The organism is Casimicrobium huifangae, assembly GCF_009746125.1.
GTDB classification, from domain to species: domain Bacteria; phylum Pseudomonadota; class Gammaproteobacteria; order Burkholderiales; family Casimicrobiaceae; genus Casimicrobium; species Casimicrobium huifangae.
The window spans coordinates 3,560,145-3,616,889 of sequence record NZ_CP041352.1 but is presented as its reverse complement, the minus strand read 5'-3'; the positions used below and the strand labels follow the sequence as shown (position 1 = coordinate 3,616,889).

Below are 56,745 nucleotides of genomic sequence, written 5' to 3'. Positions count from 1 at the left end.
GTTCGACCGCTCAACCATGTCAAAAGCGGCAGCGACGCTTGTCGCTACCTTCGCCGCCGCCCTGCCAGTAGTCGCCGGCGCGCAGCAAAAAGTCACCTTCCAGAGCAACTGGTTCGCCCAGGCCGAGCACGGCGGGCTGTATCAAGCGGTCGCCGAGGGTACTTACAAAAAGTACGGCCTCGATGTCACCGTCAAGATGGGCGGCCCGCAGGTCAACGGCCTGCAATTGCTCGCTGCGGGTCAGGTGGACATCTTCATGGGCTTTGACATCCAGAACTACAAGGCCTGGGAGCAGGGCATTCAGGCGGTGAGCGTCGGCACCTTCTTCCAGAAGGACCCGATCGTCGTCATCGCCCACAGCGATGTGAAGACCTTCTCCGACCTGAAGTCAAAGACAGTGCTCGTCTCCACCGACGGCCAGACCAACTGGTGGCCGTGGGCAAAGGCGAAGTACGGCTTCAAGGACGAGCAGACGCGGCCGTACACCTTCAACGTGCAGCCCTTCGTCGCCAACAAGAACTTCGCGCAGCAGGGCTATCTGACTTCCGAGACGCTGGCCGTGCAGAAGGCGGGCGTGAAGGACGCCAAGGTCTTCCTGCTCGCCGACCTCGGCTATCCGCCCTACACCGAGACGATCACCCTGCTCAAGAAGACGATTGACGCCAATCCAAAGATGGTCGAATCCTTTGTGAAAGCAACGATGGAAGGCTGGAAGAGTTACCTAAAAAATCCGGCACCGGGCAATGCGCTGATCAAGAAAGACAACCCGGCGATGACCGATGAGCTGCTCGCCTTCGGCCTGCAGAAGATGAAGGAAATGGGCATCGTCGACGGCGGCGACGCGGCGAAGATGGGCATCGGCATCATCACCGAAGCGCGCATGAAGCAGACCTGGGACATGATGGTGGCCAACAAGCTGGTTGACACGACGAAGGTGAAATTCACCGACGCATGGACCGACAAATTCGTCAAGGATGCGAAGGTGATGCCGTGATGAGTTCCCTCTCCCCTCGTGGGGAGAAGGCGGGGTTTCGGCTCGCATGCGAGCCGCCGCCGGAGCGGCGCGCGCATGCTTGCGCGAGCGCGGCCTGCAAGGCAGGGTCAGGGAGAGGGTGCAGGTTGGTGTTCCCGCCAACGTAGTCGCATGCAACCGCCACCCTCTCCCCCGCCCCTCTCCCCTCAAGGGAGAGGGGTGTCAGCAGCGCACTTATCTCCCAATCCCGTCATCGCGATCCGCGCCGCCGAAAAGACCTATCCCAGCGGCGTCCGTGCGCTGCTGCCGGTCGAGCTGACGGTCGCGGCGGGCGAATTCGTCACCCTCCTCGGGCCGTCGGGCTGCGGCAAGAGCACGCTGCTCAACATGGTGGCGGGTTTGCTCGCGCCGTCCGCCGGGCAGGTGCAAGTGGGCGAGGGCGAGCGGGTGTCATTCGTGTTTCAGGAGGCAACGTTGATGCCCTGGGCTCGCGTGGCGGCCAACGTGCGCTTGCCGCTGGACCTTGCGGGCACCGTACGTGACGCCGGGGATCGGCGAGTCTCCGAGGCGCTGCAACTGGTGGGCCTCGACAAGTTCGCCAACGCATGGCCGCGCGAACTTTCCGGCGGCATGCAGATGCGGGCGTCCATCGCGCGCAGCCTCGTCACCGAGCCGACGCTGCTGTTGATGGACGAACCGTTTGGCGCGCTCGACGAAATCACCCGCAACCGGCTGGATGACGAACTGCTGCGCTTGCGGCGAGAGCGCAATCTCACCGTGCTGTTCGTGACGCATTCCATTCACGAGGCGGTGTATCTCTCGGATCGCGTGGTCGTAATGGCCGCGCGGCCGGGCCGCGTCGTCGATGAAATTGCTATCAAACCCGCCGCCGGACGCAACGACGATTTTCGTGTGTCCATCGAATTTGCCACGTACGCCAAGCAGTTGCAGGATGCGCTATTGGCCGCATCCCGCAATGCAGACGAGGCACTGGCATGAAGCGTTTGCTGCCGCCCGTCATGGTCGCGATTCTGTTGCTCGGTCTGTGGCAGTGGTGGGTCATGGCGTATGACATTCCGCCGTTTCTGGTGCCGAGCCCGCTGCTGGTGATGAAGACGCTGGCGAAGGACTGGCCACTGCTCAGCGGCTCGCTGCTGGTCACGCTGAAGGTAACCTTCCTCGCGCTGGTCGCCTCGGTGGTGATTGGCGTTGCCGTCGCGTTTGCCTTCGTGCAAAGCCGCTGGATCGAGACCGCGTTTTTTCCCTACGCCGTATTGCTGCAGGTGACCCCGATCGTCGCCATCGCGCCGCTGATCATCATCTGGGTGCAAAGCCCGACGCTGTCGCTGGTGATTTGCGCCACTATCGTTGCCATCTTCCCGGTGATCGCCAACACCACCCTCGGCCTGCGCAGCGTCAACCCCGGGCTGGCGAGCCTGTTTCGCATGCACGGCGCGTCGCGCTGGCAGACACTGATGCGCCTGCGGGTACCAAGCGCGCTGCCCTACTTCTTCGGCGGGCTGCGCATCGCCTCCGGCCTGTCCCTGATCGGCGCGGTGGTAGCGGAGTTTGTCGCCGGCACCGGCGGCACCGGCACCGGGCTCGCCTACCAAATCCTGCAGGCGGGCTACCAGCTGAACATTCCACGCATGTTCGCGGCGCTGGTGCTGATCGCTGCCACCGGCGTCGCACTGTTCGTGCTGATGGGCGCGTTGTCGCGCCGCGCACTGGGCGGCTGGCACGAGAGCGCATTGCGCACCAGCGAGGAGGCCGCGTAACCACGCGGAACGATGCCTCTCTCCGCCTTCGCGCTGGTGCTCGTAGCAGCGCTGCTGCATGCCACCTGGAATCTTGCCGCCAAGCGGGCGGCGCACGCGACGCACTTCATGTGGCTGTCGGCGGTGTTTGCTGCGGCGCTGTACATACCGGTCGTTGGCTGGATACTGCTGACCACACCGGTCAACTTTGGCTGGCGGGAGGCGTTCGCCTGCAGCGCCAGTGCAGTGGTGCACTTTGGCTACAACGTGGCGCGGCAGACGGCGTACCGGGTGGCCGATTTTTCGGTGGTTTACCCGATCGCTCGCGGGTCCGGGCCCTTGCTGTCGTTCACGGCCGCCGTGCTGCTGCTCGGCGAACAGCCGAGCTTGCTGGCGTTGCTGGGGCTGCTGTTGATCGTTGTTGGCGTGCTGGCGATTTCGGGCGGGCGTGCGTGGTTTTCGGCGCATCGCGGCGGCGTCGAGTTGCGCGGCGTGATGTGGGGTTTGATCGCCGGCGCCTTCGTGGCGGGCTACACCGTAATCGATGGCTGGGCTGTGCGCTATCTGCTCATGTCACCGTTTGTGGTGGACATCTGCGGCAACCTGTTCGCTTCGGTAGTGCTGTCGCGACGGGCGTTGCGCGAACCCGGCGAGGTGCGCGCGCAATGGCGGCAGTTCTGGCCGCAGATCGTCACGGTGGCAACGCTCGGCCCGATCGGCTATATCGCCGTGCTGTTCGCGATGAAACTGGCACCGGTATCGCACGTGGCTCCCGCGCGCGAAGTGTCGATGCTGATTGCGGCGTTCTTTGGCGCGAAATTGCTGGACGAGGGCGATGTCGTGCGACGCGTTGCCTATGCTGGGCTCATCGCGACCGGGGTGGTTTGCCTGGTTTGGACGTAGTACCGCTGCCACGAGGCAAACGCGACGTGCCATGTCGTGCGTGCGCGGAATTGCCCGTCCGAAAACGGCCGGAATGCGATGAACCTGCGTGATGCAATGCCGTCATCGCCCGCACGTCGGGCAGCATGAACGGAATAATTGCGATGAAGATGATGGTTCGTGGCATACCGACCGACTATGTGTCGGCCATTCGCAACGGTGGGGTTGACGCCAATGGCCAGCCAGCGTTGCGGCGACCAGCGGAAGGCAGCGGCAATCCGTGCCGGCACTGCCTCGGCCTGATTCCGGCGGGCGAAGAAAAACTGGTGTTGTCGTACCGGCCGTTCCCACACGCCCAGCCGTATGCCGAGACGGGACCGATCTTTCTGCATCGGGACGCCTGCGAGCGCTACGAGGACTCGCGATTGCCGGCGTGGTTTGTGTATTTGCAGCCGGCCATTGTGCGCGGCTACAACCGCGGCGACTGGATTGTTTACGAGACGGGCAACGTGGTTCAGGGGCAGGATCTCGATGCCACCTGCCGAACCATACTCGCCCGCGACGACGTGGCCTATGTGCACATCCGCTCAAAGTTCAACTGCTTCCAGTGCCGCGTGGAACGGGCGTCGCAGGACGAGTGCGACGATCACGCGTTGAGGTAACCGCGACACTGCGGACTTCCGCACCTGCAGGCGAGGCGTTCTTCACTGCGCATTTTGTAGTCGAGCAGCAGCTCCTCGCCAGCGGCAATGGCTCGGCGGCTCACAAACCAGGCGTGGCCGTCGCTGATTTCGACAGCAACGTTGGGCTCGCAACTGTGATTGACGAACTCGGCGCCACTGCCACCCACCGAGCCGTCAATAACGCGGCCTGGCGCGACCCACAGCAGATAATTGATCGGTTGCTGGCTTCGCCGCGCTGCCTCCCGGTACGAGATGCGTTCGCCGGCGTACTCGATCACACGCTCGCCGGCTGGAATCGTTTCGCCTGCGAACATGCCAAAGCGATGAATAGCCGAGGGACGAATCTCGAGTGCGAAACGTGCAGAACCGCCGGCGATGCGTGGCGAAGGTGGTGGCGGTTCAAAGTCTGCTGACATCTCGGTGGTGCAGAAGCATTGCGTAGTGGGAGTAAAGGGATGACAGGACTGGCCGGTGCCGCGCCGCTGACGCCGCACCGGGCTTGCAGGTAAACTACAGCCCATGAACGCTTTGGTCAACCACCCTTTCCTCGCCGTACCGCCCGCCGCGTACCGCGTGGGTGCGTTCGTGCATCAGGGCGCATTCAGCCGCTCCTCCCGCTCCCGCTAGGCGGGACAGTCTCTTTTCCTCCCGTCTTCGCCTGCGCGTGTCTGCGCCATCGTGCTGTCACGTCCGCAACCCTATTCCTTTCTGACACGAGAAAACATCATGTTTGACATCAATCTTCTGCGCAATGATCTCGCCGCCACGGCCGAGCGGATGCAGGCACGCCACTACGTCATCGACACCGCAGCATTTGAAGCGCTGGAAGCCGAGCGCAAGGCGCTGCAAATTCAGACGCAGGACCTGCAGCAACAACGCAACACGCTGAGCAAGGCCGTCGGTCAGGCCAAGGCCGCCAAGGATGAGGCGAAAGCCCAGATGTTGCTCGCCGAGGTCGCGGCATTGCCGGAAAAGGTGAAGGCCAATGAGGCCGCGCTGGCTGCCATTCAGGAGAACGTCAACGCTCTCTTGATGACCATCCCGAACCTGCCGCAAGCGACCGTTCCAGTGGGCAAAGACAGCGACGAGAATGTCGAGCAGCGCCGTTGGGGCACACCTCGCGCATTCGACTTTGAGGTGAAAGACCATGTCGCGCTGGGCGAGGCGCTGGTCTCGAATGCTGGCTCGCAGCTCGACTTTGAGGCGGGCGTCAAACTCTCGGGCGCACGCTTCACCGTGATGAAGGGGCAGCTCGCGCGCCTGCATCGTGCGCTGGCGGCGTTCATGCTGGATACGCACGTCAACGAACATGGCTTCACCGAGTGTTACGTGCCCTACATCGTGAATGCCGAGACGATGACCGGCACCGGCCAATTGCCGAAGTTTGAGGAAGACCTGTTCAAGGTGCCGATGCAGGCGGAAGAAGGCGGTGAGGTCAAGAATCGTTACCTGATTCCGACCTCGGAGGTGTCGCTGACCAACTTCGTGCGCGATACGATGGTTGACGCCGCCAAGCTGCCGATGCGCCTGACGGCACACACGCCCTGCTTTCGCTCGGAAGCCGGCAGCTATGGTCGCGACACCCGCGGCATGATTCGCCAGCATCAGTTCGACAAGGTCGAAATGGTCTACATCTGCAAGCCGGAAGAATCGAACGCGATGCTGGAGGAGATGACCGGCAACGCCGAGAAGATCCTGCAGAAGCTGGGCCTGCCGTACCGCGTCATGCTGCTGTGCACAGGTGACATGGGCTTCGGCGCCACGAAGACCTACGATCTGGAAGTGTGGCTGCCCGCGCAGAACACTTACCGCGAAATCTCGAGCTGCTCGAACTGCGAAGCGTTCCAGGCGCGCCGCATGGGCGCTCGCTACAAGAATGCTTCCGGCAAGAACGAGCCGGTGCACACACTGAACGGCTCGGGTCTCGCCGTCGGCCGCACGCTGGTGGCGATTCTGGAGAACTACCAGAATGCCGATGGTTCGATTACCGTGCCCGAGGCGCTGCGCGGGTACATGGGGGGCGTCGAAGTCATTCGATAACTCGTCCGTTGAGACTGAGGGTGCGTACCAAAGTGCGCACCATTCGGTAGTTGCATCAACGGAATGACGGGCGCAGCGATGGCGCGTGCTCAGTGACGCAACTTACCTACTCAGTCTTTCGAGTAGAGCTCATGCCTTAGAGCATATCGGGCGCGTAGTTCAGTGAGCCCATCTTCATCCTTGCAGAACTGTTTGTCCAGTGAGTCGAGAAGCGTAGACGCTTGTGATGATGCGTCATCCTCCTCTGAGTTGGTGAGCATTTTGTTGAAACGATCTTGTCGATCCAGCGGCACCAAACCGTCCCCGAAAATCGCACGCTTGGCCTCGGCCAGCAGCGCAACTGACTTTGCCGCGCCAAGCTCGACCAATCCGTCCAGTGCGTATCCGTATAGCGAACCCGAACTGTTGGAGAAAAACTGTTCAAAGCCGCCGTTGTAGACCTCGCCGATCAAGCAGGACACCGCGAAATATGTCCTTTCTGCTGAATTCAATTGGTCAAAACCACCCGGCGTTCCGTGAACGCGATCAACAAGCGCCAACCAGTGTTTGCGCTCTGCGCTTTGCTCCTGCTTTCGTTGTTCTGCGTGAAAGAGCTTGCTCTCTTCGATACTTTTTCGGTATCCACGTTTGCAAGGCATGCAAAGGCCGCCATTCTTGGTGGCTGTATCTGGCAATATCAAAGCTCCGCAACTAGAACAAGGCTGGCGTTGGGTCATGACGGCGGTGTAGCAGTGGGAAGGCGGTTCGGCGGCCAACATCAAGTGGATCTTGACCGCGCATAAGCCGCTACGATACCAATATGGATCAAGTCGACACCCTCGTCATCGGCGCCGGCGCAGTCGGCCTCGCCATCTCACGAGCGCTTGCGCTCGACGGACGCGAAGTGATGGTGCTGGAGGCGGCGGACGCGATCGGCACCGGCACCAGCTCGCGCAACAGCGAGGTAATTCACGCTGGGATCTATTACCCGGCGGGATCGCTCAAGGCGAAGTTCTGTATCGAAGGCAAGGCGCTGCTCTATCGCTACTGTGACGAGCGTGGCATTGCACATCGTCGTTGCGGCAAATTGCTGGTTGCGACGGCGGACGATGAGGTCGCGCAGATCGACTGCATCATCGCGAAGGCGGCCGCGAACGGGGTGCATGATCTGGTGCGCCTGAGCGCGGCCGAGGCGCGGGCGATGGAACCGGCGCTGTCATGTGTCGCCGCCATTCACTCGCCGAGCACGGGCATTGTCGATAGCCACGCACTGATGCTCGCGTTGCAGGGCGATCTGGAAAACGCGGGTGGACTTGTGGCGTTCAACACACCCGTCGTCTCGCTTGCGTTCACCCGCGATGGCATTGTGGTGCGCACGGGTGACGGCACCGAGCTGCTCGCCCAGCGCGTGGTGAACTCGGCCGGGCACGGCGCACCGCTGCTGGCGGCGAGGACAGCTGGTCTGCGCGCGGTGCACGTGCCGAAGCAGCACTACGCCAAGGGCAATTACTTCACCCTGGCGGGCCGTTCGCCGTTCAGTCGCTTGATTTATCCCGTTCCGCAGCATGCCGGCCTTGGGGTTCACCTGACCATCGACCTTGGCGGTCAAGCCAAATTCGGACCGGACGTGGAATGGGTTAAGTCCGCCGACGATCTGGTGGTTGATCCGCGCCGGGGCGATGCGTTTTACGCCGAGGTGCGCAAGTATTGGCCTGCGCTGCCGGACGGTGCGCTGCAGGCCGGTTACGCCGGCATCCGCCCGAAGATTTCCGGTCCGGACGAAGCCGCGGCCGACTTCGTCATCATGGGGCCGAGCGTGCATGGCGTGCGCGGCCTGGTCAATCTGTTTGGCATCGAATCGCCCGGTCTGACCAGTTCGCTGGCCATCGGCGTTCATGTCGCGGGACTGTTGCACGAGTAGTCCAGCCACGTTACAGCCTGTTACATCGGCCGCTCCGCCGGTGGTCTTCCGCGCTACAGTTCGCCCCAGAAGAACGCGAGGTGGCAGAGGATGGTGCAGGACGGCAATTTGATCCGCAACGAGCTGGAACGGCTGCTGGCCAGCGATTTTCTGCGCCGCTCACCCAGCCATCTGCGCCTGCTGCGCTATCTGGTCGAGCGCCGGCTGGCCAACGACGATGGCGCGCTGCGCGAAATGTCGATCGGCATCGAGGTGTTCCACCGCAACCCGTCCACCTACGACCCGAAGAGCGATCCCATCGTCCGCGTCAACGTAAGCCGGCTGCGCGAGCGGCTGGTGAAGCACTACGCGATGTTCGAAGCGCCGCCGCAGGTGCGCATCGAATTGCCGAAAGGCCGCTATGTGCCGGAGTTTGTCGAGCTCGGTGCACGCCAGCTCGCAGCGCCGCGCTTTCTGGTGTTGCCATTCGTCAGCGAGAGCCGCGACGATGCGCTGGCGACGTTGCTGTTTGAATCCACCATCGGTGAGCTGCAGGCGATGCTGCAGGTGCTGGTACTCGGGTCGCGCTCAGCACGAGCGGTGGCCGACGATGAGCCGCTCGATTCGGCGCGGCGCGTCAACGCGCAGGCGGTGCTGTCTTCGCGCATCGTCCGTCTCGCCGAAGGCGCCGGCAAGGGCGAGTCGCAGCATGTGCATACGATGCTGCTGTCGGCGCCGTATGGCCAGATGCTGGCCAGCAAGCGCTACTCGCGCACGGCGGAGGAATCCGACGCCGGCTTTATCGACCGCGTGTCCAGGCAGATTCGTGAAGACAGCTTGCGTGCGCTGGCCGATCTGCTGCCGGGTGAGTACACCCTGCCAGCGCAGCGCAAAGGCTTCAGTGGTGTGTCGCGCGAGGCGGCGGATGCTTTTGTGCAGTCGCGTCGCGCCAGTGCGCTGGGCACGGCGGACGGCCATCGCGAAGCGCGTCGCCTGCTGGAGTCCGCGATCACCGCAGCGCCGGATTTCGCGATGGCACATGCCTATCTCGCTGCCACGATGGGCAACCTCTCGATGTATGAACAGGTGACGCCGGAGGAAGCCTGGCGCGTCGGCAGCGCGGCGTCTCGGCGCGCGCTGGAGATTGACCCGCTGGAGCCCGGTGCCTATCTCAATCTGGCGGCGGACAAGATCTATTACGAGTACGACTTCGCTGCCGCCAACGATCTGCTGCTGCAGGCCCGCAAGCTTGCCCCGCGGCACCCGGGCGTGCACATGCTGATGGGCACCGCTGCATCATATTGCGGCGAGCTGGATGATGCGCTGAATCATCTCGACGCCGCGCAGGAGGTGGACCCGCTGTTCCCGGCGATCCGCGCCAATCGCGGCGTGGCGTATTACTTCTGCAAGCATTTTGACGACGCCAATCGCGTGTTCCTCGAACTGCTCACCGAGTACCCGCAGCGCACCTCGACGCGCGTCTCGTTTGCCAATTCGCTGGCGCTATCCGGCGCTTATGCAGCGGCCCGCAACGAGCTGAACGCCGTGATCGAGCACGACCCGGACGATGCCGGCGCCCGCCTCTCACTCGCGATCGTCACCGCGCGCGAGGGCGACAAGCGGCAGGCAAAGAAGATCGTGAACTCGGTGCGCGGCGGCGGCGAGATTGAAAAAACCAATCCGTCGGCGCTGGCGGCCGTGTATGCGCAACTCGGCGAGCCGGACGAAGCGCTGGCCTGGCTCGCTCGCGCAGCAGCCGCGCACGAAGGCGGCTTTGCCGAGTGCCAGGTAGATCCGATGCTGGAACCGCTCGCGGCGGCGGATGGCTTCCGCGCCCTGCTGGCGCAACACGGGCTCTACTGGCGGCACGGTTAGGGAACCGCCAGGCTGCCGCATTTTCCAGAAGCCGACAACGCCGCGCCGCCCATCAGCTTTTCCTTGAAAAGCCCATTCCATGAGGGCTTAGGCGTTCATTCTGCCGAATACCGGAAAGTCGCCAAATGACCTTCTGAGCCCAGCTTGGGTGCGGGTTTCCACGCAAAGCTGTATTGCCGAGCGCCTGGTTTTGCTCGCCACGAAGCGCTGCTGGCAGTCGCAATGGGGTTGCTGACGGCGCCGCATGAGTTCGATATTCAATGAGCAAATCTAAAATATTCATTCCTGCCATTCATCGGGAGTTATCTGGCAATGGCGCTGAATGCTATGGATCAATATTCGCCACGACTATCGAGCAATTCTGAATAAACAATGAACAAAACTAATGAATTGCTGGCCAGCGAAGCGCCCCGACGCTCGCTGCCACCGCTGTCGATGTTGCGCGCTTTCGAGGCCGTGGCGCGGCATCAAAGTGTCACGCTTGCCGCAGCCGAGCTGCATGTCACGCAAGGGGCGGTGAGTCATCAGGTCAAGGCGCTCGAACACTGGCTCGACGCCAAGCTGGTGCAGCGCGAAGGTCGCCGCATTGTGCTGACGACGGCGGGCGCGGCGTACGCGCCGAGCCTGTCCACGGCGCTCGACCTGATGGCGGACGCCACGCGCAGCCTGCAGCGTCGCGCCCGTCGCGAGCGCATCACGGTGAGCGCCTTCTCGACGCTGGCGACTTACTGGCTGATTCCGCGGCTGGCGGACTTCTGCGCCGAAAACCCCGCGGTTGATGTCGATCTGTCGACCAACTACGCCCGCTACGACTTTGACCCGGCCGCGTCGGATGTATCGATCCGCTGCTACACCAGCGATGAGCTGCGCAGCCAGTTGCAGCGCCGCGACTGGCGTGGCGTCGAGGCGGGGCGCTTCCTTGGCGAGACGATGACGCTGGTGTGCAGCCCCGCGCTGGTGACGCCCACGCGGCCGCTCGCAGCGCTTGATGACATCGGGCAACACGCGATGCTGGAGAGCCGCTCAACGCCAACGGTCTGGGCGGAATGGTTGCAGGCAGCCGGCCTCGACGAAGCGCACTGGCCGCGCACCCGGCTCAGCTTCGACCATGTGCATCTCGCCCTCAATGCGGCGTTGCAGGGCGCCGGCATGGCGCTGGCACCTACCTCGCTGCTGGCCGAGCTGATCGCAGAAGGGGCGTTGCGACAACCGTTTCCGCACATTGTGGTCGGCCCCAAGGACAACTACTGGATACGCGCGCCGCGCACCCAGGGCAACGCTGCAGTGGCTGCATTCTGCGCGTGGCTGGAGCGCTGCGGGCTCGCTAACATGCAAGCCATTGCGGACTAACTTTCCGCCCGTCTGGAGCGTGCGATGCTGCGCATCACCGAACTCAAATTGCCGCTTGACCACGTCGAGGCGGCGCTGCCGGCGGCCATCCTGGCGCGGCTTGCCATCAAGGCCGAGGATTTGCTCGGTTTCACCGTGTTCCGGCGCGGCTACGATTCACGCAAGAAAGCGGACATCCAGCTCGTCTACACGCTGGACGTGGAATTGCCCAAGTCGCTGGAGGCGGCGCTGCTGAAGCGCTTCCGCAAGGATGTTCACATCACGCCGACGCCGGACACTTCGTACAAGTACGTCGCCGCGCCGGGTTCATTTGCCGCCGGTACGCCGCGTCCGATCGTCATCGGCTTCGGCCCCTGCGGCATTCTCGCGGCGCTGATCCTCGCGCAGATGGGACTGAAACCCATCATCCTCGAGCGTGGCAAGGTTGTTCGTGAGCGAACGAAAGACACCTGGGGCTTCTGGCGCAAGCGTGAGCTGAATACCGAGTCCAACGTGCAGTTCGGCGAGGGCGGCGCTGGCACCTTCAGCGACGGCAAACTGTGGACGCAGGTGAAAGACCCGAAACACTACGGCCGCAAGGTGCTTGAGGAGTTCGTCAAGGCCGGTGCGCCCGAGGAAATCCTCTACGTCAGCAAGCCGCACATCGGCACCTTTCGCCTGGTGAAGATGGTGGAGCACATCCGCGCGACAATCGAATCGCTGGGCGGTGAATTCCGCTTTCAACACAAGGTGGTTGATCTTGTGCTGGAGGAGCAAACCAACGCAGCCGACCCGGCGCGAACGCGGCGCATTCGCGGCGTGGTGCTCGACAACGGCGAAACGCTCACTGCCGATCAGGTCATCCTCGCCATCGGCCACAGCGCGCGCGACACTTTCAAGATGCTGCATGAACGCGGTGTCTACATCGAGCCGAAGCCGTTCTCGATTGGCTTTCGCATCGAGCATCCGCAGGGCCTGATCGACCGCGCCCGCTTCGGCCCGAACGCGGGCAACGCGATCCTCGGTGCTGCGGACTACAAGCTCGTTCATCACGCGTCGAACGGTCGCGCGGTCTACAGCTTCTGCATGTGCCCTGGCGGCACGGTGGTCGCGGCGACATCGGAAGAAGGCCGTGTGGTCACCAACGGCATGAGCCAGTATTCCCGCAACGAGCGCAACGCCAATGCCGGCGTTGTGGTCGGTATCGAACCGGCTGACTTTCCGGCCGACATGCAGAACCCGCTCGGTGGCATCGACTTCCAGCGCCACTGGGAAAGCCGTGCCTACGAGCTCGGCGGCGGCAACTACAACGCGCCGGGGCAGCTGGTCGGAGATTTCGTCGCCGGGCGCGCTTCCACCGCGTTCGGCAGCGTCGAGCCCAGCTTCAAGCCCGGCGTGCATCTGACCGATCTGGCGACCGCGCTGCCGGACTACGCGGTGGTCGCCATGCGTGAGGCCTTGCCCGCGTTCGACAAGACGATTCCCGGCTTCTTCATGCCCGACGCCGTGCTGACGGCGGTGGAGACGCGCACCAGTTCGCCGATCCGCATCAAGCGCCGCGACGACGACCTGCAGAGCCTCAACGTCGCCGGCCTGTATCCGGCGGGTGAAGGCGCAGGCTATGCCGGCGGCATCATGTCGGCGGGTATTGATGGCATCCGGGTCGCCGAAGCTGCGGCCCGTGCGATCGCCGCCAGCGCCGCTGCACGCCAGTAGCCAGCAGCCCGCACCTTCCGAGCGCAGTGCGCCACGCGTGACGCACGGACCACCTGTCTGTAACGAACGGCCGTTGGCAGGATTGCTCGCGTTTCTTAGCTGACTCAGATTATGCTGACGTCATTAAACGACAAGAAAAATGACACAATACGGTGACAGAGTTCGCCGTAGAGCGTTCCGCTGCGTCGAGTCGAAAAAACTGCTGCCTCCTCATGCCCGAACTGATCCTCGAGATCGCTGCGCTGGACTACGTGTTCCCGGCCCCGCATCGCCGCTGCGTGATTGCCGGTGAGGGCGGCACCATCGGGCGCGACGTACGCAACACCCTGGTGCTGGACGACCGCTTTTGCCGCGTTTCGCGCATTCATGCCGAGGTCACCTTCGTCCGCGGCGTGCCAATCCTCAGCAACCGCTCGGCCAGCCTCGCAGTGAATGTTGGCGAGCATGAGGTGCTGCCCGGTGAGAGCGCCATCGTGCAGGACGACGATGTGATCGAAATCGGCCCTTATCTGCTCGCTGCCCACGTGCTTGACGAGCGGGGCGTAGTGCCGTCGCCGGTCGCCGTTGCGCCGGCGCGCGAACGGCCCGCGACCACCACCGCCGCGCTGGGGGCGGCGTTCGCCGAGGGCGCCCGACTGCCAGCCGATGCGCTGGCGCCGGAAGGTCTCACCGGCGAGACAGCAGAACTGCTCGGTGCGATGCTGCGTCATGCCGTGCAGGGCACCATGGACCTGCTCGCCGCGCGCGCCATCACGCAGCGCGAAGTGCGGCTGGGCGCCGCCATGCTCACCGATCAGTCAAACAATCCGCTCGCCTTCTTGCCCAACGCGGATGCTGCCATGGTGCAACTGCTGAGCGGGCATCTGCCCGGATTCATGCACGCCACGCGTGCCATGCCCGATGCCTTTGCGGATCTGCTGGCACACGACGCCGGTGTGATGGCAGGGATGCGCGCGGCACTGACCGACATGCTGTCCCGGCTTGATCCCCGGCAGGTTGATGAGTCGCTGCGCGAAACGCAGATCGCCAGCGCACAGATCGCTGCCAGCACCGTCAAGGCGCGCTGGTGGGATGTGCAAAGCATGCGTATCGCCGAGCTGCAGACCGCTGCCGAGGACGACTTTCAGCAGGCCTGGGGCCGTGTGTTTGCCGAGGCGTACGCAGGGGCGGCCGATGGTGCGCGCGAAATTGCGCTGGCCAGTTTGCAGTCGGGCGGCAACGCGGCTGCGCGGCTGCAGGCCACGGGATACGAAGGTATCGCGGCCGGTCTGTTTGCCGCGCCGCGGCAAGGTGAGCCATGCCCCGCCTGGTAGAAGCCACCACGCCGCTCGGACCGGAAGCGCTGCAGTTTCTCGAAGCGCATGGCAGCGAAGCGCTGTCCACGCTATTTGACCTGCGCGTGTCACTGCTGTCGAAGCAGGTTGGCATCGCAGCGAAGGCACTGCTCGGCAAGGACATCACGCTCGCCATCGAGACCGAAAACGGTGGTCCGCCGCGCTATCTGAACGGTATCTGCACGCGTTTTGCCATGAACGGGCGCAGCGGTGACTACCATCTCTACGAAGCACGGCTGCGGCCGTGGCTGTGGCTCGCGTCGCGCCGCTCCGACAGCAAAATTTTTCAGCAGCAGAAAGTGCCCGACATCGTCGAGGCAGTGCTCGGCAAGTATGGCTTTCCGATCAAGCGCAAGCTTTCCGGCAGCTATCGGATCTGGGACTACTGCGTGCAATATCACGAGACCGATCTCAATTTCGTCTCGCGGATCATGGAGCACGAAGGGATCTACTACTTCTTCGAGCATGCTGCCGGCAAACACACGCTGGTACTGGCCGACGGCATTGCGTCGCACGCTGCGTTGCCGGGCCGCTCGACGGTGAACTACATCGGGCTTGATGCAGCGACGGTGGCTGACGAAGAGCATTTCTACGCCTGGCGACCGCGTGAGGAGCTTGATTCCGGCGAATACCTGACCACCGACTACGACTTCAAGCGACCGAAGGCTGACCTCTCGACCCGCAACAAGCACCCGGCTGGCCACACGTTTGATGCCTGGGAGCGCTACCAGTGGCCCGGCGGTTACGTCGACGTTGGTGACGGTGAAAACTATGCCCGCGCTCGCATGGAGGCATTGCAGGCGGAGCAGGCCCGCGCCAGCGGTGATGGCACGCTGCGCACGCTGGCGCCCGGCTACCTGATGACGCTGGCGCGCTGCCCGCGTGGTGACCAGAACCGCGAACATCTGATTGTCGGTGTCACCTATCACCTGAAGGACAACCCGTATGGCTCGACCGCCTCGACCACGGCCGGCGCGGAGTGGAATTTCGCGGTGCTTGCGCAGCCCACGTCGATCACGTATCGGCCGCAGCGATTGACCGAGAAGCCGCGCAGCAATGGCCCGCAAGTGGCAGTGGTCGTCGGCCCGCCCGGAGAAGAAATCTACACCGACGAGTACGGTCGCGTGAAGGTGCAGTTTCCGTGGGACCGCTACGGCAGTAACGACGAGAACTCGTCGTGCTGGATGCGCGTGTCGCACCCTTGGGCCGGGTCGAATTACGGCGCGATTCACATTCCGCGCATCGGCCAGGAGGTGATCGTCGATCACATCGACGGCGACCCGGACTATCCGATCATCACGGGCCGCGTTTACAACGCGGACCAGATGCCGCCGTGGGCACTGCCGGACAACAAGACGCAGTCGGGCATCCTCACCCGCAGCAGCAAGGGCGGCGCGCCCGGCGCCGGTATGAAGAATGGCGCCGGTGACGCCAACGCCATCCGCTTCGAGGACAAGAAAGGCGAAGAGCAGCTCTGGCTGCATGCGCAGAAGGACCAACTGACCGAGGTCGAGAACGACGAAACGAAATGGGTCGGCCGCGACCGCCGCAAAACCATCGACCGTGACGAGCTCAATCACATCCAGCGCGACCGCACCGAGACGGTTGACCGCAACGAGACGATCACCGTGCACGGCCAACGCGATGAAGAGGTCGACAAGAACGAGACCATCACCATCCACCAGAACCGCACGCGCACTGTCGATCTCAACGAGACAGTCAGCATCGGCAAGACGCGCAGCAAGTCGGTCGGCAACAACGAGATCGACAAGATCGGCAAGACCTGGTCGATCAACGTTGGCCGCTTCAAGACCGAGACCATCGGCATGGCCTACATGCAGAACGTTGGGCTGGGCCGCATGGAAAACGTGGGCGCTGGCTACAACCTCAACGTCGGCGCCGTCATGGCTACAGTCGTGGGGCTCAGCCAGTTCGAACAGATCGGCCAGAACAAGTCGGTCAAGGTGGGCAAGAGTTTCAAGCTAGAGGCCGGCGAGACGATCGAACTGGTCGTCGGCAACAGCGTGTTGGTCATGAAGAAAGACGGCAGCGTCACGGTCAATGGCAAGGACATCGACATCGTGGGCAGCAAGCACATCCAGCTCGACTCCAAACGCATCGACCTCAACTGAGATGAACGGTCCCGACAAGCTGCTGTCTGCCCCGATCGAAGCGGCACCCGTGCCGGAGGTGCGCAATCACACGCCATTCCCGAGTCAGTACTTCCAGATGATGGACGCGGCCGACGAGGTGTTTCATGTGATGGTCACGCGCATCACCTACGACCTGCGCGCGCTCGAAGGCGACGGCACGCCCGCGCTCGCTGCCGTGCAGGACGAGCTGCGCGAGGTCGACGAGTTCTACGACGCCGACAACATTTCGAGCGTTGTGCAGGAGAGCGACTTCGCGCCGTTCAAGCCGAAGTGCGACGTGCTGCTGGTTAACGCCAGCGCGCATGCCCCACCGAATGGCGGCGGCAAGCGCAAGCCGCTGCCGCGGTTTCCGGCAGGGCTGCGCATCGACAGCGCCGATGGCAGGCAGATCGTGCAGAAGCTCGTCACGGTCACCGGCCCGCGCACGCTGGGCCGCGGCCTCATGGGCGGCTACAGCCTCAGCGAGCCGGAGCCGGTGCTGGCGGTACCGATCCGCTACGAGCACGCTTACGGCGGCACCAATCAGTGGTGGAAGGGCTGGCCCGCGCGCATTGAGGACGATCAGCGCATGGAGATCGATCTGCACGAGGCTTACAACCCGATCGGCTGCGGGCTCATCGAGCCGAACTGGCAGAAGAAGACGGGCTTGAGCCAGTTTCCGGCGCCACAGATCGAGATATTTGAGAAGCCGTTCACGTCTGCGCACGCGGAGACGGCTGCGCGCAACGCAGGCAACCCCGACGCCGATGCACCGTATCCGGCCGTGGGCTTCGGTGCCATCGGCCGCTGGTGGCAGCCGCGCCGCGCGCTGGCGGGCAGCTACGACGAGGTATGGAAGGCGACGCGCTGGCCGCGCCTGCCCGACGACTTCGACTTTGCGTACTGGAATTGCGCGCCGGATGACCAGCAGATCGACTATCCCCAGGGCGGCGAGCTGGTGAAGCTGGTCAACCTGGTCGCGCCCGAGCAGGCGGCGGAGGGCAGCCTCGCGTTCCGGCTGCCGCGCAACGAGCTGAAGCTGCTGCTGCATCTCGATGCCGGCATCCCGCTGTTCAAGGCGATGAACGTTGACACGCTGATCATCGATGCCGAGGCGATGAAGCTCACGATCGTCGCGCGTTGCACGGTGGCGGCGGCGAGCGGTATAGAAGTGCTCGAACTGGGCACCTGGGACGTTGCGGCTGCGCGCGCACGCAACGCGACCACGCTGGCCGAACAGCAGAAGGCGCGCGATGCCGCAAGCGTTGCGGCGCCAGAGGAAGCGATCAATGGCTAACGAAGCGGCGACCGCCAGGGACAAGCAGTTCGTGCTGGTCTGTCTGCTGCCCGACATCTGCTTCACGCCGAAGAAGCCGGGCTACCCGATTCCCTACCCGATCACGCACACGATGGACCAGAGCGATCACTGCTCGCCGAATGTGTACTTTCGCGGCAAGGCGGCGTTCTTGCACAACGAGAGCTTCGTCGACAACGTGAAGGGCGACGAGCCGGGCAAGGGCAAGGGCGTCGTGAGCCAGACCCACATGAAGATCAGCCACTCGATCCGCCACAGCCGCGACGTCTACGTCAACGGCAAGGCGATCGTGCGCACCGCCGATCAGGTGTGGATGAACTGGAAGAAGCCCTGACGCGCAGGCGTCGGCGCATCTGCACGGCAACGCGAGTCAGCGAGTGAGCGAGATCCCGGCAAACGCCAAGACCTTCGTCAACGAGGCCGGCGAGATCATTGGCTTTCAGGCGCCGGGCGGTCCGCTCAATATCTGCATTCCGAACTGCGGCCGCGTTCAGCCCAACAGCCGCACGGCCCCGGGACCGATTGCCAATACGACCGGCATCATCCTGCCCAAGACTAGCCCGAACCTGTCGGGTAGCAGCGCGCCGACGCCGAAAGCCGAAGGAGCAGGCGAGGGTGGCTGGTGGTCGTCCTGGGGCAGCGCAGCGACCCACGGCGTGCTCGACGTGGTCGGACTGATCCCGGTCGTCGGCGAGGTGGCCAACCTTGCGGGCGCAGGCATTTATGCGCTTGAGGGCGACTACGCCAGCGCGGCGCTCGATCTCGCAGCGATGTGGCCCGCCGGTGGTCAGGCGGCGACGGCAGCGAAGTACGGCACCAAGGCCGCAGAGAAGGTCGCCAAAGAGGCGGCACAGGCCGCCGAGAAGCGCGCTGCGCAGGCGGCCGAGCGCAAGGCTGCAGAGGAAGCGGAGAAGAAGGCGGCGCAGCGCGGCGGCGGTGAAGGTGGCCACGTCAAGGGCGACCCGCGCTGCGTGTTGCGACCGTACAAGCCCGACACCTGCAAGCCAAACCGTACCGGCCATCACGTCGTGCCAGACCGGGTATTTCGCGTCGGTAGCCGTGGCAGCGCACGCATCAAGGGCGGGGTGACCGAGAACGATGGTCTGGTGATCTGTGTCGACGGACCCAACCTCGACAGCTCAAAGGAGCACGGCAAGATTCATCGCATCTATGACCCGCTGGAACTGGCCGCCGGGGTTGCGGGAAGCCCGCGCGGCACGGCACCGCTGGGCGTGCTTGAGGCCGCCGGTGCTTTCGCTGCCGGCAAGGTGACTGGCTGCAATCCGCTGCTGCTCGAAGCGCAGTTGCGTGCGTATCATCAGGCGAAGGGGCTCGGCCCCGGCACGGTGGTACGCGCGGATCCGACAGGAAAAATCCCGATCGATTTCACCAAAATTGGTGTCGGTGCATCGCCGCCGGCGCTACCGCCACGATAGGAACAACCATGGCAACGAAGACAGTGCGGACGGAACCGGTGCGCTTTCAGGCGGCATGCGCGATCGAGAGCGACTATGTGTTCGTCGCGGCGAAGCCGGAAAGCCTCGATGAAGATCAGGCCTTCACGCGAATTTTCTATTTCGATCAGCAAAACGCGACGCCCTGGCGGCATGTCGATATCCCTGACTTCACCGTCGCGGGCGTCTGCGTGGCACAGCATGCCCTTGGTCGCGTTCGCAGCTACGTCAGCATTTCAAACAATGGCGTGCTGCATATCGCGAATCCACAGGGCATTCGTCAGGAGCGCATTGCTGAGGCAGGGCTGGAGCGCAGCGAGCCGCCGATCTATGGCTATATCAACGCGTTGCGCGAAATTGGCGAGCAGCTTTACGCCTGCGGTGGCGGCGGGCAGATCTATCGGCGCGATGCGGTCGGCTGGGTGAGTATCGCCGGCGACTTGCGCCAGCCGGTGGCGGCACCCGCAGCCAACCTTGCGCTGAACCCGGTCGTGCTGGCTGACGACTTCTCCGATATCGACGGCACTGCTGCGGGCGATCTTTACGTGGTGGGCGATGGCACGGTGCACCACTACGACGGCACCACCTGGTCACCCTGCGTTGTCAATACCGACGAGAGTCTCACTCGCGTTCGCTGTGTTGATTCGGCGCTGGTCTGGGTCTGCGGCTTCAACGGCACCTTGCTGCGCGGCAATGCGGACAGCGGCTTTGTTGACGTCAGCCAGTACGACCTCAACGTGATCTTTCACGATCTGTGCGTCTTTCGCGATCAACCCTACCTCGCGTCCAACGACGGCCTGTTCCGCTACGACGGCCAGCGCGTTGTGCCGGTGCCCCTGCAGTTCGCCGACGGCGACACGGCGGTTTGCGCCGTCGATGTCCGCGACGGGGTGCTGTGGTGCTTCGGCTACCGTTCGCTGGCGACGTTTGATGGTGACACTTGGCAGCACATCCGCCATCCGGACAACGTTTGATGTCGCAGCGCGATGGGTCGCGCGGTGCCCGACAAGCGCACTCCCAACCATCAACTTTTCAGAAAAATGGCGTCCGTAATGGGCTCGGCGGTGCAAATAATGTCAAGTCGACTTACGGTGTTTTAAGGCGTCTAGCCCTTATTGAATAAGGATTTCGATAGAAAGATGTAAGTGCTTCAGCGTCCGTGATGCTGGCGCACATCCTGGCCTTGCCGCGTTCTTACAATGGTGATGGGTGGCAGTCGCGCCGCCATGCAGCGGGACCGGGGGCGACGGGATGGACGGCTGGTGTCTTGAAGGCTTGACGGTGAACGGCGACAGCACGCTGCTGCCGATGCTGCGCTTTCCGTTCGTGGTCGGCCGCGATCCGTCCTGCGATCTTGCCATCGCCTCCGCCGAGACCTCGCGCCAACATGCCCGCATCGAGCAGGACATCGGCGGCCTGCTGCGGCTGACCGATCTCAACAGCGGCAACGGCACCTTCGTCAACCGTGCACCGATCCATGGCTCGGTGTTGATTCGTGATGGCGATGTACTGCATTTCGGCGTGACGGAGTACCGGTTGCGGCGAATGGACGAGCGCCTGCTCGCGCTGGCGGCGCCACCGGAGGACATGAAGACCGTCATCGTGGGGCGCAGCCCGGCGCTGAGCGAACACTTTGTGGTGGAAGAGCGCGCGTTTGACCAGATGCTGCGGGCGCGCAATGTTGCCGCCGCACTGCAGCCGATTGTGCGAGTGACCGACGGGCGACTGCGCGCCTTCGAGGTGCTTGGGCGTGGCCGGGCGGAAGGTTTGCCGGATTCGCCGATGGGCCTGTTCGGTCTCGCCATGCGCCTGGGCCGGGAAGTGGAGCTGAGCGAGGCGTTTCGCTGGGCTGGTCTTACGACGGCAGCGGCGCTGGCGCCAGAGGCGACGCTGTTTGTCAACGCCCACCCGAAGGAGATGTTCCAGGAGGCGTTCTACCGATCCATTGCCCTGCTGCGCGCGATGGTGCCGACGGCCAGTCTGGTGGTCGAAGTCCACGAAAGCGCGGTGACGCAGATTGCCGACGTGCGGGCAATGGCTGACCGCCTGGCTGGCTACGGCGTGCAGTTTGCCTACGACGACTTCGGCGCCGGGCAGGGGCGCCTGCTGGAGCTGGCCGAGGTGCCACCGCATTTCGTCAAATTCGACATGGGGCTGATTCGCGGCCTGGATCGCGCCAGCCCGAAAAAGCAGCAGCTGGTCGCGCAGCTGGTCAACATCGTGCATGACGTTGGCTCCACCGCGCTGGCCGAAGGCGTTGAAACCCGCGACGAAGCGGCTTGTTGCGCGCAGATGCATTTCGACTTGATCCAGGGTTACTGGACCGGACGCCCGGCGTCCGGCGACGACATCCGGCAATATCATCCGCACTATGTGGCGCCCGGCATGGCGGCGGTGTCCGCCGTGCTGCGCGACCGTCGCATCGCTTAGCCCGGCTGACGCTTGCGCAGAAAGCGATGGCGGCCCTAGCCCATCGCCTGATCACGCCCGGCGTGCTTGGCGTCATACATGCGGCGATCGGCCTCGGACAGGGCGGCGTCGACACTGGCGTGCCGGGTTGCCGCAGTCCAGCCCAGGCTCGCCGTGACACGCAGGCCGGCCCCAATCTCATCCCAGTTTGACTGACGGATCGCCTGCAGGGTCCGCGCCGCCAGCGCTGCCATCGTCTCGCGGCTATCCACGCGGCACCAGGCGACAAATTCCTCGCCACCAAAACGTCCCGTCGCGCGGGGCTCCCCGATGCTGCCCACCACGCAGCGCGCTACGCGTTGCAGGACGGCATCGCCGACCGCATGTCCCCACGAGTCGTTGATTGACTTGAAGTGGTCAATGTCGAGCAGCAGCAGGTAGAGCCCCTGCTGACCAGCTGCCCACTCCGACGCAAGCTCCTGCAGCCAGGCGCGACGGTTGGCGAGGCCGGTCAGCGGGTCGATGTGGGCGAGCCGCTCCAGCTCCGCCTGCTTGGCATTGAGCTGCGCGTTCAGCGTGGCAAGCTCCTGCTCGCGCAGTCGCGCGCTGTCGAGATCAGCTTCGGTACGCACCAGGCGCAACCGCGATTCGAGCGCGCGCGCCTCCCGCTCCGCCGTCTCGCTGTTGATCTGCATTTGCAGTGAATGAAAGCGGCGGTGCGCCGCCAGTGCAGCGGCCATATCACCGGAACGCTCGAGTGCCAGCGCGAGCGATTCCACAATCGGAGGGTGCGACTCCCGCAACTGATGCGCCGCGCAGATTTCGTCCGCCTCGGTCAGCAAGTGCAGCGCTTCGCTCGCGTCACCGTCATTGTTCCTTTGCAGCAGGGCGTCGGCAATGGTCGCGCGACATACTGCACGCATCCGGTGGCCGACGATCTGCTCGGAAATGGCAAGCTGCTCGCGCAGCGCCGCCATGCAGCCATCGAGATCGCCCGAGTGGCGTCGCGCCAGCGACAAGGTGTTGAGGCAGGTCGCGACGAAATCGACGTGGTCGCACTCGCGCGCCAGCGGCAGTGCACGTGCGGCCAGCGAGGACGCTTGCGAAAAGTGCGGGCTGGCCGAGTCCCCCCGGCCGCCATCAAGCTCGCGGCGGCCCCAGCAGACGTGGGCATAAGCCATGTTGTTGAGACAGGTGGCGACGTGATAGGTGTCGTTCGCCTGCTCGTAGATCGGGAGTGCCTGCTGGTAGAACGCGATCGCGCTGGCGTCGTCGCCGAGCATGTTGTGCACCACCCCGATGTCAATCAGGGCGTCGCTTTCGCTGCGCCGGTCACCGAGGGCAACACTGATGTCGCGCGAACGCTCGAGCTGGGCGAGACCGCCAGTGAGATCACCCATCTGCACCAGTGCGATGCCCCACTGCGTGCGGGCCATTGCTTCGCCACGCTGCTCCCCGATCGCTTCGTAGACGCTGACCGCGGCCGAACTGTGCTGTGCCGCATCGGCCAGCGATGAGCTCATCCGCTCGCAGTGGCCAAGCGCCGCCAATGCATCGGCGAGCAGGCGCTGCGCGGGCAAATCATCAGGGTGGATTGATGCCAGCCGTTGCGCGGCGGCCAGCGCACCGTCTGCGATGCGTATGCCTTGCGTCGGGTCACTGTTGCGCAGTGCGCGGGCGCGCTCCACGGCAGCGGCAATTCCCGCATGGGAATTCGCCGGAATGTCCGTCACACCGGTTTCGCCTGGATCGACGCTGCTCATGCGCCGATGATATGACGTCCGCGCGGTCGCGGCCGTCAGCGGGCTGCTCAGGCGGTGGCGTTCTGGCTTGCTATCACTTCGGCGCGTACCTGTTCGGTGAGTTCGGCCTTCAATTCGGCGAATACCGGGGTCGTCTTCACCGAGTAATGCCGTGGATGCGCAATCGGCACCGCGCGGTCGAGCTTGATGCGGCCCGGCCGGGCGCTCATTACCATGACACGACTACCCATGAACACTGCCTCGTCAATGTCGTGAGTGACGAACAGCACGGTCTTCTTCTCGGACTCCCAGATGCCGAGCAGCAGCTCCTGCATCAGCTCGCGCGTCTGATGGTCGAGCGCGCCGAACGGCTCATCCATCAGCAGCATGCGCGGGTTGTTGGCGAGGGCGCGGGCGAGGGCAGTGCGTTGCTGCATGCCGCCCGAGAGCTGCTTGGGGTAGTGGTTCTCAAAGCCGCGCAGCCCGACTTTGTACAAAAAGGTATCGGCGACTTCCAGTTGCTGGCTGCGCGGCAGGTTGCGCTCGCGCAGCCCGAAGCAGACGTTGTCGCGCACTGTCAGCCAGGGGAACAGGGTGTAGCTCTGGAACACCATGCCTCGGTCAGCCCCCGGGCCGTCGATGCGCTTGCCATCAAGCAGAACCTCGCCAGAGGACTGCTTGTCGAGCCCGGCGACGATGCGCAACAGTGTGCTCTTGCCGCAACCCGAGGGGCCGAGGATGGTGATGAAATCGTTCTCGGCAACGTCGAGATCGGTCGCCTGTAGCGCTACTGTGGGGGCGCGGCCAGTAGCTTCAAAGGTACGGGAAACGCCCCGGACAGAGAGGATGTTCATGCGCCTACTTTCCCAGCGCCGCCCAGGGGAAAAGCCTGCGGTTGACCAGCTTGAACAGCAAGTCACTGATCAGGCCGATCAAGCCGATCACGATGATGCCGAAGATGATCTGGTCGGTGGCCAGCAGCGCCTGACTGTCAGTGATCATGTGGCCAATGCCGCTTGATGCGCCGATCAGCTCGGCAACGATCACATAAGTCCACGCCCAACCCAGCACCATGCGCAGGATTTCGGCGATCTCCGGCGCCGCACCTGGAATGAGCACGCGCCGCACCAGACTGGAATCGGTCGCGCCCAATGTGTATGCGGCTTCCACGAGGTCACGCCGGGTGTTGCCGACGACCACAGCGATCATCAGCACCAGCTGAAAGAACGAGCCAATGAAGATCACCGCCAGCTTTTGCGCCTCACCAATGCCTGCCCACAGGATCAGCAGCGGAATGAAGGCAGAGGCTGGCAGATAGCGGGCAAACGAAACGAAGGGCTCGAAGAAGGCCTCGATGGGTTTGTATGCCCCCATCAGCACGCCAAGCGGCAGCGCCAGCAAGGCGGCGATCACGAACCCGCCCACCACGCGCCACACGGTCATGCCGATGTCTTTCAGAAATCCCATCTCGGTGACCAGCGTGTAGCCGCTCTTCACCATCGTGATCGGGTCGGCGAGGAAGGTCTTCGACACAAAACCGCCCAGCGTCGCGATCGCCCATACGACGACGAACAGCACGAAGAAGGCGATGCCAAGGGTGACCCGAGTGGCGGGCGCTACGGCGGTAAGTGGTTTCATGGGGGCAGCAAGTCACGCCTGCCAACGCAGGCGCGACTCAGGGGTGAAAGACAGGATGTCTTATTTGATGAAGCGCGTATCGGCCAGCTTAGACAGATCCGGGATGGCCTTGATGATGCCCACTTCGAGCAGCAGATCAGCCGCTTCTTTGGTGAACTGCGCGTGTTCACCAGCGAAGAATTTCTGGTTGGCCGCCTTGTCCTGCCAGCGCAGGAACGACTGGCTCTTCTCAAAAGCGTCGCCAGACTGTTTGACATCGGCACCCATGATTTCGAAGCTCTTCTTCGGCTCGGACTTGATCATGGCCAGCGCGTCGAAGTATCCATTCGCCAGCGCCTGCGCAGCCTTCGGATTGTCGGTCAGGAACTTCGGCGTGCAGCCAAAGGTATCCATCACCATTGGATAGTCAAGCGTGGTGGCGATGATCTTGCCCTTGTCGGGTGCGTTGCGCACGCCGGAGAGATAGGGCTCGTAGGTCATTGCGGCGTCAACGTCGGCGTTGCCGGCGAGGATCGCGTTGGCAGCGGCCTGCGGCTCGAGGTTGACGATCTTCACGTCCTTCACGGAGAGGCCGTTTTTCTTGAGCATCCACGCCAGCGCGAAGTAAGGCGAGGTGCCGGGTGCGCTGGCAGCCACTGTTTTGCCCTTGAGGTCAGCAATCTTTGCAATGCCGGGTTTAACCACCATGCCATCGGCGCCATAGCTCTTGTCGAGCTGGAAAATTTGCGTGGTGGCAACGCCTGCAGCGTTCCAGCCAACCCATGTCTCCACCGTGGTCGCCGCGCATTGCACGTCACCGGACGCAATGGCCAGGTGGCGGTCCTTCTGCGGAATCTTTTTTATGGTGACATCGAGACCGTGCTTCTTGAACAGGCCAGCTTCTTTTGCCAGCGTCAGCGGCGCAAAGCCGGTCCAGCCGGAGATGCCGATGGCAACCTTGGTTTCCTGCGCGACCGCTGGTGCTGCAGCCAATGCGGCAAGACCAAGGGCAATAAGAGTTTTTTTCACGGTCCGATCCTTTCGTTGTGATCTTGAAGTTGGGAAATTCTGTTCAGACGGCAATCCAGAGAGCTGGTAACGCGGCGCCGGTTTCGACAGCAGTCAGCGCACGGAAGACTTTTGACAGCGCCCCATTGCGTACCAGCAGTGTCGCACGTTCGATCTCCGGCGCCAGATAGCGGTCCCGTTCGATGGACTTGCACTGGGCACGTAGCAAGCCGTGTGCCTCTTCCAATGCCATTGACGATTTGAGCGGCCGCAGAAACTCAATACCCTGTGCAGCAGCGAGCAGTTCAATGCCGAGAATGTGCGCCGTGTTGGCGATCATCGGCTGCAGGCGGCGCGCGGCAAAGGTGGCCATCGAGACGTGATCTTCCTGATTGGCCGACGTTGGCAGACTGTCCACGCTGGCTGGGTGGGCCATCGATTTGTTTTCGCTGGCCAGCGACGCTGCAGTGACGTGCGCGATCATGAATCCGGAATTGAGTCCGGCGTCGGACGTCAGAAATGGCGGCAGCCGCGACACGCCGGTATCAATCAGCATTGCGATGCGGCGCTCGGCGATGGCGCCGACTTCGGCGATGGCTACGGCCATCGCGTCGCAGGCAAGGGCCACCGGCTCGGCGTGGAAGTTGCCGCCGGAGATCATCTGCTGCGTATCGCCGAACACCAGCGGATTGTCGGTCACCGCGTTGGCCTCGCGCAGCAACACCAGCGCCGCGTGGCGCAACTGGTCGAGGCACGCTCCCACCACTTGCGGCTGGCAGCGCAGGCAGTACGGGTCCTGCACGCGATCATCGTTTTCTTCGTGCGAATGGCGGATTTCACTGCCGGCCAGAAGGGCGCGGTAGTAACGCGCGACGTCGATCTGCCCCGGTTGCCCGCGCACCGCATGAATGCGCGGATCGAACGGCCCGTCGCTGCCGCGGGCGGCATCGACCGTGAGCGCACCAATGACGAGCGCGGACTCAAGTACTGGCTCGAAACTCAGGAGCGCATGCAGCGCCAGAGCGGTTGAGGTCTGGGTGCCGTTGATCAGCGCCAGCCCCTCCTTGGCAGCCAGGCGCAGTGGCGCGATTCCGGCCTTTGCCAACGCTTCGGCCGCCGGTACCTTGCGACCATCTTCGAGCATTTCGCCCTCGCCGAGCAGCGCGAGCGTCATGTGTGACAGCGGCGCCAGATCGCCAGACGCGCCGACCGAGCCCTGACTCGGCACGCACGGAATCAGCCCGGCGTTGTAGACCGCCAGCAGCGTATCGACCACCACTTCGCGAACGCCAGAGTAGCCGCGCGCCAGGCTTGCGGCCTTCAGCGCGAGCATCAGGCGTACAACCGCAGGCGCCAACGGCTCACCAACGCCCACCGAATGCGAGCGAATCAGGTTCAGCTGCAACGTATCGAGATCGGCGGCGCCAATGCGCTGGTTGGCCAGTTTGCCAAAGCCGGTATTGACGCCGTAGACCGGCGCGTCACCCGCAGCCGCTGCGGCGACAACCGCGTGACTCTGGCGAATCGCTTCGCGAGCCGACATCGGCAGGGTAAGAGTGACACCGCCAGCATGCAGCGTCTGCAAATCGTCTAGCGCCAGGGCGCCGACGTTCAATTGGAAAGTTTTTTTCACGTCTTTTGTTTTCTGTGCTTCGCCGATGGAGATCAGGCGGACAACATCGGCAGCTTCAGTTCCCACTCGCGGGCACACTGCTTCGCGATCTCGTAACCCGCATCGGCGTGACGCATGACGCCGGTCGCCGGATCATTCCACAGCACTCGCTCGACGCGCTTCGCAGCGGCATCAGTTCCGTCGCAGACGATCACTACGCCCGAGTGCTGCGAGTAGCCCATGCCGACGCCACCGCCGTGGTGCAGCGACACCCAGGTGGCACCACCGGCGGTGTTGAGCAGCGCGTTGAGCAGCGGCCAGTCCGACACCGCATCGGAGCCATCCATCATCGCTTCCGTCTCGCGGTTGGGCGAAGCGACCGAACCGGAATCGAGATGGTCACGGCCAATTACGATCGGTGCTTTCAGTTCGCCGCGCCTGACCATCTCGTTGAACGCAAGCCCCGCCCGTTGCCGCTCACCGAGGCCAATCCAGCAGATGCGTGCCGGCAGCCCCTGGAAGGCGATACGCTCGGCAGCCATGTCGAGCCAGCGATGCAGGTGCTTGTCCTCCGGGAACAGCTCCTTCATCTTGGCATCGGTCTTCGCAATGTCCTCCGGATCACCCGACAGCGCGACCCAGCGGAACGGCCCTTTGCCGCGACAGAACAACGGCCGGATGTAGGCTGGTACAAAGCCCGGGAAGTCGAATGCATTCTTGACGCCACGGTCGTAGGCGACCTGGCGGATGTTGTTGCCGTAGTCGACGGTGGGGATGCCCATCGCGGCGAAATCCAGCATCGCCTGCACATGCACCGCGCAGGACGCCGCGGCGGCGTCGCGCAGGGCGGCATGCTGGCCGCTGTCGATGCGGGCGTCCTGCCACTGCTGCAGCGTCCAGCCCATCGGCAGATAGCCGTTAACCAGATCGTGTGCCGAGGTCTGGTCGGTCACGATATCCGGTTTGATGCCGCCGGCTTTGGCGCGGCGCACCAGCTCGGGCAGGATTTCCGCAGCGTTGCCGAGCAGACCAATCGATACCGCGCGCTTTTCGGCGGTGTACTTTGCGATGCGGGCGAGCGCGTCGTCGAGATCAGTCGCCTGCTCGTCGAGGTAGCGCGTCTTGATGCGAAACTCAATGCGCGACTGCTGGCATTCGATGTTGAGCGAGCAGGCACCCGCAAACGTCGCCGCGAGCGGTTGCGCACCCCCCATGCCGCCCAGGCCGGCGGTGAGAATCCACTTGCCGGCCAGGCTGCCACCGAAGTGCTGGCGCCCGGCCTCGACGAATGTCTCATAAGTGCCCTGCACGATGCCCTGGCTGCCGATGTAGATCCACGAGCCCGCCGTCATCTGGCCGTACATCATGAGGCCTTTCTGGTCGAGCTCGTTGAAGTGCTCCCAAGTAGCCCATTTCGGCACGAGATTGGAATTGGCCAGCAGCACGCGCGGCGCATCGGGGTGCGTCTTGAATACACCTACTGGTTTGCCCGACTGGATCAGCAGCGACTCATCCTCGTTCAGCTCGCGCAGCGATTTCAGGATCGCCTCGAAGCAATCCCAGTTGCGTGCGGCCTTGCCGATGCCACCGTAGACGACCAGCGCGTCCGGATTCTCGGCAACCTCGGGATCGAGGTTATTCTGCACCATACGGTACGCCGCTTCGATCAGCCAGTTCTTGCAGGTGAGGCTGGCGCCACGCGGCGCGCGGACAGTGCGCGGCAGGGCGTGAACCGGGGGATGGTTGGGGTGCGTCATGACGGGGCTCCCTTGTGAGTGATTGGCCCACCCGCAGCCGGGTGTGGGTTTAAAAAGTTGGCGAACTATACTTGTCTAGACAAGTTTGTGCAAGCTGGGGAAAACCTGCGTTAGCATTGCCATATGAAATCAGTGCCACGGAAGAAATCAGCGCGAACCCTGCCCACGGACGGCGTACGCACAGCCGGCGCGGCGGGGATTCGCGCAGCCAGCGCGCTGGCCCCATTCGAGCAGGTGAAGCATTACCTGAAGTCGCGTCTTGCCGCGGGTGAATGGACGCCGGGCACGCTGATGCCGTCGGAAGCTGAGCTGGTGCAGCATTTCGGGGTCAGCCGCATGACCGTCAACCGTGCGCTGCGCGAACTGCAACTGGAAGGTCTGGTTGATCGCGTGCAGGGCGTGGGCACTTTTGCCGCTCAACTGCACCGGGTGTCGTCGTCGCTCGTCATTCGTGACATTCACGAAGAAATTGTCTCGCGCGGGCATACCCATCATGCCACCGTACACCTGGCGCGAGAGGAACAGGCAGGTGCGCAGGCGGCGCAACGGCTGGGCGTTGTGGCGGGCACGCGGATCTTTCATACGCTGATCGTGCACTATGAGAACGGCGTCGCGCTGCAGTGTGAAGACCGCTACGTCAACCCGGAATGCGCGCCGGACTATTTGTCGGTGGATTTCACCCGGGTGACGCCAACTCACTATTTGCTCGACGTTGCGCCGTTGTGGGAAGCGCACTTTTCCGTACAGGCCGGGCTGCCGACGGCACGCGAGGCCAAGCTGCTCGGGCTCAAGACGAGCGACCCCTGCCTCATCGTCGCCCGTCGCACCAGCAATCGTGGCATACCGATCACGCAGGCGCGGCTGGTGCATCCGGCGGGGCACTATCAGATCGAAGGCGTTTTCAAGCCATGAGCTGGCAGGTCGTGCGCGTTGACAGCGCAGCACCGCAGGCGTGGCGCAATGGTGGTGGCGTCACGCGGGAGCTGCTGGCGTGGCCGAATGCGGACGACTGGTCCGTGCGGCTGTCGGTGGCGGACATCGAACGCGACGGGCCGTTTTCTGCGTTCGCAGGAGTTGATCGCTGGTTCGCGGTGTTGTCGGGCGCCGGCGTTCTGCTCGGCAATCCTGTTCAGACTGTTCGCCGCCACGATGGTGCGATCAACTTCGCTGGTGAATCGGCGCCGGACTGCCACCTGATCAACGGCGCGACGCGGGACCTCAATCTCATGATCCGCCGCGATCGGGCCACTGGCTGGCTGCGGGCGTTGCATTCGACTGAAGTCATGCTCACTGCTCGTCTGGAAGCAAGCGCTAGCCCGACGGCGGTGTTGCACGGCGTATTCAGCGTCGGCGGTGGCGAGCTGCGCCCTCATGCCAGTGAAGTCGTCGTGCTGCCGCCGATGTCGTTGGCGTGGCAAGCGACGACCAGCGCTTCTGTGCCGGCATCGTTTCGAGCCGTGACGCCTGACACCGGAAATTTCGAATTCCACTGCGTGGTAAGCAACTCTCGGGAGCTGGAAGCATGACGACCACGATCTGGCGCAATGCCAACGTCGCGACATTCTGCGGTGACACGCCGTATGGATGGTTGCCTGGCGCGACCATCGTCACACGCGGCAACGAAGTGATATGGCTTGGCGCAGATCGCGACCTGCCAGCGACGCTAACCGAAGAAAGCGCGAACGAGCATCACCTCGGCGGCGCCTGCGTGACGCCGGGCCTGATCGATTGCCACACCCATCTTGTCTATGCCGGTAACCGGGCGCGCGAATTCGAGTTGCGCTTGCAGGGCGCGACTTACGAGGAAATTGCCCGCGCAGGCGGTGGCATCCGCTCGACGGTGGCGGCGACTCGCGACGCATCGGATGACCAGTTGCTGAGTCTGGCGGTCGCGCGCGCGAAGGCGCTGATGCGCGAAGGTGTGACCGCTGTCGAGATCAAATCCGGCTATGGGCTGAGCGAGGTTGATGAGGCGCGGTGCCTGCGTGTGGCGCGACGCTTTGGCGAAGCGTTGCCGCTGACCGTGCGCACGACTTTCCTTGGTGCCCATGCCATTCCGCCAGAATTCGATCAGCGCGCCGATGACTATGTCGCGGCGGTTTGCGACTGGATGCCGCGCCTGCATGCAGAAGGACTCATTGATGCGGTCGATGCCTTCTGCGAACGCATCGGCTTTACCGTCGCGCAGACGCGGCAGGTGTTTGAGCGCGCCCGATCACTCGGTCTGCCGGTCAAGCTGCATGCCGAGCAGTTGAGTGACCAGCATGGCGCTGCGCTGGCGGCGGAGTTTGCTGCGCTGAGCTGCGACCATCTTGAATATGTCGGCAGCGACGGCATCGCAGCGATGGCATCAGCCGGCACCGTTGCCGTGCTGTTGCCCGGTGCGTACTACTTCTTGCGCGAGACACAGTTGCCGCCGGTTGCGGCGCTGCGCGAGGCGGGCGTGCCCATAGCGCTGGCGACCGACCACAATCCGGGTTCGTCGCCCACCCTGTCGCCGCTCCTGATGATGAACATGGCATGCACGCTGTTCCGCATGACGCCGGAGGAAGCGTGGCGTGGGTTCACCGTCAACGCGGCACGTGCACTTGGACTACCGCCCACGTGCGGTGCGCTGGGCGCTGGTGCGCGCGCCGACTTCGCCGTGTGGGACGCGGAGCATCCGCGTGACCTGGTCTATCGCTTCGGCCATCATCCATTGCAACAACTGATTCAGGGAGGCCAACGTGTCGCAATCGACTGACGCCGTATTTGACCTGCGGCCAGGCGCATCACCGCTGGTGCTAAGCCTGCCGCACGTTGGCACGGTGATCCCGGATGCATTGCGCTCCAGCTACGTCGAGCGTGCGCTCGACGTGGAGGACACTGACTGGCACCTCGACCGGCTGTATGACTTCGCGGCGTCGCTCGGTGCCACCGCATTGGTGCCGCGCTATTCACGCTATGTGATCGATCTCAACCGGCCGCCGGACGACACGCCGATGTATCCGGGGGCGTCCAACACCGAGTTGTGTCCGACACGATTCTTCAATGGCGAACCGCTCTATCGAGAGGGCGCCGCGCCGGATGCGGCCGAAGTTGAGCGCCGCCGCACGCGCTACTGGCAGCCATATCACGATGCCTTGCGTAACGCGTTGCAGGCGGCGCGCGAGCGTCACGGCTACGCGCTGCTATGGGATGGCCACAGCATCCGCTCGCAGATCCCCTGGCTGTTTGATGGCAAATTGCCTGACCTCAATCTCGGCACTGCGAGCGGCGCGAGTTGCGCGGCAGGTCTGCGTGAGCGACTCGCGCAGCGTATGCAGGCGTCGGCTTTCACACACGCCACTGATGGTCGCTTCAAGGGCGGCTACATCACGCGCCACTACGGCAAACCGGAGCAGCGCATTCACGCCGTGCAGATGGAGATGTGTCAGTCGCTCTACATGCAGGAAGTGCCGCCGTTTGCCTATCTGCCCGCAAGCGCCGCCAACGTGCAGCCGCTGCTGCGGCAGATGCTTGAAACCATGCTCGACTGGAAGCCGCAATGATCACGCGTCCACGCCGACCTGCTGCGCTGTGGGCGCCCGCCGCCTGGACCGGTGAAAGCAACGCGCAGACGTGGTCGCACGATGTACTGCTCGAAGTTGATGGCAACGGTTACTGGTCGTCGGTGACGACCGGCGTGACGAGGGAACAGGCACAAGTCAGAGGCGCGGAGATCATCGCCGGGCCGCTGTTGCCCGGCGTGATCAATGCCCACAGCCATGCCTTCCAGCGTGCATTCGCAGGGCTGGCCGAACGCCGCGAGAACGAGCATGACGATTTCTGGAGCTGGCGGGATCGCATGTATCGTGTTGCGCTCTCAGTATCGCCCGACGCGCTGCGCGCGATTGCCACGCAGCTTTATGTCGAGCTGCTGCGCGGCGGCTACACCCATGTTTGCGAATTTCACTACCTGCACCACGATGCAGAGGGCGCGGAGTACGAAGACCCGCTGCTGATGGCGTGGACGCTGGCGGACGCGGCGCACGCAGCAGGTATCGGCCTCACCCTGCTGCCAGTGCTTTACGAGCGGGCGGGCTTCGCGACGCCGACGCTGCGGCACGATCAGCGCCGGTTTGCCACCAGCGCCGACTGGGTGCTCGATGCGCAGCGCCGCATCACCGAAAGCACCGGGGCTGGCATCGGTGACCGGTCGCCACTGAACGCCGGCGTGGCAATCCATTCGCTGCGCGCCGCCAGTGAAGCGTCGATTGCGCGACTGGTCGGTTGCGCCCAGGGCCCCATCCATATTCACGTCGCGGAGCAGATGGCCGAGGTTGAGGAGTGCCAGCGTGTGACCGGTGTGCGCCCGGTACAGTGGCTGCTGCAAAACTGCCGGCTCGATGCGCGCTGGCAGCTTGTGCACGCCACGCATGTGACCCGCGAGGAAATCGAAGGCGTTGCCGGCAGCGGCGCCTGCGCCGTGATCTGCCCGACGACGGAGGCCAATCTCGGTGACGGCCTCACCGACGTCGCCGCTTGGCTGGACGCTGGCACCGCGCTCGCGATCGGGTCCGACAGTCACGTCACCCGCGACTGGCGCGAGGAGCTGCGCCTGCTCGAATATGGCCAGCGCCTGCAGCGGCGGGCACGCAACATTGCTGCGGCGCCTTCCCGCGGCAACAGCGCGACGGCGGAGCGTCTGTTTGCTCGCGCTGTCAGCGGCGGCGCCACTGCGGCCGGTGAGGCGCGCTGGGGACTGGTTGCCGGGGCTCGCGCTGACGCTGTGGTGGTCGACGCGACGGAGCCTGCCTTGCTAGGCGTGCCGACGTCACGCACGCTTGACGCGATGGTGTTCAGCAGTCCGTCGCAGTCGTTTGCCGATGTGATGGTCGCCGGGCGCTGGGCGATCCGCAACGCGGAGAGTGTCGGCGGTGCGGGCACCAAGCAGTCGTTCGCGGCGGCAATGCACGGGCTATGGAACGACTGACGTGGTCATCAGCTATTCGCTGAAATCCTTATTGGATAAGGGCTAGCGGCGTAATAAGCACTGAAGTCGACTTCGTGAGTAAACACGCATGCAGCCCTCATTGAATGGGAATTCAGTGAAAAAGCTGATATGTCCACGAAGATGTCGAACGGGATCAAGCGCCAACCGGCTCGCGCATGGTGACAAATTCTTCCGCCGCTGTCGGGTGGATGCCGATGGTGGCGTCGAACACGGCCTTGGTCGCGCCTGCCTTGAGCGCCACCGCAAAGCCCTGCACGATCTCGCCGGCGTCCGCGCCCACCATGTGAACGCCCAGCACGCGGTCGGTAGTGGCATCGACGACCAGTTTCATCAGCGTGCGCTCGCCGCTGCCGCTCAGTGTGTGTTTCAGCGGCCGGAATTCGGAGCGGAAGATGCGCACTGCGCCCACACTACGCCGCGCCTCTGCCTCGGTCAGCCCGACCGTGCCGATGTTGGGATGGGTGAACACCGCCGTCGGGATGCCGTCGTAGCTCATGTCGCGCGTTCCACTGCCGAACAGGTGATCGACCAGCTTCATCGCCTCCCCTAGCGCGACCGGCGTCAACTGTACGCGGTCGGTTACATCGCCGATCGCGTAGATTGACGGCACCGAGCTTTGATAGTGGTCGCTGACGACGACGGCGCCGTTTTCACGCTGCGCCACCCCCACGCGGTCGAGCCCGAGTCCGTGCACGTTTGGCGTCCGTCCAGTCGCGTAGAGCACGGTATCGGCTGCAAGCGTCTGGCCGTCGGCGAGCTGTACGTCCAGCCCGCTGCTGGTTCGCACGATGCTGCGTACATCCGCATTCACCCGCACATCTACACCGTGCTTGCGCATTTCACCGGCGGCGAAGTGACGGATGTCATCATCGAAGCCGCGCAGGATCTGTTCGCCGCGATAAAGCTGGATGACGTGGGCGCCGAGGCCGTTGAAGATGGACGCGAACTCGCTGGCGATGTAGCCGCCGCCTACGACCACCAACCGGGCCGGAAAGACTGGCAGGTCAAACACCTCGTTGGACGTCACCACATGCTCGCGCCCGACGATCTGCGGCACCTGCGGCCAGCCACCGGTAGCGACCAGAATGCGTTCGGCACCAAACTGCTGATCACCGACCACAACGGTGTGGGCATCAAGCAGGGTGGCCCGACCGCGCACCACATGCACCTTCGACAACAGCCCTTCGTAGATGCCATTCAGCCGCAGGATTTCCCTGGCGCGGTTGGCCTTCAGCGTCTGCCAGTCGAATCGCGTGTCGCCTACGGTCCAGCCAAAACCACGCGCCTCGACAAAGGATTCGCTGAAGTGTGCGGCATAGCTGTAAAGCTTCTTCGGAATGCAACCGAGATTGACGCAGGTGCCACCCATTGCGGCGGATTCTGCCAGCGCGACGCGGGCACCGCGCTGGGCTGCCATGCGTGCGGCGCGCACACCACCACTGCCGCCACCGATGATGAATAGGTCGAACTGTTGCTGTGTCATGTTGTTTTCCTTCGCTGGCCGCGTCTGATCGATGCAATGCTGGCCGCACCAGTGGCAGTTGTTGGCGTGGCATCAACCCGTTGGTCGCGGCGGCGATTGACGACTTACACGATGGGCGACAGGCGCAGTGCTCCGCGTACGCACGCTATGCTCCTGCCTGCAGCCAGCCATTGGGCAGTCATTATCTTGAGCAAAGCAACGCAACGCGTCAAACCGTCACCCGCCAGCACGGCTGGCACCGCGCGCCAGTCCGGCGGGACGGGCACCCAGTCACTGCCGCCAGAAATTCGGCCCGGCCAGTCGATCGAGTTGCTCAAGGCGCTGCACATCCTCACCGTCGACGGCAGGATGAATCAGGATTCGCGGCGCAAGCTCAAACAGGTTTATCACCTGACGCAGTTCATTGAGCCACTGATCGCGCACACGGTTGCCGAACGTGGCCGCGTGAACCTCGTCGATCATGGCGCCGGCAAGTCCTACCTCGGCTTCATCCTGCATGATCTGGTGCTCAAGTCATTGCCGCAGCCGCATCACATGTACGGCATTGAGACGCGAGCGGCGCTGGTGGAAAGCTCGCGGGCGCTCGCTGCGCGCAGCGGGTTCAGCGATCTCAGCTTTCTCAATCTGAGCGTGGCCGAGGCCGTCAGTGCGCCGGACCTCGATGTGCCCATCGATATCGTGACGGCATTGCACGCCTGCGACACCGCCACTGATGACGCCATCAGTTTTGCACTGGCAAAAAAAGCCAAGTTCATCGTGCTGGTGCCCTGCTGTCAGGCCGAAGTGGCAGCTTTTCTCCGCAACGACAGGGATGAGGCACGCAGCAAGGCCACCGTCGCCGAGCTGTGGCGGCATCCCATTCAGGCGCGCGAATTCGGGGCCCAGATCACCAACGTGCTACGTGGCCTGCGTCTGGAGGCCGCCGGCTATCAGGTCACGGTGACCGAGCTGGTGGGCTGGGAGCACTCGATGAAGAACGAGCTGATCATCGCCCAGTTCAAAAATCGGCCGCGTGCAGCTGCGCAGGCAAGACTCGACGCCGTGCTCGACACCTTCGGGCTGGATTCGATGCGCGGACGTTTCGCCTAGCGAGTTACCGCCGGTCTGGCGGCTGGCAGCGGGAGCAGACCGTGCCGTGCCCGCGCCCGTTCGCACGCGTCATCTCCCTCGCGAAATTCGCGGCACGGGCCGGGGCGCCACTCGTAGATGTTGCAATGCGCGCGTTCGCCGATCTTGCCGCCAAGTGCGGCGCAACGCGGGGATGCGTAGTCGGTTCCACGCAGGCGAGCCGTGTGGTCGTTGATGACATCCGCGAGCCCATCCGGCACCGCTCCACCGTTCTCCAGCAACTCGGAGACGGAGAAATCAACGCGAAAGCTGGCGCAGCAGGCGCCGCAGGTTTGGCAGTGCGACATCATTGGGTACATGTGGCCAATCGCACATTTTCGCAGGCCGTCCAGGCATGCCAACGGCATGGTTCGCCATTCAAATTGGCCGTTGCGTCGCGTATTCGCATGGGCCCTCATCAATCTGCCGACCGACTTTGTACTGGCATACAAAGCCGGAGCGGGGAGCCCTACTTTCCGTCACACGCTGTTTGCAGTACATTGATGGAATAAATATGCGATACGGTGGTGTATATGTGGGGTTTTATTGTCCGGCCGGGTTTTGCCCGAAATATTTTTGCTGCGACCAGTGCAGCAGTGGTTGTGCTCCTGGCGGTGCCGCAGGTGGCTGTCGCTGCGCAAGGATCACCAACGTTCACGTCGCCAGCAAGTACGACATTCGTGGTCGGTGTGCCGGGTAGTTTCCAGGCGACAGCAACAGGCACGCCGCTACCGACGATTTCGCGCAAGGCCGGCGCCATCCCGTCGTCACTGACGTTCTCTGCGGCAGCAAATAGTGGCGTGGGCACGCTCAGCGGAACGCCCGTCGCAGGTAACGGCGGTGTCTATGTGTTCAAGTTTCGCGCGGTGAACGGCGTACCGCCTTCGAAGAACCAGAGCTTCACGTTGACCATCAACGAAGCCCCTCGCTTCACGAGTTTCGCCAGCCTCAGCTGCGCGTCGAATACTGCCTGCAACTTCACAATCACCACGGCAGGTTATCCGACCAATACCAACGTGGCGTTGACCAGTGGCACCTTGCCTTCAGGGATGGCCTTTACCAACAATGGCAACGGGACAGCGACGCTGTCGGGCATGCCTGCTACGGCGGTAGGCGTCGTTCCATTGGTGTTCACGGCAACCAACAGTGCCGGTTCAGCGACTCAGAATTTCACGCTGACGGTCAACAACTACCTTGCCATTACATCTGCCGCCACCGCAACCTGCACCGCAGGATCCACCTGCACCTTCAGCGTCAGCGCACGCGGCACCAACACGTTCGCGCTGAATGGCGAGGTGGTCCATGTGGCGTTGACGTCAGGCGCATTGCCATCCGGGCTGACATTCGTCGACAACAATGTCTGCAACAGCGTTGCTGATGGCCCTTGCAACGACACTGGTACGCTGTCGGGCACGGCGGCCGCAGGTACCGGGGGGGTCTATCAGCTGCAGTTCACCGCGACCGATGGGTCGAACGATGCCGACGCGGTACAGGGCTTCACGCTGACCGTAAATGAGGCACCGAGCTTTGTCAGCCCCGACAACATCACCTGTATCGAAGTCACTGCCAATTGCGATTTCGACGTCTCCGCGCGTGGTTACCCGCTACCCGTGCTAACTCAGTCGGGCACGCTGCCGTCACTGCTGGATGGTCTGGCGGGTACCAACACTACCTATTCAATATTCGGCGTCGCCGATGCCGGCACCGCAGGCAACTATCCGCTTGTGTTCACTGCAAGCAATGGTGTCGGCCCTGCTATCACCCAGAACTTTTCGCTGACGGTGGTTACTGCCGCCAACGCTGGCGTTGTCAACACTACGCTTCGTGGCGCAGGGACAGGTCGCGTCGTGAGCAATCCTTCCGGTATTGACTGCCCTGGCTCATGCAGCAAAACGGTGGCAATCGGCACGCCAGTCGCTCTGACCGCTACACCGACCAATGGCTCGGTCTTCATTGGCTGGATGGGCGCAGGCTGCAGCGGCAATGCAACAAGCTGTACTTTCAATGCTGCGGCCAGCAATGACGTGTCGGCAACCTTCGCTCCTGCCGGCACCATGGTGTCGCTCGATGTCGATGCGAGCAACACACCGACGCAGTATGACGCTGGCAGCGACGGAATGATGCTGCTTCGCTACCTGCTTGGCTATTCGGCAGGTGCGATCACTGCAGACGCTCATGTGGCGACTCAAAACGGACGCTCGCCGGGTGATACGGTTGCCTACATTGATCTGATCAAACCGATGCTCGATATTGACGGCGACGGTCGCTTCGACGCGATGAGCGACGGGCTGTTGATCTTGCGCTACCAGCTGGGTTTGCGCGCGACCGCGCTGATCGCAGGGGCCACAAGCAGCGGCGCAACCCGATCGGATTCGCAGATTGAGGCTCTTCTGCAAAGCCTGATGCCATAGTGCGTCCGAGCGCGGCCTGGTGTGATTGCAACTGGCGCAGAAGCATTGCCGCTACGCAGACACCCAGTGTTCGAGTCGCAACTGTTCTTTCAGTCCGACAGCCTTTGCCAACGCGATGGATGGGGCGTTCGCAGCATCGACTACATAGCGCACTGCGAGCCTTCGCGCCTGGAGATCAGCCAGCGCCCAGTGAAGCAGTGCGCGTGCATGCCCAGCCCGCCTGGCGTCGGCACGGACGTGTAGCGAGCCGATTTCATGGATGCCAGGTGTGTTGGCGAACGTCAGCAGCACAGCGACCGCGTTGGCGCTGGCCAAATGACCGGCATCGAAACGGATATGGCAGCGCGCGCTGCCATCAGCGAACAGTGCGCTGAGTTCCTTGTCGGAATAGATCCCGTGGGCGCGGAGTAGCGGCAGTGCGGCATCGGGGACGTGTGCTGTTGTCCGCAGACTTTGATCGGACAACACCCCAGCCTCAAAGCGGGCATCGGGCAAACCAAATGTGCACAGGGCGCGTCGGTAGCTCAGCGGCTGCTGCAGACGCCTTTCCAGCGCGGAGACGACGGAGGTATCAATCGTCTTCAGCACAAATGGCTTGCCACCCGTTGCGTCCAGAATTGTCGTGACGCAAGCCTCAATGGTTTCGTCGCCCGCAATTGCCGGTAGCGCCGGTATGACAACCCAGTCGACATCACCGTAGTTCATCTGGTCGTACTGACTGATCGCCCGTGGCGAAACGAGCAGCAACCCGCCGGCGTTGGCCGTGCCTTGCGCCGGGCCTATTGGCAACACCCGCATCGCCGCGCCGTACAGCGCATACATCTTCAGCGGCGTGATTTGGCGCAGCGGATCAAGCCACAGCTGCGCGATCAATGATTCGTTGTCTGTTGCCATAGGTGCGATTGCGGGAGCCCAACGGCGCCTGTACCTGGTTCGGATGTGCCTCTGCCGCGCCTATTCCACGCGCAGACCGGCAAGCGCGGAGTTTGCCTGGGGCGGGGCGAGTTTCATGTTCTGCAGGGTACGCACCAGCAGTTCCGCGATCATCAGGTTTCGGTGCAGCTTGTCATTCGCCGGGATCACATACCACGGCGCAGCGGCGCTCGATGTGGCCGCCAGTGCGCGCTCGTAGGCACGCATATATTGCGGCCACTGTTTGCGGACCTCAAGATCGCCCATGCTGAACTTCCAGTGTTTGGCTGGGTCATCGACGCGGGCCTGCAGGCGCTTCTTCTGCTCGTCGGGGCTGATGTGCAGGAAGCATTTCACAATCTGGGTGCCCGTGTCGGTGAGCAAGCTTTCGAATGCATTGATCTGCTCGCAGCGGCGGGTCGTTTCGTCCTTGTCGATCCAGCCATTCACCGGCGGTACCAGCACATCTTCGTAGTGACTGCGGTTCCACACCATCAGCTCGCCCGCACGCGGCACCACCGCGTGGCAGCGCCAGAGAAAGTCACGCGCCCGTTCCTCCTCGGTAGGTGCCTTGAATGCCGCAACGCGGACGCCCAATGGCGAAGTTTTCGAGAATACCCAACGGATGGTGCCGTCCTTGCCGCTCGTATCCATGCCCTGCAGCACCAGCAGCAGCTTGCGCTCACCACCGGCATGCAGACGGTCCTGCAAGGCGTCAAGCTCGGTCGCCAGCGCGTCCAGCCGCGTCCGTTGTGCTGCCTCGTCACCCCGCGCGAAGGGCGTGGCCTCCGGGTCGAAATCGCGCAGCTTGAATTTGCCCTTGACGCGATACCCCTTGAACGGATCGTCCGACGTCGCCCTTGCTTTGCCCATTGCTGGATTTCCAATGTCGATTTGATGCAATCTGCACCGATGACCACGAATCATACGGCTCGCACCAGCGCCGCCACGACGTAGGGGAGAGTCCGTATTGACCACGTCCAATCAACCGCCGATGATCGTCCGCATGTTGATGACTGCATCTACCCGACTGGGGCTCCACGTTTATCGCGCTGCAAGCAAGCGGTGGCTGGCGCTGGTCGTCATGCTGGCATGCGCACTCAATATGACAGCGAGCGTTGCCGCTGAAAACTCCGCCAGCGAAGAGGCGCGGGTACTTCAGCACCTTCGTGATGGCGGCGTTGCCATCTTGTTGCGGCATGCGCAGACCGTGCCGGGCATTGGAGACCCACCCGGTTTCAGGCTGGGAGCATGCGATACCCAGCGCAACCTTTCTGCGCAGGGGCGTGCTGCAGCGGCCCGGTTCGGCGAGCGCATGAGTGTTGCGGGCGTGCGGTTCTCCCAGGTGTTGACCAGCCAGTGGTGCCGCTGCCGGGACACCGCAACCGCGATTGCCGGCGCCGCAGAGGATTGGTCCGCCCTCAACTCTTTCTTTGACGATCGTGGCACCGAGGCCAGACAATCCGCCGAAGTGCGCAAGCGCATCGCCGCCATCAAGCGCGGCGAGACGCTGCTTCTCGTCACCCATCAGGTGAACATCACGGCGCTCACTGGTGTTGTCCCGGCGATGGGTGAAGCGGTGGTGGTGCGGGCGGGCAAAGGCGGGGTAGTTGAGGTGGTGGGGCGGCTGGCTGGCGGATGATTGTTGTCGGCCGCGAAAGTGCCACCCGGCAGCACGCACTCGTGTAACGCGCGTCGTCCCGCCAGGTTGCCCCAAGTGTGATCGCTACTGCGGCACCAGCCCGGCAGCTTTGACCAGTTCGGCATGCAGCTTGAGGTCGCGGGCTACCATCTGCTGCAACTCTTCTGGCGTACTCGCCGAGACTTCCATGCCGTTCTCGGCGAGTTTCGCCTTCATCTCAGCATCCAGCGCGGCCTGCACGGCGCGATTGAGCTGGTCGATGATCTGGCGCGGTGTCTTCACGGGGGCAAAAAGGCCGATCCACGCCGAGAGGCTCAGGTCCGCGAAGCCGCTTTCTGCCATCGTCGGTACGTTGGGTAACGCGGGCGAGCGCTGCGGGCTCATCACCGCCAGCGCGTGCAGCTTGCCCGCCTGCACGTGCGGGATCGCCTCGGGCATCACGGCGAACATGGCATCCACACTGCCCGCCAGCGTGTCGTTCACGGCGGGCGCGCCGCCCTTGTAGGGTACATGTAGCAGCTTGGCCTTGGTGCGTGTCTCAAACATCAGTCCTGCCAGATGCTGCGGGCTGCCGTCGCCGGACGAGGCGTACGTGAGGCGACCCGGTGCCGCCTTCGCCGCCGCCAGCAGCGCCGCCACGGTCGGGTATTTCGCCTTGTCTTTGACCACCAGCACCATCGGCTGATTGACCAGTCGTGACACCGGCGCGAAATCTGCCTCCGGGTCGTACGGCAGTGTCTTGAAAATGCTCTTGTTGGTGGTGAGAAACGACGCGGGCGATACAGTCAGCGTGTAGCCATCAGCAGGAGCCTTGGCGACGACCGGCATGCCAATCTGCCCGGAAGCGCCGGCACGGTTGTCGACGATGAACGGCTGTCCGAGCGAGGCGTTGAGCTTCTGTCCCAGTGAACGCGCGATCATGTCCACGCTGCCGCCGGCGGGGAGGGCAACGATAACCTTGACGGGGTGATCGGGATACTTGGTTTGAGCCAGCGCACCACCGCTTGGCGCAAGCGCAACCAGGGGCACGAAAAGAGCCCAAAGGAAGAATCGGGAATGGCGGTGAGTGTGCATGGGACTGCTCCGTCTGGAAGTGGCGCGGGACCCTATTGCAGCACGTAACATGCCAATGAGGCAACGAATCGATCATCGACGTTTAACCTCGGTAGCAATTGCCGACCGGACGATCGCGGCCAAGCGAAACGTGGCCGGGACCAAGGCAATCACGCAAGCCATAGAGGCCTCGCACGGCGGCCAGTCGCTGCTGACGGAATCGCGGCCGCGACGGAGCAGACAACGACGCCACGTGCGCCGTTGCCTTGCTCACGTGAATCTGCGGTTTGCTGGCGGCGTTAGAAGGCGCCCTTGCCGTAAATGAATTCCTCCAGTTCGCGGCGCATCTTGGCAATGGCCATCTTGTGGTCGGTGTCCATCTTCATCATGGTCATCGCGTGGTCAGATTCCATGCGAATGATGGCCATCTCCATGTCCATCACCTTCTTCTTGTCCGCCATCGCCAGCTTGGCGACGAGCGGGCGCACGCTCGTCATGTACTCGCGTGACCACTGCTCGCTGCCGTAGAGCGCGTCGTTCACAGCGAGTGCCGGCGTCGCTGCTCCCAGCATTCCGGTGAGTGCCATTGCGGTGAGAACGCCTTTGATATGTTTCATTTCATAACCTTTCAATAGAGATTGCATGGAAGTTGACTGCGCGTGACGGATCTCGCAGGCAAAGGAAACCCCACCCAAGTCGAATCGGATCGCTTGCGGCTGAATTCATTTGATTGAGAGCCGTGGCGGCTGGCGAGGGTTGCCGCAGCCACCCCCTCTATTCGCGGATTTGGCTTGATCGGTTACAGCGGCAAGCGAATATCTTTCGATAGCGTGGCAGCCGTTGCGGATTGCAGCAGCATCCCTACAATCATCCGCATGCTGCGCTGGTTTCGTGCTCAGGTGCTTTCGCGACGTCCCGTCACCTTCCTGGTGCTAGGGATCAGCTTTCTCGCGTTTGCCGCGGGCACGGTGAATCTGGGCATGCTGCTGATCGCAAACGTCACGTTTATCAGTCAGCACGGCTGGCTGGCGCTGCGCGAAGGCGCAGCGATTCAACTCCTGGAGTTGCTGGTCAGCACTTATGTGTCGATGGTCGCGTACCTCATCTTCAAGTGTTGTGAATTGCGCTTGAGCCGGTGGGTGGTGGATGGCGCTTAGCTTACTTCGGTCGCGCTCCGTTCTGCCTGCCGGCCAATCCACCATCCGAGAACGAAGTGGTCGAGCACGATTTTTGGAATACGCACGACACGACGGAGTATCTGGATTTATCCAAGACGGAGCGCTTGACGCCGGCCAACCCGAAACCAAGCAACGACAGCATTTCTTTCTCTTGCTGTTACACGTGCTCGAAGGCATCAAGAACGGCGCGAACAAACGCGACACGCCTCGTTAGTCCTTCATCAAGGCTTGGTTGCAGGGGAGGTTGGTGGGTGCTTGATATAGGTAGCGTGCGGGCCCACGCCCTACCGAGTTTCGCGGACAAAGGACGAGCAATGACGATCAACTACCAGGCGACTGTTCCCGTTACATTTGACGAGGAAGCGGCTATGGCACGGTACGTTGAAGCACTTGAGACGGAACGACGCGAGACTTTGCTTGCTCATGCAGACCTAATTCAAGATTTCCGGACCTACGCCCGGAGCAAGGGAGTTGCGCTAGGTGAAGGCGACTTCGACTATGACCCGAAGATAGGGATCATCGCGAAGCAGAGCGGAATTTTTTGGAAGCTAGCACACGAGCTTCAACGGGACAAAGACGGCTTGGTCTTGTTTTCGGACCTAAAGGCAGCCTTTCCAAATGCAAGCAGTATGGCCGGGTATCTCCGCGGTGGGCAATTCACTGCTATGGCACATCCGCATTTTCGCCGGGCCCTCAATGAGCGAAACAATTTCGCCCCTCACTTTGTTAGTCGCTTTTGGCAGATGCAACCCGAAACACTGGCGGCATTCCTTGCGGTCGATGAAGACAGGGTCAGGATCAACCGGGATGATCTTTGCTACGTCGAGCTTGACACATGGTACGGTGCAAAATTCGCAGAAGACGTGCGAAGCATTTCCGCTGGCATCGCGAAGCTGCGACCACCCCTTGACATATCGGAGTCACAAACACGGTTCTTGTTTTCCGATGCTCATTCTCTTCAAATCGCGTGGAGCGAAAAGGCCGGGATCAAAACTTTTCAAGGCATCGAATTCAAAACTGACCAAGTGCGCGTTAGCGTTGGAGAAATTGACTATTTCCCTGCTCGCTACATACACGCTGAATTTGATTTACAGAGAGGGGTCTTTCGTCACTTTGACGGCGCGATGCAATACTACACATCTGCAGAATACCTTGAACAAAGAGACTCGGATTTAAATCACAACACAAAGCACATCAGACATGTCAAAGCACGCTCGAAGAAGCTGTTCAAATTCAATTGCGACATGCAGGTTTCAGTGATGTCCGATTTGTGTTCACACTTCTGGACTGGTAATCCTCTTGCTATCGAGTATTTTTCGGGCGCGTATCCACCGCACGTTGACGAAACATTGACGCGGATTCGTCAACGCAAGTTGGCCTAGTACGTAGGCTGGGTTGAAAACCCAGCGCTTCCGATGCAAACGCGTGCCGGGTTTCGTTCCTCAACCCAGCCTGCGAGAGCTGGGGCATTCATTCGAACGACAATTCGCGAGTCGCGTCGGCTGCTGCCCAATCGATTGAATAAATGCCTTGGTCGACCCAACGTTGAAACGAGGAGTGTTGCCAGTCCGCTGCGCGCGCGCAGTGCCCGTGTTTGACCGGGTTGTAGTGGATGTAATCAACGTGCCGCGCGTAATCCACATCGTCGCGGATGAGATGTTCCCAGAATCGACGTTGCCAGACTCCGCGTTCACCTTTTTTCAGGCGACTTTCGGAAATATGTTCACCTGTTTTGATGGCCTGTGAAAAGCGCGATTTGATGAGCCGCCAGCGCGTGGAGAAGTCGCTGTCATGTGGCGGCAATTGCCAGATTGTGTGCAGGTGTTCGGGCAGCACGACAATGGCGTCGATCTCGAACGGATGATCGGCACGCGTCTGCCGGAAAGCATCGCGTAGCGCTTCAATCTCGCGGACGAGAAGATCGTTGTGCTGGCGATTAGCCAGATTGACCGTGAAGAAGTAACAACCGCCTTCGATTTGCAGGCGCTTGTAGGTTCTCATGTGACTACTTCTTGTTGCGTTTGCTGGGTTTTCAACCCAGCCTACGGTCACGCACTTCTGCGGTCGCCTACTCCTTCCGCAACTGCGGAAACAGAATCACATCGCGAATCGTTGGCGAATTGGTGAACAGCATCGCCAGGCGGTCGATGCCGATGCCTTCGCCTGCTGTCGGTGGCAGGCCGTACTCGAGCGCCTTGATGTAGTCGGCGTCGTAGAACATGGCTTCTTCGTCGCCGGCGTCCTTGGCCTTGGCCTGCGACTGGAAGCGCGCGGCCTGGTCTTCGGGGTCGTTGAGTTCGCTGAAGCCGTTGCAGATTTCGCGGCCGGTGATGAAGAGCTCGAAGCGGTCGGTGACGGCCGGGTTGGTGTCGTTGGCGCGTGCGAGCGGTGACACATCGGTCGGGTGCGCAATGATGAAGGTGGGCTGGATCAGCTTCTCTTCGGTGTTCGCTTCGAAGAGCTTGAGTTGCAGCAGACCGAGGCCGTCGGTCGCGCGCACTTCCTCGCCCGCCTTCTTCACCGCGTTGCGCAGGAACTCCATGTCGTTCAACTGCGCTTCGGTGTAGTGCGGGTTGTACTTCATGATCGCCTGCGCCATCGTCAGGCGGTCGAACGGCTTGCCGAGGTCGATGTCGAGCTCGCCGAACTTGATCGTGGTGCTGCCCAGCACGTGCTGCGCACACTCGCGCAGCAGCGTCTCGGTCAGGTCCATCAGGTAGTGATAGTCCTGATACGCCTCGTAGAACTCGAGCATCGTGAACTCGGGGTTGTGCCGCGTGCTGATGCCTTCGTTGCGATAGTTGCGGTTGATCTCGAACACCTTCTCGAAGCCGCCGACGGTCAGCCGCTTGAGGTAAAGCTCGGGCGCGATGCGCATGTACATCTGCTGGTCGAGCGCGTTGTAATGCGTGATGAAGGGCTTGGCCGCCGCGCCACCCGGGATCGGGTGCATCATCGGCGTCTCGACCTCGAGGTAGCCGCGTTCGACGTAGAAATTGCGGATGAACGAGATCATCTTAGAGCGAATCTCGAAGGTGCGCCGCGACTCCGGGCTCATGATCAGGTCAACATAGCGCTGACGATACTTCTGCTCCTGATCGGTCAGGCCGTGGAATTTTTCCGGCAGCGGGCGCAGCGATTTGGTCAGGATGCGCAGCGTCGCGCACTTCACCGAGAGCTCACCGCGATTGGTCTTGAACAGCACGCCCTCGGCGGCGATGATGTCGCCCATGTCCCAGTGCTTGAAGGCGTCGTGCACCTCAGCGCCCACGCCGTCGTCGGTGACGAAGAACTGGATGCGGCCCGACATGTCCTGCACGGTGGCAAAGCTGGCCTTGCCCATCACCCGCTTGAGCATCATGCGGCCGGCGACCTTCACGCTCACGTTCAACGCGTCGAGCTCTTCCTTGGTTTTGTCGCCGTACTTCGCCGCGAGATCACCCGCGAGGCTGTCGCGGCGGAAGTCGTTCGGGAACGCCTGGCCGGCTTCGCGCAGGGCGGTCAGCTTGGCGCGGCGCTCGGCGATGATGTGGTTTTCGTCTTGCGGGGCGGGGGTGGTGTGGTCGGTGGTCATGGCTCGGGAGAGGCAGCTCTTAAAGTGTCAGTGCAATGGTCTTTGTGGCGATGCCGAGCGCGGCGGCGGCAGCCGCCTGCTGTGCATCAGAGGTGATGAAGCTTGTTCCGTCACGCTCGTGCGCGCGCCTGACGACAGCCAGATGAAGTGCGTCGAGTGCTTTCAACGGTAGCGGCGCAACGGCGTCGATAAGGCGGCGCGCGTTGATCAGGTCGTCGTTGTCAACGGGAAGAACGTCGAAGATGCCGTCATCGACATCGCCCTCAAAGCTCGCCCAGATGCGCTGGGAATCGGGTTCAGTGAGCATCAGCGCCCGCGTGCGGCGTGCCAGCGCGCATCGGAACTCGACGAGCGACAGCGTGCTGATGCAGATGGGCTCCACAGTGTGCTCCAGCATCAGTCTTACGTCGTCACTGCCGCGCTCGCTGACATAGGCTTTGGTCAGAGAGCTGGTGTCGAGATAGATCAAATGTCACGCTCCCGTTCTTCAGCCAGCAGCACTTCGCTCGGCACTTGCTGAAACGGAATGTCCGCCAGCTCCGGGTGAGGCTTCCAGCGCTTGCGCGGTTTCACTGGCTCGATCGGCAACACCCGTGCGAACGGCTTGCCGTGGTGGGTGAGGATCACTTCGCCTTCAGCGTCGAGCGTTTCCTTGAGGATCTCGTAACGCTGGCGAACTTCGCGGATGCCGAGGGTGCGCATGGTGGAGGGGTGAGGGGCGTATTCCGCAACACGGAGTTGCTGCGGTGCCACAATGTGTCAATTTTCGCAAATTGTGCCACAAATGGGTCGCTCGTGGCACTTTCGGTCGATGGCTTTTTGCTGGAGGTCCTATTTAGTATGGGCTCAAAGGTCAATTCGCCAAAAGTCGACTTTTGACCAAATCGGGCTCTGAGCCCAGTAGGAATGGGCGTTCGCGCAAAAAGATGCTGCCAGAAGTGGCGGCTGAATCTCGCTGGAGATCCGCCCGAGCCTTACCAACGTAGGAGGCGCTCGCCCAGCGCGGCACCGACGGCGGCGGGAATCAGCATGCCGAGGCTGTACCAGACCACCAGAAATGCGGGTGACAGCTCGGGGCAATGCAGCGTGTAAACCAGCGCGGCCATCGCACCGGCAAACAGGCCCAACACGGCGCCGGTGAAGCGCAGGCGGGTCGGCGCGAAGTGGCGCACGATCAGGACAGCCGCCACCAGCAGCGGCAACGACACCAGCGCGATCAGCATCGAGCAGACGCGCCAGGTGGTCCCCATCAGCATCGCCATCCGTGTTTCGGGCGGTGCCTGCATCAGCAGCACGGAGGCCAGCAGGCCCAGCGCAACAAACGGCACCAGCAACGGCCACCAGCGCACCTGCGCCGCCACGCCCGGCTTGCCCAGACGGCGCAGCGTCCACCAGGTCAGGCCCGCCAGCGACGCGATAAAGGCAAAGCGCACCCAGAACCAGAGGCTCGCCACGATGGTGCCCAGGGCCGGGTTGAGTTGCAGCAGAAAGTACACAAACAGGAACGACACCAGCACGCCGCCTGCCACCAGTGAGAGCAGCGTGCGGCTGAGCGCCGCGCGATCCGGCGCTGGTTCGTTGCGGGCGAGCAGGGTGATCAGGTCGTCGGTCTTCATGCCGCACCCCGCATGCGCGCTGCCAGCGCCTTCAGCCCGCGATGGATGCCCACCTTCACCGACGATTCCGACTGCCCGGTCTGCGCGGCCGCCTCGGCGATGCTGAGCCCCTCGATCTTTACGCAGCGGATGGCGTCGCGCTGCTTCTCAGGCAGTTCGTCGAGCAGCAGGCCCACATCTCGGCGGGCATCGTGCGCGTCGTGATCCTCGGTGGCCAGCCATTCCGCCGCGTCGTCAATGTCGACATGGTCGCTGCCCTGACTGCCGCGACGGCGATAGAAGTCGGCGAGCTTGTAGCGCGCAATCCCGAACACCCAGGCGGTGACCGGCTGGCCGGCATCGTAGGTATGGCGCTGATTGTGAATGGCGATCAACACTTCCTGAACCACATCTTCCACATCATCGGGGACCGACAGCATCCGCTTGCGGAAGAAGCCGCGCAACAGCTTTGCCATGTCCGACAGCAGCGCCACGTACGCCTGCTGATTGCCATTGCAAGCAGCAATCATCAGCGGGCGCAGTTCGGTTTCGCGGTCCTGCAATCGGGCTTCCTTCCAGTTCGCGTTGCGGGGCGGAAAAGTTACAGGCCGCCGAAAAAATAATTTTAAGAGGGTTGTGTAACCAAACTGCCACGGCCCACGAATTTGAGGTCACAACGCAAGTTTGCGCTGTTACTCAAATCCCAAATCCACTCAGGAGTCTCTCATGAACACCCATCGTATCGCCCTCTCCGCCATTGGCGCTGCTGCACTCTCCACGATGTTTGCCGTCGCCCACGCCGACGACAAGGCCAATATGGACAAGGAAAAGTGCTACGGCGTTTCGATGGCGGGCAAGAACGATTGCGCTGCCGGCCCCGGCACCACCTGCGCGGGCACCAGCAAGACTGACTATCAGGGCAACGCGTGGAAGTTTGTGCCGAAGGGTACCTGCACCACGATCAAGACGCCGAAGGGCAATGGTTCGCTGACGCCGGTCGCGTCCAAGTAATCACGACTGCGCCGATCCATCGTGTCACCGTCCACCGCCACCATGTTGACTGCCGGCCTTTCGCTCAAACCCGAGTACTACGACGACGCGCTCTCCTCCCGCGCCGGCGCATGCGAGGGCTTGTGGTTCGAAGTGCACCCGGAGAATTACATGGTGGCCGGTGGGCCGCGGCTGCAGTGGCTGGAGCGCATCCGTCGTGAGCATCCGCTGTCGCTGCATGGCGTGGGCCTGTCATCGGGTGGTGTCACACCGCGCGATGAAGGGCATCTCAAGGCTCTGCAACGACTGGTCAATCGCTTTGAACCCGCACTGGTGTCGGAGCACTTGGCGTGGTCGGTCCACGACGGGCGCTACTTTCCCGATCTGCTGCCATTCCTGCGCACGCAGGACGCCTTGCAGCGTGTGGCCGATCGCATTGACCGCATGCAGTCGCTGCTCCGGCGTCGCGTGGCGATTGAGAACCCGACGCACTACGTCGACATCGTTGGCCATTCGTTCAGCGAAACCGATTTTCTGCGCGAGCTTGTAGCCCGCACCGGGTGTGCGCTGTTGCTTGATCTCAACAACGTGTGGATCAGTGCACGCAACCTGCATACCGAACCAGCGGCCTATCTGGCAGCGTACCCGCTCGCGTCGGTTGCTGAAATTCATCTGGCCGGCTACACGGCGGACCCGCAGTTGGGTGAGTCGCTGCTGATCGATTCGCATGACCAGCCGGTCAGCGAAGCGGTGTGGGCGCTGCATCGCCAGGTGCTCGCGGTGACCGGTCCGATTCCGACCCTGATCGAACGCGATGGCAATTTGCCGTCGTTCGACGAACTGCTGGCAGAGCGCGATAAGGCGCACCGGCACCTGCGTGAAGCCGCACCTGTTGCCGCCAGCGACTTGCTGCGGGCCAACGAGGCGGCAGTGACATGCTGAGTGCCGCACCAGTTCGACCGCTCGCGAATTCGCACGCGACGGCTGATGCGCAGTTCATCGCATCGATGATCGCGGCGCTCGATGGTGACGACAGTGGCACGGCTGCAAACGATGCACCGCTGAAGCAAACGGCTTTTCGCGTGTACCGCAACACGGTGCGCCTTGGCGCGCTGGACGCGCTGCGGGCTAACTACCCGACGGTGGTGCAGCTCGTCGGTGACGAATGGTTTGCTGCGGCTGCGCACCGATTTCTCGATGAACAGCCACCAGCCAACCCGTGTTTGCTGGACTATGGCGCTGGCTTCGATGCTTTTCTCGCCACGCTGGAGGCCTCTGCCGACTTGCCATATCTGCCGGCCATCGCCACGCTGGATCGCGCCTGGACCGAGGCACATTGCGCGGCCGACGCGTCGGCCCTCACCGTTGCCAACATGCAAGCGTTGTTAGGCAGCGGCGAGCGCATCTATCCGCACCCGGCCACGCGCGCCTTCTGGTTTGCCGACACTCCGGCAGCGCAGTTGTGGTGTGCGTCGCGTTCCGGTGTGGACGATCTGTCCACTATCGAATGGCAAGGCGCCGGCGCGCTGCTGACACGGCCGCACGGCGCGGTCTTTTGGTCGGTGTGCGACGAGGCCACCGTTGCGCTTGTTGCAGCGTTCACTACCGACGTTGGCATCGCAGACGCGATTGAGCAGACGGCTAGCCGCTTTGGTGCCGAGACTACGGGGCGCGCATTTCATCAACTGTTAAATCAAGGCGCGCTCACGGCAGCGCCCGCAGGGGAGTCATCTTGAATACTCAATCCATTGCATCCTCAAGCAAAACCAGTTCGCAGTCGCAGCTGCCCAACGGTACGGGCTCTGTGCATCTGTGGGACCGTGCTGCCACTTTGCTCGACAAGGCGATCCCCGAGTGGCTGATCGCATTGCTACTGCGTGCAGGCATCGCTGCGGTGTTCTGGCAATCCGGACGCACCAAGGTGGAGGGTTGGCTCAGCGTCACCGACAATGCGATCGCGCTGTTCCGCGATGAGTACAAGCTGCCACTGGTTCCGCCGGAAATCGCCGCTTATGCCGGGGCATATGCGGAACACCTGCTGCCACTGTTGCTTGTTCTGGGCCTGGGCACCCGTTGGGCCGCGCTCGGACTGCTCGGCATGACCGCCGTGATCCAGACGCTGGTCTACCCGGACGCGTGGCCGACGCACTTGTCGTGGGCGGCACCGCTGCTCTATCTGGTCGCGCGCGGCGGCGGAACGATCTCGCTCGACAACTGGTTTCGGCTCAAGTAGCCAGTATGCGTGGCAACGGCTTGCCATCGAGCCACGCCGTGACCGTCTCCACCGCATCGGCATAGAAGCGGCGGAACACCGGTTCGGCGACAAAGCCGAGGTGCGGTGTGAGCAGCACATTGGGTGCATCGAGCAGCGGATGGCTCACAGGTAATGGCTCCTCGCTGAATACGTCGAGCGCCGCTACGCCGGGACGACCCTTCGCCAGCGCCGCAACCAGTGCGGCCTCATCGATCAGCCCGGCGCGAGAGGTGTTGACGAAGATCGCGTCTGTTCGCATCGCAGCGAATTGCGGCGCACCGAACAGGCCTTTCGTGGCCGGGCCCATTACCAAATGGGTGGTGATGATGTGAGAGGTGGCAAGCAGTTCGTCGAAGGCGACCGCGCGAGCCCCTTTCGCCTCGGCGCGTTCGGGGGTCATGTTTGGCGACCACGTCACCACCTCCATGCCAAACGCACGGGCGACGTTCGCTACGCGACCGCCGATCTCCCCGAGGCCCACCACACCAATGCGTTGCCCGTGCAGTACCGGCAACATGGAGGGCAGCGGCCGCCAGTCGCCGCGACGCAGCCCGGCCTCGTGCGTCAGCAGGCGCTTCTGTGCGGCGAGGATCAGCGCCCAGGTCAGTTCGGTGGTGGCATCCTTGTTCGGCCCCCAGCCGGTATGCGCGACCGAGATGCCGCGCGCGGCGAGCGCTTTGGTATCGAGCGCGCCGTTGCGGGTGCCGGTGAACACGACCAGTTTCAGGTTGGGCAACTGCGCAATCAACGGTGCCTGCAGCGCGGTGCGATCGCGCATCAACACGATCACGTCCGCCGGTGTGAGCGCCTGCAGCAGGGCGTCGCCGCGCAAGGGGGCCCGATGGATGCGTACGTCCGCGCGCGCGTGGACGTCGCTCCAGTCGGCGAATTCTGTCGCGACGCGCTCGAAGTCGTCGAGCACGACGATGATGGGTTTGCTGCTCATGCGGACAGGAGGTTCTGATCAATCTGCCTTGATACCGTAGTCTTTCACGACCTTGCCCCAGATATCGATCTGCTTTTCGATAAACACGCGGGCGGTTTCCGGTGCGCCGCCAATCAGGTTGATGCCCTGCGCTTCGAGTTTCTTCGCGGTGTCGGGGTTCTGCAGCGCCTTGCTGATCTCCGCGTTCATGCGGGCAACGATTTCCGGTGGCGTTTTCGCCGGCGCGAGCACCGCCCACCAGGCCGGTGCTTCAAACTGACCGTAACCGACCTCGGCGAGCGCGGGCACGTTTGGCAACTCCGGGCTGCGCTTCGCCGTGGTCACCGCTAGCGCGCGCACGCGACCGCTGTCGATGTGTGGCTTGACCACGAACACCGAACCGATCACCAGCGGCACGTGGCCACCGACGGCATCCTGCATCATCGGCCCGCCGCCCTTGTACGGCACGTGCTGCCAATTGAGGCCATTTTGCTTGCCGAGCAGGGTCATCGCCAGATGGCCGAGACTGCCGTTGCCAATGGTGCCGTAGCTCACTGGCTTGCCGGCCTTGAGCGCAGTAGCAACGTCGGCGAAACTTTTGTATTCCGAGGTCGCTGGCGTCGCGATGGTCATCGCGGCGGTGCCAATCAGAGAAACGGCAGCAAGGTCCTTTTTGGTATCAAAGGGAAGGCTCGGTATCAGCGCCGGATTGACGGCATGTGAGTCGAATACCACTGCACAGGTGTAGCCGTCGGCGGGCGCTTGCGCGACGAAGGCAGCGCCGATCGAACCGGAGGCTCCCCCTTTGTTCTCCACAATGACCGTCTGCCCGAGCTGCGCTTGCAACGGCTGCGCCAGGATGCGGGCGACCTGATCCACCGAGCCGCCGGGCGGAAACACCGCAACCAGCTTGATCGGTTGCTTCGTAGGCCAGCTTTGGGCATGAACGGGCGCTGTAGCGGCGGTCACGGCGGTCGCAGCGATCAAGGCGAGACCATGAACAAAACGGCGAGCGCTCTTGGCGCTTGCAGCAGAGATGCGAACCACATTTCCTCCTACGCGGCAAACAGGTGCGCCGCAGACGCTGATTATTTCTGGTCGCCGATGAGCCGGCGTTGCAGCAAGCGTATCGCGCTGGACGGTGTGGTGAGTACGGGCAATCCCGTGGCGTGCGCCACTGCGTCGGCGGCGCGGGCCATGCTGAACTGGGCGAGGGCGATTACCTGCGCGCCACGCTCCCGGAGCCTGATTGCAGCGGCTGCGACCAGGTCGTCATGCCATTCCAGCGCGCCCTGGTCGAGCGCAAGCATCGCGTCTTCCACCAGTTCACATTCAAGCCGGATGTTGTCTGGAAACTCGGGCGGCATCGAGGAAAGGGTTGGCGCGAAGGACGCAATCAGCCCGATGCAGGCCGCGCTGCCACCAGCTGTAATCGCTGCGGCAACGGCATCATCGATCATGGCTTCATTGGGTTTCAGCACAGGTATCAATGCATGTCGTGCAGCCGCTTGCTCGATGCAGGGACCGAACGCGGAGCAGGTAAAAAGCACACCGTTGGCGCCGGTACTGATCGCATAGTCGGTCAAGTTGACAAATCGGGTGTGCATATGGGCGTCAAGCACGCCACCGTTGCGCGCGAGATCGGCCGACAGCGAATCGTCGAGCAGATTCATCAGCACTGCTGTCGGCCATTGCGTAGCAAAAGCCTGATTGATTGGCGCCACCGAGTGGGCGAGCGCATGGATCAATGCGATGCGAGGAGTCACGTCGGCGGCAAATGGTCAGACGAGTACCGGGCGATCAGGCTGTTCGTTCTCGCCCATGTCAGCCGCGAAGTGTTCGCGCAGCAAATCACCAATCAGGTTGATGCCTTCGGTGAGCCCTGCCTCGAATTCTCCTTTGCCAAAGCGCGCTTCCATGGTGCGACAAATGGCTTCCCACTGCGCAGCACTCACGCGAGTATTGAAACCGCGGTCGGCAACGATCTCGACGTCACGTTCGGCGAACAGCAGGTAAATTAGCACGCCGTTGTTGTGCTCGGTGTCCCACACCCGCAATTGGGAAAACCATTCCAGCGCACGAGAACGTGGCGTGACGTGCTTCACATGCAGCAGTGGCCAGTTGGCCTCGACGACCAGCCGGATTTGTCCGCTCGATCCGCGCTCAGCCATGCCGATGGACTTTTCCAGCGCGTCCATGCTCGCTTTCGGCAGCGCACGTCGCACGTTGCGGCGAGTTGTCAAGGCGTGCGCGACAAGGCGATTCTTCATTCGCTGCTGCCTCCGCTATCACCGCCACCGCCGCCATCGCCCCATCCACCGGAGGCGCCACCACCGCCGAAGCTGCCGCCATCGCCTCCCCAACTGCTGCCACCGCCGCCTGACGACCAGCCACCACCGCCAGATGACCAACCGCCGCCGCCCCAGCCGGAATTACCGTAGACGCGGCGCCCGCCCAACGGGGAACGGCGGATTGATCCGAAAATGCCGCGCAGGATGTTGGCAACGACAAAACCAATAAAGCCGGCGACCCCGGCCGCGGGTGCGGAGTTGGTGAAAAAGAAGGTGCCGACGGCAGCGATACCGCCGACAAGCAATGAGGGCAGCAGGAAAGAGAGCACCGCCAAGACGCCGAGCAACACTGGCGCCATGCCCATTAGCGATTCGACCGTGGCGTCGGTCCTGGTGGCGTTGTGGCTCTGCGTCCACTGCCCTTTGTCGTTGACAGTGTTGCTTTCGGCCTTGTTCTCCTTGGCCACAGCGAGCTGGATCTTGTCGATGCCGGCGTCAATGCCTTGCGCGAACTGCGCCTGCTTGAAGTACGGTGTGATGACTTCGCGGATGATGCGCTTGGCTTCGACATCGGGCAGCGCACCTTCCCAGCCGTAGCCGACTTCGATGCGCAGCTTTTTCTCCTTCATCGCAATGATGAGGATGGCGCCGTTGTCCTTGCCTTTTTTGCCGATTTTCCAGGCGTCGCCAACGCGAATGCCGTATTGGTCGATCGTTTCAGGTTCGGCGGTTTTCACGATCAGCACCGCAAGCTGGCCGCCGGTGGCCTGTTCAAAGGCGGCCAGTTTGCCCTCCAGTTCCTGCCTGGCGGAGGCACCGAGAATGCCTGCGGCGTCGGTCA

56 protein-coding genes (2 of these 56 running past the window's edge) are annotated in these 56,745 nt (G+C 62.8%); 31 read left to right on the top strand and 25 right to left on the bottom strand.

Annotated elements, in window-relative coordinates:
- From FKL89_RS16380 to FKL89_RS16360, 5 genes are all read left to right on the top strand, one after another.
- A protein-coding gene (locus FKL89_RS16380; RefSeq protein ID WP_238363397.1) for an ABC transporter substrate-binding protein crosses the window boundary here: on the top strand, positions 1-994 show its 3' portion. The gene continues 2 nt to the left of window position 1, outside the view; 994 of the gene's 996 nt are visible here — the last part of the coding sequence; only part of the start codon is in view: it crosses the left edge, with 1 base visible at position 1; its stop codon occupies positions 992-994.
- A gap of 150 nt (positions 995-1,144) precedes the next feature.
- The gene (locus tag FKL89_RS16375; RefSeq protein WP_156863809.1) at positions 1,145-1,972 is read left to right on the top strand and encodes an ABC transporter ATP-binding protein; all 828 of its coding nucleotides are present in this window, start codon (positions 1,145-1,147) and stop codon (positions 1,970-1,972) included.
- Complete coding sequence (locus tag FKL89_RS16370; RefSeq protein ID WP_156863808.1) at positions 1,969-2,751, top strand: ABC transporter permease; 783 nt, start codon at positions 1,969-1,971, stop codon at positions 2,749-2,751. The genes FKL89_RS16375 and FKL89_RS16370 overlap by 4 nt, the downstream gene beginning before the upstream one ends.
- Before the next feature lie 12 nt (positions 2,752-2,763).
- Entirely contained in the window at positions 2,764-3,633 is an 870-nt protein-coding gene (locus FKL89_RS16365; protein WP_156863807.1) for a DMT family transporter, read from the top strand.
- Positions 3,634-3,758: 125 nt separating this feature from the next.
- Entirely contained in the window at positions 3,759-4,274 is a 516-nt protein-coding gene (locus tag FKL89_RS16360; protein WP_238363396.1) for a DUF1203 domain-containing protein, read from the top strand.
- Here the strand turns inward: FKL89_RS16360 and FKL89_RS16355 are convergent.
- Positions 4,259-4,711 carry an SET domain-containing protein gene (locus tag FKL89_RS16355; protein WP_156863806.1) on the bottom strand — a complete coding sequence of 151 codons (453 nt, stop codon included), beginning with the start codon at positions 4,709-4,711 and terminating at the stop codon, positions 4,259-4,261. The two genes, FKL89_RS16360 and FKL89_RS16355, sit on opposite strands and share 16 nt — an antisense overlap.
- Positions 4,712-5,021: 310 nt before the next feature.
- Between FKL89_RS16355 and serS the strand changes: the two genes are divergently transcribed.
- On the top strand, positions 5,022-6,335 hold the full coding sequence (gene serS / locus FKL89_RS16350) for a serine--tRNA ligase (protein ID WP_156863805.1): 1,314 nt from the start codon (positions 5,022-5,024) through the stop codon (positions 6,333-6,335).
- A 110-nt stretch (positions 6,336-6,445) separates the two neighbouring features.
- Here serS and FKL89_RS16345 read toward each other — a convergent pair whose 3' ends face one another.
- On the bottom strand, positions 6,446-7,093 hold the full coding sequence (locus FKL89_RS16345) for a DMP19 family protein (protein ID WP_156863804.1): 648 nt from the start codon (positions 7,091-7,093) through the stop codon (positions 6,446-6,448).
- Between the two features lie 41 nt (positions 7,094-7,134).
- On the opposite strand from FKL89_RS16345, the gene FKL89_RS16340 reads away from it, so the two are divergent.
- The 11 genes from FKL89_RS16340 to FKL89_RS16290 all read left to right on the top strand — a co-directional run bounded on the left by FKL89_RS16340 (position 7,135) and on the right by FKL89_RS16290 (position 21,799).
- Entirely contained in the window at positions 7,135-8,235 is a 1,101-nt protein-coding gene (locus FKL89_RS16340; protein WP_156863803.1) for an NAD(P)/FAD-dependent oxidoreductase, read from the top strand.
- Positions 8,236-8,325: 90 nt separating this feature from the next.
- A complete protein-coding gene (locus FKL89_RS16335) occupies positions 8,326-10,089 on the top strand; it encodes a tetratricopeptide repeat protein (protein ID WP_156863802.1) in 1,764 nt (587 codons plus the stop codon).
- A gap of 372 nt (positions 10,090-10,461) precedes the next feature.
- A complete protein-coding gene (locus tag FKL89_RS16330) occupies positions 10,462-11,439 on the top strand; it encodes a LysR substrate-binding domain-containing protein (RefSeq protein WP_238363395.1) in 978 nt (325 codons plus the stop codon).
- Between the two features lie 24 nt (positions 11,440-11,463).
- Positions 11,464-13,134: an NAD(P)/FAD-dependent oxidoreductase gene (locus FKL89_RS16325; protein ID WP_156863801.1), complete on the top strand. Its 1,671-nt coding sequence runs from the start codon at positions 11,464-11,466 to the stop codon at positions 13,132-13,134.
- A 212-nt stretch (positions 13,135-13,346) separates the two neighbouring features.
- On the top strand, positions 13,347-14,447 hold the full coding sequence (gene tagH, locus FKL89_RS16320; protein ID WP_156863800.1) for a type VI secretion system-associated FHA domain protein TagH: 1,101 nt from the start codon (positions 13,347-13,349) through the stop codon (positions 14,445-14,447).
- The gene (locus FKL89_RS16315; RefSeq protein WP_156863799.1) at positions 14,432-16,600 is read left to right on the top strand and encodes a type VI secretion system Vgr family protein; all 2,169 of its coding nucleotides are present in this window, start codon (positions 14,432-14,434) and stop codon (positions 16,598-16,600) included. The genes tagH and FKL89_RS16315 overlap by 16 nt, the downstream gene beginning before the upstream one ends.
- Position 16,601: 1 nt before the next feature.
- Positions 16,602-17,897: a DUF2169 family type VI secretion system accessory protein gene (locus tag FKL89_RS16310; protein WP_162527551.1), complete on the top strand. Its 1,296-nt coding sequence runs from the start codon at positions 16,602-16,604 to the stop codon at positions 17,895-17,897.
- Entirely contained in the window at positions 17,890-18,249 is a 360-nt protein-coding gene (locus FKL89_RS16305; protein ID WP_156863797.1) for a DUF4150 domain-containing protein, read from the top strand. Before FKL89_RS16310 ends, FKL89_RS16305 begins: the two co-directional genes overlap by 8 nt.
- A 43-nt stretch (positions 18,250-18,292) precedes the next feature.
- The gene (locus FKL89_RS16300; RefSeq protein WP_156863796.1) at positions 18,293-19,351 is read left to right on the top strand and encodes a hypothetical protein; all 1,059 of its coding nucleotides are present in this window, start codon (positions 18,293-18,295) and stop codon (positions 19,349-19,351) included.
- 8 nt (positions 19,352-19,359) lie between these two features.
- On the top strand, positions 19,360-20,343 hold the full coding sequence (locus FKL89_RS16295) for a beta propeller repeat protein (protein WP_156863795.1): 984 nt from the start codon (positions 19,360-19,362) through the stop codon (positions 20,341-20,343).
- A gap of 277 nt (positions 20,344-20,620) precedes the next feature.
- Positions 20,621-21,799: an EAL domain-containing protein gene (locus tag FKL89_RS16290; RefSeq protein WP_156863794.1), complete on the top strand. Its 1,179-nt coding sequence runs from the start codon at positions 20,621-20,623 to the stop codon at positions 21,797-21,799.
- Between the two features lie 35 nt (positions 21,800-21,834).
- Here FKL89_RS16290 and FKL89_RS16285 read toward each other — a convergent pair whose 3' ends face one another.
- From FKL89_RS16285 to hutU, 6 genes are read right to left on the bottom strand one after another with little or no spacing between them, the layout of a single operon-like run.
- Positions 21,835-23,541 carry a diguanylate cyclase gene (locus FKL89_RS16285; protein ID WP_156863793.1) on the bottom strand — a complete coding sequence of 569 codons (1,707 nt, stop codon included), beginning with the start codon at positions 23,539-23,541 and terminating at the stop codon, positions 21,835-21,837.
- Between the two features lie 47 nt (positions 23,542-23,588).
- Positions 23,589-24,374, bottom strand: a complete 786-nt coding sequence (locus tag FKL89_RS16280) for an ABC transporter ATP-binding protein (protein WP_156863792.1) — start codon at positions 24,372-24,374, stop codon at positions 23,589-23,591.
- Positions 24,375-24,378: 4 nt separating this feature from the next.
- On the bottom strand, positions 24,379-25,158 hold the full coding sequence (locus FKL89_RS16275) for an ABC transporter permease (RefSeq protein WP_156863791.1): 780 nt from the start codon (positions 25,156-25,158) through the stop codon (positions 24,379-24,381).
- Positions 25,159-25,218: 60 nt separating this feature from the next.
- Positions 25,219-26,166 carry an ABC transporter substrate-binding protein gene (locus tag FKL89_RS16270; RefSeq protein ID WP_156863790.1) on the bottom strand — a complete coding sequence of 316 codons (948 nt, stop codon included), beginning with the start codon at positions 26,164-26,166 and terminating at the stop codon, positions 25,219-25,221.
- A gap of 43 nt (positions 26,167-26,209) precedes the next feature.
- Positions 26,210-27,778 carry a histidine ammonia-lyase gene (gene hutH, locus FKL89_RS16265; RefSeq protein ID WP_156863789.1) on the bottom strand — a complete coding sequence of 523 codons (1,569 nt, stop codon included), beginning with the start codon at positions 27,776-27,778 and terminating at the stop codon, positions 26,210-26,212.
- A gap of 32 nt (positions 27,779-27,810) precedes the next feature.
- Positions 27,811-29,514, bottom strand: coding sequence for a urocanate hydratase (gene hutU, locus FKL89_RS16260; RefSeq protein ID WP_156863788.1), 1,704 nt, complete (start codon positions 29,512-29,514; stop codon positions 27,811-27,813).
- Between the two features lie 123 nt (positions 29,515-29,637).
- On the opposite strand from hutU, the gene hutC reads away from it, so the two are divergent.
- From hutC to FKL89_RS16235, 5 genes are read left to right on the top strand one after another with little or no spacing between them, the layout of a single operon-like run.
- On the top strand, positions 29,638-30,426 hold the full coding sequence (gene hutC, locus FKL89_RS16255; RefSeq protein ID WP_156863787.1) for a histidine utilization repressor: 789 nt from the start codon (positions 29,638-29,640) through the stop codon (positions 30,424-30,426).
- Positions 30,423-31,040, top strand: coding sequence for a HutD/Ves family protein (locus FKL89_RS16250; RefSeq protein ID WP_156863786.1), 618 nt, complete (start codon positions 30,423-30,425; stop codon positions 31,038-31,040). The genes hutC and FKL89_RS16250 overlap by 4 nt, the downstream gene beginning before the upstream one ends.
- Positions 31,037-32,257: an imidazolonepropionase gene (hutI, locus tag FKL89_RS16245; RefSeq protein ID WP_156863785.1), complete on the top strand. Its 1,221-nt coding sequence runs from the start codon at positions 31,037-31,039 to the stop codon at positions 32,255-32,257. Before FKL89_RS16250 ends, hutI begins: the two co-directional genes overlap by 4 nt.
- Positions 32,241-33,044 (top strand): N-formylglutamate deformylase, encoded by an 804-nt coding sequence (hutG, locus tag FKL89_RS16240; RefSeq protein ID WP_181955203.1) that lies wholly within the window; start codon positions 32,241-32,243, stop codon positions 33,042-33,044. Before hutI ends, hutG begins: the two co-directional genes overlap by 17 nt.
- Complete coding sequence (locus FKL89_RS16235; RefSeq protein ID WP_156863784.1) at positions 33,041-34,468, top strand: formimidoylglutamate deiminase; 1,428 nt, start codon at positions 33,041-33,043, stop codon at positions 34,466-34,468. The genes hutG and FKL89_RS16235 overlap by 4 nt, the downstream gene beginning before the upstream one ends.
- Positions 34,469-34,622: 154 nt before the next feature.
- Here the strand turns inward: FKL89_RS16235 and gorA are convergent, their stop codons facing one another.
- The gene (gene gorA, locus FKL89_RS16230; RefSeq protein ID WP_156863783.1) at positions 34,623-35,972 is read right to left on the bottom strand and encodes a glutathione-disulfide reductase; all 1,350 of its coding nucleotides are present in this window, start codon (positions 35,970-35,972) and stop codon (positions 34,623-34,625) included.
- Positions 35,973-36,158: 186 nt separating this feature from the next.
- On the opposite strand from gorA, the gene FKL89_RS16225 reads away from it, so the two are divergent.
- Complete coding sequence (locus tag FKL89_RS16225) at positions 36,159-37,061, top strand: class I SAM-dependent methyltransferase (RefSeq protein ID WP_420361128.1); 903 nt, start codon at positions 36,159-36,161, stop codon at positions 37,059-37,061.
- On the opposite strand, the gene FKL89_RS16220 is transcribed toward FKL89_RS16225, so the two are convergent.
- On the bottom strand, positions 37,058-37,387 hold the full coding sequence (locus FKL89_RS16220; RefSeq protein WP_156864755.1) for a YkgJ family cysteine cluster protein: 330 nt from the start codon (positions 37,385-37,387) through the stop codon (positions 37,058-37,060). The genes FKL89_RS16225 and FKL89_RS16220 overlap by 4 nt on opposite strands.
- A 288-nt stretch (positions 37,388-37,675) precedes the next feature.
- On the opposite strand from FKL89_RS16220, the gene FKL89_RS16215 reads away from it, so the two are divergent.
- On the top strand, positions 37,676-39,490 hold the full coding sequence (locus FKL89_RS16215) for a putative Ig domain-containing protein (protein ID WP_156863781.1): 1,815 nt from the start codon (positions 37,676-37,678) through the stop codon (positions 39,488-39,490).
- 51 nt (positions 39,491-39,541) lie between these two features.
- Here the strand turns inward: FKL89_RS16215 and FKL89_RS16210 are convergent, their stop codons facing one another.
- Positions 39,542-40,384, bottom strand: a complete 843-nt coding sequence (locus tag FKL89_RS16210; protein ID WP_156863780.1) for a GNAT family N-acetyltransferase — start codon at positions 40,382-40,384, stop codon at positions 39,542-39,544.
- Between the two features lie 60 nt (positions 40,385-40,444).
- Positions 40,445-41,275 carry a PPK2 family polyphosphate kinase gene (locus FKL89_RS16205; RefSeq protein ID WP_156863779.1) on the bottom strand — a complete coding sequence of 277 codons (831 nt, stop codon included), beginning with the start codon at positions 41,273-41,275 and terminating at the stop codon, positions 40,445-40,447.
- 97 nt (positions 41,276-41,372) lie between these two features.
- Between FKL89_RS16205 and FKL89_RS16200 the strand changes: the two genes are divergently transcribed.
- On the top strand, positions 41,373-42,044 hold the full coding sequence (locus FKL89_RS16200; RefSeq protein ID WP_238363394.1) for a histidine phosphatase family protein: 672 nt from the start codon (positions 41,373-41,375) through the stop codon (positions 42,042-42,044).
- Between the two features lie 84 nt (positions 42,045-42,128).
- Here the strand turns inward: FKL89_RS16200 and FKL89_RS16195 are convergent, their stop codons facing one another.
- Together FKL89_RS16195 and FKL89_RS16190 are read right to left on the bottom strand one after the other, a co-directional pair.
- Positions 42,129-43,118, bottom strand: coding sequence for a Bug family tripartite tricarboxylate transporter substrate binding protein (locus FKL89_RS16195; protein WP_156863778.1), 990 nt, complete (start codon positions 43,116-43,118; stop codon positions 42,129-42,131).
- Positions 43,119-43,396: 278 nt separating this feature from the next.
- Positions 43,397-43,714 (bottom strand): hypothetical protein, encoded by a 318-nt coding sequence (locus FKL89_RS16190; protein WP_156863777.1) that lies wholly within the window; start codon positions 43,712-43,714, stop codon positions 43,397-43,399.
- A 174-nt stretch (positions 43,715-43,888) separates the two neighbouring features.
- Here FKL89_RS16190 and FKL89_RS16185 point away from each other — a divergent pair, with 174 nt between their 5' ends.
- Positions 43,889-44,254 carry a hypothetical protein gene (locus tag FKL89_RS16185; protein WP_156863776.1) on the top strand — a complete coding sequence of 122 codons (366 nt, stop codon included), beginning with the start codon at positions 43,889-43,891 and terminating at the stop codon, positions 44,252-44,254.
- Positions 44,255-44,589: 335 nt separating this feature from the next.
- Positions 44,590-45,657, top strand: coding sequence for a hypothetical protein (locus tag FKL89_RS16180; protein WP_156863775.1), 1,068 nt, complete (start codon positions 44,590-44,592; stop codon positions 45,655-45,657).
- Between the two features lie 88 nt (positions 45,658-45,745).
- Here the strand turns inward: FKL89_RS16180 and FKL89_RS16175 are convergent, their stop codons facing one another.
- The 6 genes from FKL89_RS16175 to FKL89_RS16150 form a co-directional block, all read right to left on the bottom strand.
- The gene (locus tag FKL89_RS16175) at positions 45,746-46,276 is read right to left on the bottom strand and encodes an REP-associated tyrosine transposase (RefSeq protein WP_156863774.1); all 531 of its coding nucleotides are present in this window, start codon (positions 46,274-46,276) and stop codon (positions 45,746-45,748) included.
- 67 nt (positions 46,277-46,343) lie between these two features.
- A complete protein-coding gene (gene lysS / locus FKL89_RS16170) occupies positions 46,344-47,849 on the bottom strand; it encodes a lysine--tRNA ligase (protein ID WP_156863773.1) in 1,506 nt (501 codons plus the stop codon).
- Between the two features lie 19 nt (positions 47,850-47,868).
- Positions 47,869-48,318 (bottom strand): type II toxin-antitoxin system VapC family toxin, encoded by a 450-nt coding sequence (locus FKL89_RS16165; protein ID WP_156863772.1) that lies wholly within the window; start codon positions 48,316-48,318, stop codon positions 47,869-47,871.
- Positions 48,315-48,551, bottom strand: a complete 237-nt coding sequence (locus FKL89_RS16160) for a type II toxin-antitoxin system Phd/YefM family antitoxin (protein WP_156863771.1) — start codon at positions 48,549-48,551, stop codon at positions 48,315-48,317. The genes FKL89_RS16165 and FKL89_RS16160 overlap by 4 nt, the downstream gene beginning before the upstream one ends.
- A gap of 272 nt (positions 48,552-48,823) precedes the next feature.
- Entirely contained in the window at positions 48,824-49,465 is a 642-nt protein-coding gene (locus FKL89_RS16155) for an NrsF family protein (RefSeq protein ID WP_156863770.1), read from the bottom strand.
- Positions 49,462-50,007 (bottom strand): sigma-70 family RNA polymerase sigma factor, encoded by a 546-nt coding sequence (locus FKL89_RS16150; RefSeq protein ID WP_272953702.1) that lies wholly within the window; start codon positions 50,005-50,007, stop codon positions 49,462-49,464. Before FKL89_RS16150 ends, FKL89_RS16155 begins: the two co-directional genes overlap by 4 nt.
- 163 nt (positions 50,008-50,170) lie before the next feature.
- Between FKL89_RS16150 and FKL89_RS16145 the strand changes: the two genes are divergently transcribed.
- The 4 genes from FKL89_RS16145 to FKL89_RS16130 are packed head-to-tail and all read left to right on the top strand — an operon-like array spanning position 50,171 to position 52,667.
- Entirely contained in the window at positions 50,171-50,455 is a 285-nt protein-coding gene (locus FKL89_RS16145) for a BufA1 family periplasmic bufferin-type metallophore (RefSeq protein WP_156863769.1), read from the top strand.
- A gap of 42 nt (positions 50,456-50,497) precedes the next feature.
- On the top strand, positions 50,498-51,376 hold the full coding sequence (gene bufB, locus FKL89_RS16140; RefSeq protein ID WP_156864752.1) for an MNIO family bufferin maturase: 879 nt from the start codon (positions 50,498-50,500) through the stop codon (positions 51,374-51,376).
- Positions 51,370-52,170, top strand: coding sequence for an HvfC/BufC N-terminal domain-containing protein (locus tag FKL89_RS16135; protein ID WP_156863768.1), 801 nt, complete (start codon positions 51,370-51,372; stop codon positions 52,168-52,170). The genes bufB and FKL89_RS16135 overlap by 7 nt, the downstream gene beginning before the upstream one ends.
- Positions 52,171-52,217: 47 nt before the next feature.
- Positions 52,218-52,667 carry a DoxX family protein gene (locus tag FKL89_RS16130; RefSeq protein ID WP_181955238.1) on the top strand — a complete coding sequence of 150 codons (450 nt, stop codon included), beginning with the start codon at positions 52,218-52,220 and terminating at the stop codon, positions 52,665-52,667.
- Here FKL89_RS16130 and FKL89_RS16125 read toward each other — a convergent pair.
- The 5 genes in view from FKL89_RS16125 to FKL89_RS16105 are tightly spaced (at most 41 nt apart) and all read right to left on the bottom strand, a layout consistent with a single transcriptional unit that may run on beyond the window.
- Positions 52,660-53,634: a D-2-hydroxyacid dehydrogenase family protein gene (locus FKL89_RS16125; protein WP_156863767.1), complete on the bottom strand. Its 975-nt coding sequence runs from the start codon at positions 53,632-53,634 to the stop codon at positions 52,660-52,662. The two genes, FKL89_RS16130 and FKL89_RS16125, sit on opposite strands and share 8 nt — an antisense overlap.
- Before the next feature lie 18 nt (positions 53,635-53,652).
- A complete protein-coding gene (locus FKL89_RS16120; RefSeq protein WP_238363392.1) occupies positions 53,653-54,660 on the bottom strand; it encodes a tripartite tricarboxylate transporter substrate binding protein in 1,008 nt (335 codons plus the stop codon).
- Between the two features lie 41 nt (positions 54,661-54,701).
- Entirely contained in the window at positions 54,702-55,379 is a 678-nt protein-coding gene (locus tag FKL89_RS16115) for an arylsulfatase (RefSeq protein ID WP_156863766.1), read from the bottom strand.
- Positions 55,380-55,394: 15 nt separating this feature from the next.
- Positions 55,395-55,883 (bottom strand): TPM domain-containing protein, encoded by a 489-nt coding sequence (locus FKL89_RS16110; protein ID WP_156863765.1) that lies wholly within the window; start codon positions 55,881-55,883, stop codon positions 55,395-55,397.
- Positions 55,880-56,745, bottom strand: partial view of a TPM domain-containing protein gene (locus tag FKL89_RS16105; protein WP_156863764.1) — the 3' portion only. 184 nt of this gene lie beyond the right edge of the window; the window shows 866 of its 1,050 coding nt (coding positions 185-1,050); the start codon falls outside the window, past its right edge; the stop codon is at positions 55,880-55,882. Before FKL89_RS16105 ends, FKL89_RS16110 begins: the two co-directional genes overlap by 4 nt.

Bases quoted from the DNA above. Each gene is read 5' to 3' on its own strand.
- FKL89_RS16375 (WP_156863809.1), top strand. From the start codon at position 1,145: ATGCAACCGCCACCCTCTCCCCCGCCCCTCTCCCCTCAAGGGAGAGGG.
- FKL89_RS16370 (WP_156863808.1), top strand. From the start codon at position 1,969: ATGAAGCGTTTGCTGCCGCCCGTCATGGTCGCGATTCTGTTGCTCGGT.
- FKL89_RS16365 (WP_156863807.1), top strand. From the start codon at position 2,764: ATGCCTCTCTCCGCCTTCGCGCTGGTGCTCGTAGCAGCGCTGCTGCAT.
- FKL89_RS16360 (WP_238363396.1), top strand. From the start codon at position 3,759: ATGAACGGAATAATTGCGATGAAGATGATGGTTCGTGGCATACCGACC.
- FKL89_RS16355 (WP_156863806.1), bottom strand. From the start codon at position 4,711: ATGTCAGCAGACTTTGAACCGCCACCACCTTCGCCACGCATCGCCGGC.
- serS (WP_156863805.1), top strand. From the start codon at position 5,022: ATGTTTGACATCAATCTTCTGCGCAATGATCTCGCCGCCACGGCCGAG.
- FKL89_RS16345 (WP_156863804.1), bottom strand. From the start codon at position 7,093: ATGTTGGCCGCCGAACCGCCTTCCCACTGCTACACCGCCGTCATGACC.
- FKL89_RS16340 (WP_156863803.1), top strand. From the start codon at position 7,135: ATGGATCAAGTCGACACCCTCGTCATCGGCGCCGGCGCAGTCGGCCTC.
- FKL89_RS16335 (WP_156863802.1), top strand. From the start codon at position 8,326: ATGGTGCAGGACGGCAATTTGATCCGCAACGAGCTGGAACGGCTGCTG.
- FKL89_RS16330 (WP_238363395.1), top strand. From the start codon at position 10,462: ATGAACAAAACTAATGAATTGCTGGCCAGCGAAGCGCCCCGACGCTCG.
- FKL89_RS16325 (WP_156863801.1), top strand. From the start codon at position 11,464: ATGCTGCGCATCACCGAACTCAAATTGCCGCTTGACCACGTCGAGGCG.
- tagH (WP_156863800.1), top strand. From the start codon at position 13,347: ATGCCCGAACTGATCCTCGAGATCGCTGCGCTGGACTACGTGTTCCCG.
- FKL89_RS16315 (WP_156863799.1), top strand. From the start codon at position 14,432: ATGCCCCGCCTGGTAGAAGCCACCACGCCGCTCGGACCGGAAGCGCTG.
- FKL89_RS16310 (WP_162527551.1), top strand. From the start codon at position 16,602: ATGAACGGTCCCGACAAGCTGCTGTCTGCCCCGATCGAAGCGGCACCC.
- FKL89_RS16305 (WP_156863797.1), top strand. From the start codon at position 17,890: ATGGCTAACGAAGCGGCGACCGCCAGGGACAAGCAGTTCGTGCTGGTC.
- FKL89_RS16295 (WP_156863795.1), top strand. From the start codon at position 19,360: ATGGCAACGAAGACAGTGCGGACGGAACCGGTGCGCTTTCAGGCGGCA.
- FKL89_RS16290 (WP_156863794.1), top strand. From the start codon at position 20,621: ATGGACGGCTGGTGTCTTGAAGGCTTGACGGTGAACGGCGACAGCACG.
- FKL89_RS16285 (WP_156863793.1), bottom strand. From the start codon at position 23,541: ATGAGCAGCGTCGATCCAGGCGAAACCGGTGTGACGGACATTCCGGCG.
- FKL89_RS16280 (WP_156863792.1), bottom strand. From the start codon at position 24,374: ATGAACATCCTCTCTGTCCGGGGCGTTTCCCGTACCTTTGAAGCTACT.
- FKL89_RS16275 (WP_156863791.1), bottom strand. From the start codon at position 25,158: ATGAAACCACTTACCGCCGTAGCGCCCGCCACTCGGGTCACCCTTGGC.
- hutU (WP_156863788.1), bottom strand. From the start codon at position 29,514: ATGACGCACCCCAACCATCCCCCGGTTCACGCCCTGCCGCGCACTGTC.
- hutC (WP_156863787.1), top strand. From the start codon at position 29,638: ATGAAATCAGTGCCACGGAAGAAATCAGCGCGAACCCTGCCCACGGAC.
- FKL89_RS16250 (WP_156863786.1), top strand. From the start codon at position 30,423: ATGAGCTGGCAGGTCGTGCGCGTTGACAGCGCAGCACCGCAGGCGTGG.
- hutI (WP_156863785.1), top strand. From the start codon at position 31,037: ATGACGACCACGATCTGGCGCAATGCCAACGTCGCGACATTCTGCGGT.
- FKL89_RS16235 (WP_156863784.1), top strand. From the start codon at position 33,041: ATGATCACGCGTCCACGCCGACCTGCTGCGCTGTGGGCGCCCGCCGCC.
- gorA (WP_156863783.1), bottom strand. From the start codon at position 35,972: ATGACACAGCAACAGTTCGACCTATTCATCATCGGTGGCGGCAGTGGT.
- FKL89_RS16220 (WP_156864755.1), bottom strand. From the start codon at position 37,387: ATGTCGCACTGCCAAACCTGCGGCGCCTGCTGCGCCAGCTTTCGCGTT.
- FKL89_RS16210 (WP_156863780.1), bottom strand. From the start codon at position 40,384: ATGGCAACAGACAACGAATCATTGATCGCGCAGCTGTGGCTTGATCCG.
- FKL89_RS16205 (WP_156863779.1), bottom strand. From the start codon at position 41,275: ATGGGCAAAGCAAGGGCGACGTCGGACGATCCGTTCAAGGGGTATCGC.
- FKL89_RS16195 (WP_156863778.1), bottom strand. From the start codon at position 43,118: ATGCACACTCACCGCCATTCCCGATTCTTCCTTTGGGCTCTTTTCGTG.
- FKL89_RS16190 (WP_156863777.1), bottom strand. From the start codon at position 43,714: ATGAAACATATCAAAGGCGTTCTCACCGCAATGGCACTCACCGGAATG.
- FKL89_RS16180 (WP_156863775.1), top strand. From the start codon at position 44,590: ATGACGATCAACTACCAGGCGACTGTTCCCGTTACATTTGACGAGGAA.
- FKL89_RS16175 (WP_156863774.1), bottom strand. From the start codon at position 46,276: ATGAGAACCTACAAGCGCCTGCAAATCGAAGGCGGTTGTTACTTCTTC.
- lysS (WP_156863773.1), bottom strand. From the start codon at position 47,849: ATGACCACCGACCACACCACCCCCGCCCCGCAAGACGAAAACCACATC.
- FKL89_RS16160 (WP_156863771.1), bottom strand. From the start codon at position 48,551: ATGCGCACCCTCGGCATCCGCGAAGTTCGCCAGCGTTACGAGATCCTC.
- FKL89_RS16155 (WP_156863770.1), bottom strand. From the start codon at position 49,465: ATGAAGACCGACGACCTGATCACCCTGCTCGCCCGCAACGAACCAGCG.
- FKL89_RS16145 (WP_156863769.1), top strand. From the start codon at position 50,171: ATGAACACCCATCGTATCGCCCTCTCCGCCATTGGCGCTGCTGCACTC.
- bufB (WP_156864752.1), top strand. From the start codon at position 50,498: ATGTTGACTGCCGGCCTTTCGCTCAAACCCGAGTACTACGACGACGCG.
- FKL89_RS16135 (WP_156863768.1), top strand. From the start codon at position 51,370: ATGCTGAGTGCCGCACCAGTTCGACCGCTCGCGAATTCGCACGCGACG.
- FKL89_RS16125 (WP_156863767.1), bottom strand. From the start codon at position 53,634: ATGAGCAGCAAACCCATCATCGTCGTGCTCGACGACTTCGAGCGCGTC.
- FKL89_RS16110 (WP_156863765.1), bottom strand. From the start codon at position 55,883: ATGAAGAATCGCCTTGTCGCGCACGCCTTGACAACTCGCCGCAACGTG.